The sequence below is a fragment of the Tritonibacter horizontis genome (assembly GCF_001518015.1).
Classification (GTDB): domain Bacteria; phylum Pseudomonadota; class Alphaproteobacteria; order Rhodobacterales; family Rhodobacteraceae; genus Epibacterium; species Epibacterium horizontis.
The window spans coordinates 1-55,164 of sequence record NZ_LPUY01000053.1; the positions used below are offsets into that span (position 1 = coordinate 1).

Genomic DNA, 55,164 nt, shown 5'->3' on the forward strand with positions numbered 1-55,164 from the left:
ATGGCTAAGGAAAAGTTTGAACGTAATAAGCCGCACGTCAACATCGGCACGATTGGCCACGTTGACCACGGCAAGACCACTCTGACCGCTGCGATCACCAAGTATTTTGGTGACTTTCAGGCCTACGACCAGATCGATGGCGCCCCGGAAGAAAAAGCGCGCGGGATCACCATCTCGACCGCCCACGTGGAGTATGAGACCGAAGCGCGTCACTATGCGCACGTCGACTGCCCCGGCCACGCCGACTATGTGAAGAACATGATCACCGGTGCGGCGCAGATGGACGGCGCGATCCTGGTTGTGAACGCGGCCGACGGCCCGATGCCCCAGACCCGCGAGCACATCCTGCTCGGCCGTCAGGTTGGCATCCCGAAGATGGTCGTCTTCATGAACAAGGTTGACCAGGTCGACGACGAAGAGCTGCTGGAGCTGGTCGAGATGGAGATCCGCGAACTGCTGTCCTCCTACGACTACCCGGGCGACGATATCCCGATCATCGCAGGCTCCGCCCTGGCGGCGATGGAAGGCCGTGACGATGCAATCGGTTCCGAGAAGATCAAGGAACTGATGGCGGCCGTGGATGAGTACATCCCGACCCCGGCGCGTGCGGTTGACCAGCCGTTCCTGATGCCGATCGAAGACGTGTTCTCGATCTCTGGCCGCGGGACGGTTGTGACCGGTCGTGTTGAGCGTGGCGTGATCAACGTCGGCGACAGCATCGAGATCGTTGGTATCCGTGACACCCAGACCACCACCTGTACCGGTGTGGAAATGTTCCGCAAGCTGCTGGACCGCGGTGAAGCGGGCGACAACATCGGCGCGCTGCTGCGCGGTATCGACCGTGAAGGCGTTGAGCGTGGTCAGGTTCTGTGTAAGCCGGGCTCTGTGAACCCGCACACCAAGTTCGAAGCCGAAGCCTATATCCTGACCAAGGATGAAGGTGGCCGTCACACGCCGTTCTTCGCGAACTACCGTCCGCAGTTCTACTTCCGGACCACCGACGTGACCGGCACCGTGACGCTGCCCGAGGGCACCGAGATGGTGATGCCGGGCGACAACCTGAAGTTCGAAGTCGAGCTGATCGCCCCGATCGCGATGGAAGATGGTCTGCGTTTCGCGATCCGCGAAGGCGGCCGCACCGTTGGCGCGGGCGTGGTGTCCAAGATCCTCGCGTAATCAGATTTCTGATCTGCGTATTGAAAGGGCCTCCTTCGGGAGGCCCTTTTTTCCTTGCGAGGCGCTGCCTCGCGCTCCGAGGTATTTTTGAAAAGATGAAGGGGGAGGGGCTGGGGTTGGCTCCGTGTCGATTGAGCGATGTCGATAAGGAAAATCGCAACTTGCCTCTTGCGTCCGTCGCCGGTCTCGCTTAGGAAATGCCGCACCGCAGGGGTATAGCTCAGTTGGTAGAGCGACGGTCTCCAAAACCGTAGGTCTCGGGTTCGAACCCTGATGCCCCTGCCAGTAAAATCAAACAGTTAGCCCGATGGTCCGCTCACTAAGCCTTTGCGTTTGGGAGGTCATTTGGGAGTTTTGCCCCGGTCGTCGAACATTTCCAGCTTCTTGATGGCCGATTCTGCGAGCTCCGAATCTCTGCTTAAATAGTGCTCATCCAGGATGGCTCCGACGTCCCTCATGCTGTGGCCCGTGATGGTCGCTATCTCCGCTTCTGAGCAGCCCGCAATGGCGAGGCGTGTCACGGCTGTTCCTCTCAGATCGTGGAATGTGAGCCCGGTGATTTTGGCTCTCGCAACGGCCTTGCGCCATGAGGCACTGAAACCATGGCTGGTCCAGACTGTCCTGTACGACAGGGACAGAGACAAGGACATAACAAAACAGAAGGTCATCCACTGCAGGATCGGCGTGGGCACCTCGATGGTGGTCCGCAAGATCCGCCCCTCGGTTCGCGGGGTACGGAGCAACATCACTGATCTGCGCTTGGTCGATATGGTTTGTCTGGAGGATAAACGGATCAGCGCGGTCCTTCGGGCGCATGGCTGGGCAGTGAAAGGGGACCTTGGTCGCGCAGTTGCAAGTGGCGTTGGTAGAGATGCTGGAAGGGATGGTGGGGTGATTAGGCTCCAGACCCATTGATTTCATGCTTTTGGCGTGCTTCAGGATCGGCAAGGAGGCCTGAACGATGAGCAATCTTTACTGGCTGACCGACGCCCAGATGGCGCGGTTGAAACCTTTCTTTCCCAAAAGCCATGGCAAGCCCCGCGTCGATGATCGGCGCGTCTTGAGCGGAATAATCTTCATCAATCGCAATGGGTTACGGTGGTGTGACGCGCTTAAGGAATACGGCCCGGCAAAGACACTTTATAATCGCTGGAAACGCTGGAGTGACAATGGCGTCTTCGCCCGGATCATGGTGGGCCTGGCCGCCGAGAGCGCCGAACACAAGACGATCATGATCGACGCGACGTATCTCAAGGCACACCGCACGGCATCGAGCCTGCGGGTCAAAAAGGGGGGGGCGAGCACGCCAGATCGGGCGAACCAAAGGCGGCATGAACACCAAGTTGCACGCCGTTGCTGACGCGAAGGGGCGGCCAATCGGGTTCTTTATGTCGGCCGGACAGGTTAGTGATTACATCGGCGCAGCGGCCCTACTGGGCAGCCTGCCGAAGGCGGGATGGCTTCTAGGCGACAGGGGTCATGACGCCGACTGGTTCAGAGAATCGTTGGAAAACAAGGGAATAAAGGTTTTCATTCCCGGCCGGAAGTCCCGCAAGAAGCCCGTAAAATACGACAAGCGACGCTACAAACGGCGCAACCGCATTGAAATCATGTTCGGGCGCTTGAAAGATTGGAGGCGTGTCGCCACTCGATACGACCGATGCCCGGAAACCTTCTTCGCCGCCATCCTCCTCGCTGCAATTGTCTTGTTCTGGCTGTGAAATTCAATGAGTCTGGAGCCTAGTGGAAATCGCGGCTGGGGAAGAGGCGCTTTGCCTGCTCCCGGGGGTGATGGGCTGTGCGGCGGGGGGGCGGGGCGTCATCTGCGGGCGGGTGTGTTTGGCCCACGATCGCGCCCATCGGGTGACCAAGATCGGAAAGCCGCGCCGAGAGGTCGTCGATCCGGCTGGCAATGACATGGGTGACGATGCCTTCGCGTTGCAGCATGCCGGTCACGCGCAACAGCCGCCCGCCCATCACCGCATGGCGGAAGGCGGCGTAGACCTTGGGCCAGACCACCACGTTGCACACCGCCGTTTCATCCTCCAGTGTGAGGAACACCACGCCCGAAGAGGTGCCGGGGCGCTGCCGGGTGATGACCAGCCCGCAGACAGTGACGCGCTGCAACGGCGTGCGGATCAGCTCGCTGTGCTGGGTCAGGCCGGGCAGCGCGGGGCGCAACAGCTCCATCGGATGAGCGCGGAGCGCCAGGCGGGTGGCTATGTAATCTTCGACCACCTCCTCGCCTAAGTGCATCTGCGCCAAGGCCACCGCAGGTTCGCGCAGGCCCTCGCCATCCAGGGGATCGGAAAACAGCGGCAGCGGCGCGGGGGCGCGGATCGCTTTGACCGCCCAAAGCGCATCGCGGCGGTTGACGCCCATGGCGGCAAAGGCATCGGCCTCGGCCAGCCGCTCGAGGACAGCGGGTGCCACTCCTGCTCGTAACCACAGCGCCTCGGGGTCGGGATAGCCATTGCCACGTGCGGCCACGATCCAACCCGCATCTTCGGCCCGCAAGCCCTTGATCTGCCGGAAACCCAGCCGCAGCGCCAGTTGCCCATCGGTCCGGCGCTCGAGGCTATTGTCCCAGCCTGAATGGTTCACGCAGATGGGACGGACCTCGACCCCATGCTCGCGGGCATCGCGCACCAGTTGCGCCGGGGCGTAGAACCCCATCGGCTGGGAATTCAGCAGCGCACAGGTGAAGATCGCCGGATGATGGCATTTCAGCCATGACGACACATAGGTTAGCATGGCGAAGGCCGCCGCATGGCTTTCGGGAAAGCCGTAATCGGCAAAGCCCTCGATCTGGGCGAAACAGGCCTCGGCGACCTCAAGGGGATAGTCGCGCGCCATCATCCCGCGCAGAAAGCGGTCGCGATGTTCGCCGATCGTGCCCATCCGCCGGAAGGAGGCCAGTGATCGGCGCAGACGGTCGGCCTCTTCGGGACTGTAGCCCGCGCCGATCACCGCAATCTGCATCGCCTGTTCCTGAAACAGCGGCACGCCGAGGGTTTTGGCGGTGACCGCTGCCAGTTCGGGGCCAAAAGGCTCGGGCGCTTCAAGGCCCTGACGGCGGCGGATATAGGGTTTGACCATACCGCCCTGAATGGGGCCGGGCCGCACGATGGCCACCTCGATCACCAGATCATAAAATTTATCCGGCTTCATCCGGGGCAGAAAATTCATCTGCGCCCGGCTTTCGACCTGAAACACCCCGACCGCATCGGCGCGGGTCAGCATGGCATAGGTGGGCCTGTCCTCTTGCGGGATGGTGTCTAGCCGATGATGGATCCCCTCATGCTCGGCCAAAAGATCGAAGCTTTTGCGCAGGCAGGTCAACATGCCCAAGGATAGAATATCGACCTTCAGGATGCCTAGGGCATCGATATCATCCTTATCCCATTCGATGCAGGTCCGCCCCTCCATCGCGGCATTTGCGATCGGGCACAGATCATCGAGCCGCCCGCGCGTGATGACGAACCCGCCGACATGCTGACCCAGATGGCGCGGAAAGCCGATGATCTCACCTATGAGCTTCAGCGTCAGCCCCAGCCGTCGATCGGAAGGGTCGAGCCCCAGCGCTCGCACGCGGTCCGGGTCCGCCCCGCCATTCGACTGCCCCCAGATATCGCCCGACAGCCGTGCAGTCAGGTCTTGGGACAGGCCCATGACCTTGCCCACCTCTCGGATGGCGGCGCGGGTGCGGAAATGGATGACGGTGGCACACAGCCCCGCGCGGTCGCGGCCGTAGCGGTCATAGATCCACTGGATGATTTCCTCGCGACGCTCATGCTCGAAATCAACATCGATATCGGGCGGCTCCTTGCGGTGGCGCGAGATGAAGCGTTCAAACACCATGCCGATCATATCGGGGCTGACATCGGTGATGCCCAGCAGATAGCACAGGATCGAGTTGGCGGCGGATCCACGCCCCTGACAAAGGATGCCGCGGCTGCGGGCCTCGGCCACGATATCATGTACGGTCAGGAAATAGGGCGCATAGCCCAGTTCGGCCACGGTGCCCAGCTCCTTGGCCATCAGCAGATGCACCCGCTCGGTCGCGCCCTGCGGATAGCGGCGTTGCAGCCCGTCGCGGGCCAGCCGGTCGAGCCGCGCCTGCGGGGTTTCGCCTGCGGTGCCCTCATCGGGATAGTCATAGCTGAGTTCGGACAGATCGAAGCTGCAGCGCTTCGCGATCTCCAGCGTGCGCCGCACTGCTGCCGGATGATGGCGGTAAAGCCGCTCCATATCTTTCGCGCCTTTCAGGCGGTGCTCGGCATTCAACAGGGCGCGGGTGCCGATCTGACCGATAGTGATCCCCTCGCGCAGGCAGGTCAGCACATCGGCCAGCGGGCGACGCGCGGCGCGGTGCATCAGCACATCGCCCACCGCGACCATCGGCGCATTGCAGCGCAGCGCCTGCGCGGCACAGGCGCGAAACCACGCCTGATCGGAGCCATTATAGCGTGGTGCTGCGCCCAAGAAGACATGGTTCGGATAGCACCGCCCCAGCCGTTGCAAAGGTGCCTGGGCGACGTCCAGATCTTCGGGCGGCAGGGCGATCAGGATCATCCCGCGGCAGCCCGTCTCGAGATCGGCCAGATCCAGATCGCAGCCGCCTTTCTCTGCCCGCCGCTTGCCCAGGGTCAGCAAGCGCGACAGCCGCTCATAGGCGGCGCGGTCGGTGGGCAGCGCGACCCAGTCCACCGGGCAATCACGCAGGACCAGCCGCGCCCCCACGATCAGCCGTGGCAGGCGCGGCATCTCAGGCACGGGCATCTCCTGCGGAACACCAACCTCTTGGCGCGAACAGCTATCGACCTGATGTGACGACCGCACCCGCAGGCTTTCGGTCGCTTCCTCGCGCAAAGATTTCAGGGCCGAATAGGCCCGAACTACGCCTGCGAGCGAGTTTCGGTCGGTGATGGCGATCGCCGAAAGCCCCAGTTCCGCCGCCCGCAGCACCAGTTCCTCGGGATGCGAGGCGCCAGTGAGGAAGGTGAAATTCGAGGTCACGCAAAGTTCCGCATAGCTCATGCAAATTCTCCATGCACATACCAGCCGGGGCTTTGAGGCGTGTAGAACAGCCACAGCCTGCGCCCCTCACGTGTGTCGACCTTCCAGTAATCGCGTAGGCCCGAAGCCCATGCCGGATTCTCAAACCACCATTCCGGTGCGATCCTTTCGGGGCCCACGGCGCGTCCGGTGCTGAAGGACATGCGCCGCCAGCGAAACCGCGCGGGTGGCTCTGCCCCTTTGGCCATGATCGGCTCGGGCGGAAACAGGGTGATCGGGCGTGGACGCGGCGCATGCCAGCCGCTGGCAGACGGGCTATGGGCCGCAGGCACGATCAGGAAACTATGCTCGGGAATATGGCTATCGGCGGGCTGAAAGCGCTGGATATTCTCCAGCCCGATTCGCGTGCCGATCCGGGTGATCAGATCATTCAGCCGGTCATTGCCGTGATCCACATGGCCGATTTGCTGCACGGCCAGCGGCTCGACCAGCACGGCCTCCAGCCGGATCATATCGATGCCAAAGCCTGCCTCGATCGTATCGATTCCACGCTGGAACAGCGGTAGGATGCGGGCGGTATCGCGCATCGGCGCGGCCAGACGCAGGTCCACCTGCTGGCTCGCCTGATCGACCCGGCGCAGCGTCAGTAGCAGCCGCCGCGCGCCCATATGCTGCGCTCGAAGCTTGGCGCAGAGCGGCTCCAGCAGGCGCTGCGTCACCCCCATGACATCTGCGACCAGCCCGATCGGCTCGGGCAGGGTCATACGGGTGGCATATTGCGGCGGCTCTGCCTCGGGGGTTATGGGCTCGGGCACCGCTCCCATCGCCTGATCCAGCCGCAACAGCAGTTCTGGCCCGAACCGGCGGGCCAAAGGTGCGCGGGCTGCGCCCTGCACCGCGCCGATGCTACGCAGGCCCAGCCGCTGCAGCGCGGTGACCGTTTCCGCCCCGATCCGTAGCGCCGCCACCGGCAACTGCGCCAGATCGGCATCCTCGCCATAATGCGCCCGCGCCCAAGCCGCGCCGCGCGTGGCCCCTACACCCAGCCGCAGCGCGACACCCGTTCGCGCCATGACCGCGCGCATATCCTCCAGCATCGCCGCCTCGCCGCCCCAAAGATGAGCCGAGCCGGTCACATCCAGCACCAGACCATCCGCGCCCTCGCGCCCGACCCAAGGGCAATAGCGCATGGCCCAGCGGCGCAGCACATCCAGAAACCGCGCATCCAGATCGGGACGCGCGGGCCGACTGCGCAGATCGGGGCAAAGCGCGCGGGCATCGGCCAAGTTCATGCCGCGATACAGCCCCAGAGAATGGGCGGCATCATTCAAGCAATAAAGGCGCTCGGCATTCGCCTCCTTGTGGATCAGCGCAAAAGGAGCCTCACTCGGGCAACCCCGCAGAACCCGGTTGGAGGCCAACCGGGGGAACCACATGCAGACGATTCGTCTGGGGGTCCCAGTGAACATACCAAACTCCAACTGTTCCCGTTTTGTTCTTAATAATTTCCCAGCGCATCAGAGTCGAGTCTTCCCGCATGGGATCGAAGACTGGCGTCGCCCGCCAACGGGTCTCGGCGGCATTCGAGCCCATGCCTTCGGGGATGATGCACAGCCCCGTCGTGCCGCCCGCCTTCGCCGCCAATTGCAGCCTGCGCCCTTCGCGCAGATTGAGCGGGCGGGTGATCTCGAGGACGACAAAAGGCAGCGCTCCATCCTTCAGCGCCTCCTCGGCCACGGCCAACGCATCGGTCTGGCTATTGGGTCGCGCTACAAGCAGATTGGTCGGGTCCAGATAGGTCATAGCCCCCTGCGGCAACAGCTGACCCGCCAGCCAGGCCTCACGGACCCAAATCGCACCTGCGCGCGCCATGATCCCCGAAAAGGCAAAAGCCCCCGATCCACAGACCTCGTGGACACGTGTAGGCCGCAAGGCAGAGTTGAGATAGAAAGGAGCACGCATAAGGGTATCATAACGCCAAAGCCGCACGGATCCAATAATGGTATCAGGCTGCGATGGCCTATGGTCTATTTAGCCGGCGTTCGGAATGTGGTTTGGCCAGGTCGACTTTGGGCCGGAGCAGTTGAACAGCAAGCCCTCGCGCCCCAGACGCCTCAACCGCTCACGACCCTGTGTACTTCTGTCGTCGTCACACTGCCCTTGACGGCAAGGTCACCGCCGCGGCAATGAATTGTCATCATCACAACCTGCGCACACGGGAAACCGGCGGGCGTTTTTGCGTTGTGGCTTTCTGAACATTGAGGGGTTTGTGCGGTGTCGCGGATGAAGATCTGCGTTGCGTCTGGCTGCGATGAGTTCGCATTGGCAGGGTTGGCGCATTGCGAGGTGCATGAGGCGGCCTGGGCCTTGAGCATTTTGGCAATGACGTGTCCGGTAGGAAAGTAAGGCCCTTGATCAGCAGCTACCACACTGGAAACACGCAAGGAAACTCCCTTAGCACATATACAGCGCGGCCGAGGTTTTCTTAAAGACTCTTCAACCGGTGCTTCTCCAGCAATCCGGTAAGTATCTCGCGCGCCTGTTGGCGATGGGCGCGGTGAATGCGGCGCGCGGTTTCGGGGTCGCCTTTGAAAATTGCCTGATAGACGGCGCGGTGGTCCTCGTTGGACTGCACCGGGAGCGGTCGAATGAAGAGGGTTGAGGCCTTTGCCCGGCGGACCTGATCGCTCATCATCGCGACGATCATTTCGACGCGGGAATTGCCGCCGAGCCTGACGAGTTCGGCATGGAACCTGTCATCCGCTTCCGCCCAACCCTCGAGGTTCTCGGCGGCGATCGCGGCATCCATGTCCCCAATGGCGGCGTTCAGGCGCGCAAGCTCGTCTCTGGTATAGCCGATGGCCGCCGCGCGCTCTGCAGCCAAGCTTTCGAGTTCGGTCAGAACGTCATAGATTTCGCGCATGTCGTCGGAGGAGACGGGGAGGATGCGGACCCCCTTGCGGGGCCGCATTTCCAGGAGGCCCTGACTTTCCAGGAGCAGTGCCGCTTCGCGCACGGGCGTGCGGGACATGCCCAGCCGTTCTGCCAGTTCCGTTTCCAGATGGTCGGATCCGGCTGCCAACTCGCCTGAAAATATCAGCGCGCGCAATTCCTGTACGGCGCGTTGCGCGTTGGAGTGGGTTTTCTTTTCCTTCAGTTCTACCAAGCAGGTTGCTCCAACGTGATTTTCCGGCCCGTCTCTGACGAGGCATAAATAGCCTGTTCGATTTCGATCACTGTGAGGTAGTCGCGAACGGTGTTCTCCAGCGGGTCCGCCCCCAGAAGACCGGAAATCACATGGGCTTGCAAGGCATGGACGCAATCGCCGCCAAATCCGTCCCATGTATCGGCTGCCAGCAGTGGGGTCGTCGCTGCGCTGCCAAAGTGGCGCAGGCGAACCGAGCCGTCGCCATGAAGGGTGAGTGAGCCTTCCGTGCCCTCGAACCAGGCTTCGCCCATGGTGCGGCGCAGGTTGTCGGCGGCATGGTCGAGATGGCGATTGCCATCAAACAGCGCGCGCACACCATTGGGGTGGTCAAACAGCACAAAGCCCGCGTCCTCGCCCTGGATCACCGGGTTGACCTGGCGCAGATCCGCGTAAACGCCGGTTGGATTTCCCAGGAGATAGCGGAAGGTATCGACCCAATGAACGGCCGTTTCGTGGATCAGGAAACGCTCCATCTCCTGAAAATAGGGCTGCCGGTCGAGATAGGCATCTGGGCCTTGTCCGTCGCCGGGACGCAGGCGGAATGTCACCTGCTGCAGCGTGCCAAGAAGCCCCTCGTTCAGGGCGGACTTGATGGTGCGATACCACGGCTGAAAGCGAAAATTCTCATGCACGACGATCACCGCGCCTGCGGCCTCAGCCTCGGCGGTGATCTTGCGGGCCTCGTCGAGATCGGTGCAGAACGGTTTCTGGCAGATCATATGGGTGACGCCATGGGCGAGGGCGGTGCGGATGGTGTCGGCATGGGCGACAGGCGGCAGAATAATGTCAAGGAGGTCTGGCTTTACGTCCTCCAGCATCGTCGCCAGGTCGTTGTAGGCAGGCAATCCGGTGGCTTCTGCGCGCGTGATGTCGCGGTTGCAGGAGGCGACGGCGATCGCGCCCTCCATCCGCGCCCAGCTGTCGTAGTGAAAGCGACTGAAGTAGCCCGCGCCGACGCAGGCGACCCGGATCGGCGGCCTGTGCGACCCGCCGGTCATGCTGCAAAGACCGCGCGCATGACGGCGCTGGCGGCCTCTTCGGTGCTGGCGCTGCCGCCAAGATCGCGGGTCAGACGATCACCGCGCGCGACGACGTTTTCCACGGCTTCGCGCAAGCGACGTCCGTCCTCCAGAAGGGCAGCATTGTTGTGTTTCAAGCCGAGCCAATCGAGCATCATCGCGGCAGAAAGGATCATTGCATGCGGGTTTGCAACCCCTCGGCCGGCAATATCAGGGGCAGAGCCGTGGCAGGGCTGAAACACGGCCTGATGGAGGCCAATATCGGCAGAGGGCGCAAGCCCGAGGCCGCCCATAAGTCCGGCGCCGAGGTCGGACAGGATATCCCCGAACATATTCTCCGTCACCAAAACATCGAAGTCCCAGGGTTTTTGCACCATCCAGAGCGCGGTGGCATCTACATAGGCGTGATCGGCAATTAAGTCCGGGAAGTCCTTGGCAATGTCATCAAAGATCTGGCGGAAGAAGGCAAACGCCCGGAACACATTGGCCTTGTCCACGCAGGTCACCCGACCCGGCCCCCGCCCGGTGGATTTGCGTCCCTGCGCCAGATCAAACGCAAAGCGGAACAGTTTTTCGGATACATCGCGGGTGATGCGCAGGGTCTCGGTGGCGGCCTCCTGGGTGACTTCTCCGCGGCCTTGCGAGTAAAATAGACCTTCGGTGCTTTCTCGGATCAGGACAAAATCGATTTCGCGATTGTCGGGCAGGTTCAGTGGGCTGGCCTGGCCGGGTTTCAAACGCACCGGGCGGACACCGGCAAACAGACCATAGGCCTTGCGCAGTTCGATCTGTGGCGAGATCTCAGTGCCGTCTGGGTAGCGGACATCGGGAAGCCCCATCGCGGAGAGCAGGATCGCATCCGCAGCCCCCGCCGATTTCAGCGAGGATTCAGGAAGCGACTCGCCCGTTTTTGCATAGTGCGCAGCGCCTGCGGGCAGCGTGGAGAAGCGCAGATCATATCCGCGCGAGGCTTCCGACAGGCTGCTGAGCAAGGTGACGGTCGGTGTCATGATTTCTGGGCCGATGCCGTCGCCCTCGAATACTGCAATTTCAAACGTCTGGGTCATCTCTGACTGCGCCCCTTCTGTGTTTTTGATGGCCGCCAATAGGGAATGGTGCGTGCGGCATTGACAGTGTGTTTTTTAATGCATACATAAATAAATGCAATAACAAACGCAACACAGCTGGGAGGAGCTGACATCATGAACAAGCTTATGACAGGAGCGCTGGCGGTTTGGGCGGCCACCGCGGTTTTCACTGGCGCGGCCAGCGCGCAGGAATATCCCTATCGTGACATTACCAATGCCGTGGTCTGGGGGGCCGGCGGCGGTACCGACTCGATCAACCGTATGATCATGGCCGAGATGGAGAAAAACCTGCCGGTGTCGATCAACGTGATCAACCAGACCGGCGGCGTTGCCGGGTCGAATGGCATGGTCTATGTCGCCAACCAGCCCGACGATGGGTATACGTTGGTAGGCCTGTCGGAATCCAACGTGACCGCCGCTGTGCAGGGCGGTTGGGATAAAAAATTCGATTTTTGGTATCCCTTCATCGTCGGCGGATCGCCTGATCTGATTTCTGTACCGGCCAATAGCCCCTATTCCACCCTGACCGAGTTGGTAGACGCCGCGATGGCGGAACCTGGCTCCATTCCGGCAGCGGCAGGCGGCGCCGGCTCGATCCACCATTTGAATTTGCTGGCTCTCGAAAAAGGTTCAGGCGCCGCGTTCAAATTCGTGCCCTACAAGGGATCCGCGCCCGGACAGGAAGCAGCTATCGCGGGCGAAGTTGCCCTGGTGGTCACCTCTCTTGCCGAACAGGCCGCGCTGATCGAAGGCGGGCAGCTCAAGCCGCTGGCGATGCTGACCGCAGACAGTGCCGAGATCGCGGGCTTCACGGTGCCCTCAGCTTTTGACAGCTATGCGGCCCTGTCCGAGGTATTGCCGCTCAAGCAGGCGATTGGATTTGCCATCCACAATTCGGCCCCGGAGAACGTGAAGGCGACATTGGGCGCGGCCTTTGAAAAAGCCATGGCGTCGGACACTGTCGCAGAGTGGGCCAAGGTCAACAAATACGACATCGGCGGCGAGCATGGAGCCGAAGCACAGGCGCTGTTTGCCAACCTCGAAAGCACCTTTGCCTACACCCTGAAAGATCTGGGCGCGGCAACTGTGATGCCAGAAGACCTGGGCATCGAGAAGCCGTGACAGCCTGTGCCCCGTCAGGCGGGGTATCAGAAGACACGAAAAGGGGGCGCGGTGGCGCCCTCTTGCTGAGGGGAGGAATGACTTTATGGACAGGCTTGAGAAGGATGAGGCGCTCGCCCTTGCACAATTGCGGGCGCGGGACTTCTGGAGCGCCTTGGTGCTGATCGCAATTGCGCTGTTTTTCCTATGGAAGACATCAGGATTGTCGCTGGGTGCCCACAGCGGGGCAGGGGTGAGCAGCGCGGGATGGTATACGTCTGCGGCGGTTGTCCCTTTTGGAATTTTTGGTGCGCTTCTCGTGCTTGCCTTGGTCCTTTTGGGGATTTCCATACGCTCCGGCGGTGCGGCGCAGGCGATGAGTGGGCTCGGGCTGGGCTGGAACCCGCAAGAGGCAAGTCGGATCGGAGCAATTGGTCTGATCCTGCTGTGCTACATTGTCGGATTGGTGCCACGCGTCGATTTCATACTTGGGTCAGCTTTGTTGATCACCGCGCTGATCTGCGGGTTTCACGGTCGGGCGGGGCGGGGCGCAACAGTGCCTGTGTTGGCCCTGGGGCTGGCAGGTGGGTTTGCACTGCTTGCCTATCCGCAACAATCTGACTGGGCGCAGAGCGGCGATGATTGGATGACGCTTGGGCTGTTGATCAGTTTGACCGTCTGGCATCAATACACCGGCGCGCGCGATCGCGCGCTGCGCCTGACACCGGTGCTTGCACTGGGGCTGCCGCTCCTGCTGATCTGTGCAATGGCCTTTGGGTTTCGGCAGAATGTGCCGAACCGTAGCGGGCTGATCTTCTCAAAGATCGAATACACCTATTACGTTCACCTTCGTCCGCTCTGGAGGTCCTGAAATGGAGTTTCTCTTTGGGCAAATGCTCGGCTTTGCCTGGGCTTTTGCGGATTTGGTCATTGATCCATGGACCTATGTCTACCTCATCAGTTCCGTCTTCCTCGGCATTGTGTTCGGTGCCCTGCCGGGGCTGACGGCGACATTGGCTGTGACCATTCTCACAGGGTTCTTTGGCAATAAGATCCCGCTGGATTACGCGTTGATTGCGCTCCTCGGGGCCTATGTCGGGGCGATCTATGGCGGATCTTATCCGTCGATCCTGCTCAATATCCCTGGTACGGCGGCCAGTGCCGCGACCGCAATGGATGGGCATCCTCTTGCCAAGCAAGGGCGCGGCGCCGAGGCGCTTGGCCTGACCACCACAGGGAGTTTTATCGGAACGCTTGTTGGCACGGTGGCGCTATTGATTTTTGTCTGGGTGCTCTTGCTGATTTCCAAAAACATTGCCAGTCCGGAGAAAGCACTCCTGGCACTGTTCGGGATCTTGTTGTCCGGCACGCTGATGAGCGAGGATCTTGCGATCAAAGGTTGGATCGCAGGGCTTATCGGGTTGGCGCTGGCCATGGTTGGCATGGATCCGATCCTGAGCGAGGCGCGTTACACCTTCGGCTGGTCCTATCTGCTGAGCGGTATTGCGGTGGTGCCGGTGCTGATGGGCGCCTTTGCCGTGCCCCAGATCATTGAGGGGCTGCGTCACCTGGAGGTTGGCAAGATGATTGAGGTGACCGGCCGCATTTTGCCAAACATGGCTGCGATCCGGCGCTATCTGCCAACCATCGGTCGTTCCGGCGTGATTGGAACCGGCGTTGGTGCACTGCCCGGTGTGGGCGAAGATGTCGCGGGCTGGGTAAGCTATGGCGTCGGCAAATCGGTCTCTGCCGAGGGGGACAAGTTCGGCAAAGGTAGCCTGGAGGGGCTGCTATGTTCGGAAACCGCGAATAACGCCTGCATCGGCGGAGCTTTGATCCCGCTCCTGGTGCTGGGTATTCCCGGCTCGCCACCGGCTGCCGCCTTGATGGGTGCGTTCAAGATCAACAACGTGATCCCCGGCCCCACCATCGACCCTGCTATCATTCTGCGCGTGGTTGCGATCATGGTGCTGGCCAGCTTTACCATGTTTGTCATGGGGTTGTTCACGGCGCGGGTGTTTATCAAGATCCTGCGGGTGCCACAGACGGTGTTTCTGCCGTTGGTCATGGTGCTGACCACCATAGGCTCGTTTAGTGTCGGCGGCGGTCTCAATGACCTTTACCTCATGCTGGGGGTGGGCGCGGTGGCCTACCTGATGAACCTCCTGAAGTACCCCATCGCGCCGCTGGTGATCGGTGTCATCCTTGGCGGTCTGTTTGACGAGACCTTCCGGCGGACGCTCTTGTTGTCCGATGGCGATCTTTTGGCCTTTGTCTCTCGTCCGGGGGCTGCAATTCTGGTGACGCTGAACGTCGCCCTCATCCTCGGCCAGCTGCCGATTGCAAAACGGGCACTGACCCGCATGAAAGGGCGCACTGTCTGATGTATGTTGTGACTGTAACCTTTACGCTCCTCCCCGGGTGTCTGACGGAATTCCTGCCCTTGATGGTGGAAAATGCCCGCCGGTCGCTGGCTGAGGAACCGGGCTGCCAGCAATTCGACGTCTGCACGGCGCGTGCAAGAAGCCCTGCCGACGAGGTCTTCCTTTATGAGATTTATGACGACGAGGCGGCCTTTGCCGCTCATCTCGACAGTGCGCATTTCAAAGCCTTTGATGCCGCCGTCGCGGGCTTTGTCGCCGCCAAGGACGTGAGGCTGTTCCGCGAGGTGCTGAGATGAGCGATTGGCAGGTTCACAGTGTCAAATATGCCGAGCGCAACATGCGCACGCGGGCGGACAGCTTTTTGTTTGATGACAATCACGATGCGCCTCATGCGATGGATTATTCCATCTGGGTACTGCGTCGCGGGGCCGAGGTCATCCTTGTCGACACGGGGTATGACGCAGTCGAGGCACATCGTCGAAACCGCCCCATTGAGATGGACCCCCGAGAAGCGCTGAAACCACTCGGGATCGTCGCCGAGGACATCACCCAGGTGATTGTCACCCATCTGCATTATGACCATGCCGGCGGGCTCCATCTGTTTCCCAATGCCACGCTGCACATGCAGACAGCCGAGATGCAGTTCGCGACGGGCCCCTGTATGTGCCACGACACTCTGCGGGCACCGTTTAGTGCCTCGCATGTCTGCGAGGCGGTGCGTCGGCTCTATTCGGGAAAGGTGGTGTTCTACGAGGGGGACGCCGAGATCGCAGAGGGTGTTACGGTTCATGCCATTGGCGGCCACTCGCGGGGCTTGCAATGCGTCCGGGTGCGCACCGCTGCGGGATGGTTGGTTCTGGCCTCGGATGCGGCGCATTTTTACGAAAACGTCTTTGCCCGCAAACCCTTCCCCATCGTGGTCGATCTGCAAAACATGCTCGATGGCTTCGCCGTGCTGGAGCGTCTTGCATCTCATTCAAGACTGATCGTGCCGGGACATGACCCGTTGGTGCGGGTGCTGTACCCCGCCGAGATCGCGCCGCATGTTTTTCGGTTGGACCATGGCCCGATACGAGATCCAAAACAGGAGGTGGGCGCATGAAGATCGGCGTTATCGCGGATGATTTCACGGGGGCGTCCGACATTGCCCTCACCCTCGCCGAAGCCGGGATGGCGACTGTTCAGTACAACGGTGTTCCAAAGGCAGCTGGGGCCAGTTCCTCAGAGGTCGCCGTTGTCGCGCTCAAGTCGCGGACCGCGCCGGTTGTCGATGCCGTCGCGCAGTCGGTTGCTGCCTGTGACTGGTTGCTGGCACAGGGAGCGGAGCAGATTGTCTTTAAGGTGTGTTCGACCTTTGACAGCACTGCCGACGGTAATATTGGTCCCGTTCTTGATGCATTGAGCACCAGATTGAATGCCGACGGCGTGATCATATGCCCGGCCTTTCCCGAAAATGGCCGCAGCGTCTATCAGGGTCATCTCTTTGTCGGGGACCGGCTGCTGAATGAAAGCGGGATGCAGGACCATCCCCTGACGCCGATGCGCGATGCGGATCTGCGTCGTGTTCTGGCGGAACAGACCCCGCGGCCTGTGGCGCATGTTCCCCTGCCTGTGGTTGCCGCAGGCCCGGAGGCTATTCGGAATGCCCTGCCGGTCACGGGGTATGCGATCGTTGATGCTGTGTCGGATTGCGACCTTCGGTCGATCGGTCGTGCGGCATGCGGGGCGTCTTTGGTCTGTGGTGGGTCGGGAATTGCATTGGGATTGCCGGAAAATTTCGGCGCCACGGCCCTTACACCGCCTTGGCAGCCGATCACCGGGCCGGGCGTGGTCCTGTCGGGGTCTTGCAGCCGGGCGACGCGCCGGCAGGTGGAGCTGTATCTTGAAACGGCGCCTGCGCGCGAAATCAGTGCAGAAGACATTCTCGAGGGGCGGACCTCTGTCGAACAGCTTTGCGATTGGGTCCTGTCGCAAGGGGTTCCCCCGATGGTGTACTCCTCCGCGGATCCGTCGACGGTGGCAGAGGTTCAGGACCGACTGGGTCGGGAGCGCACGGCGCAGGTCCTTGAGGGGACGTTTGCCCAGCTGGCGGCGCGGTTGCGGCAAGAGGGGGTGCGGCGGATCGTGGTGGCGGGGGGCGAAACCTCCGGTGCGGTGGTGCAGGGGCTTGCTGCGACCGAGCTGGAGATCGGCCCGCGCCTTGCCCCCGGTGTTCCGGTCGTGCGCCTGGTCGGGGCAGAGCCTGTCGCGTTGGCCCTGAAGTCCGGAAATTTTGGCGCGCCGCGCTTCTTTGAAGCCGCGCTTGCCCGGATGGAGGGACGTGATGTCTGAAGAAGCGCACCTGCGGGAGCAGATCTGTCGCCTCGCCAAGAGTATGTTTGATCGCGGCCTGACCTGTGGCAGCTCTGGAAACATCTCCGCGCGCCTGTCGGATGGGTCATTGCTTGTGACGCCAACAGGGCAGTCGATGGGATTTCTTGATCCGGCGCGCATCAGCCGGTTGGACACGCAGATGCGCCTGCTGTCCGGTGATGCGCCCACCAAGGAAACGCCGCTCCACGCCGCTTTTTACGAGACCCGCACCGGGGCGGGCGCAGTGGTGCACTTGCATTCGACCCATTCCGTTGCCTTGTCGATGTTGCCTGACATTGACCCTGACAACGTGTTGCCGCCGCTGACCCCATATTCGATCATGAAACTGGGCAAGGTGAAATTGTTGCCTGTCTTCATGCCCGGTGATCCGGCGATGGGCGAGGCGATCCGTGGCTTGGCTGGCCAGCGGTCTGCCGTGCTGTTGGCGAACCATGGACCCGTTGTAGCCGCCTCCGACCTGGAGGCTGCGGTCTTTGCCATGGAAGAACTGGAGGAGACGGCGAAGCTCGCTCTGCTGACGCGCGGCCTCGATCCGCAGCTTTTGGATCCGGAGATGATTGCTGCCTTGCTGGCGCGTTTCGGCTAGATCGCAATAGTCTCGAGCGGGCCTTTTGCGCCAGCATGGAACATGTGGCCTCTGCGCGGGTGGCATGACCGCTTTTGAAGGGCAGGTTGCGTCGGCCTTGGGCGGGGAGGCATGCGGTGCACGTTATGTCTCGGTCGGTAGCGCCTCCAGCAGGTCTCCTGGCTGGCATTCCAGAACGGCACAGATTTTTGCCAGCGTCTCAAACCGGATGCCTTTGACCTTTCCGGACTTCAACAGGCTGATGTTTTGCTCGGTAATGCCAACGGCCAGCGCGAGGTCGCGTGACTTCATCTTGCGCAGAGCCAAAACAACATCCAGCCGGACGACAATTTCCAGATCTTTCATATAAATGCCCGATTTTCCGACGCCACATCGGCGGCCTCTCCCATGGCCCAGCCAATCACCGTAATCAGACCGCCCGCCAGCGCGAAAAAGACCATCTCGCTGCTGATCGCGATGGAGAGGGCACGCGCATCAGGGGCATTGCCGATCGTCAGCAGGACGGAGGCCACCGGGCGCAGAACGAAGGGCGCCAACGCCAGCGCGAGAAATCCGTGGCCGATCCGTTGGATCAATGCCGCGCAGCTGTCCGTCAAAACCCGACCCTGCCGGTAGCATGCGAACAGATGCCGCATCGTGTTCAACGTAAAGAGCAAGATGGCCAGCGGAACCAGGGTCAGCGCAACAGCCGCATAGATCTGCGCCGTTGTCGCAGCGGGGGACACCGCCAGATGCCCCAATTTCTGCCCCAGAACCTCAGGCGTGATCGGGGTGACGGATAGGGACACAATCGTCGCCACAGGGATGGCGATCAGACTGAAGGTCGTCGCCCATTCCAGTATTCGCGACAAATTTTCCAACCTGTGCTTTTGGGGCATTTTTCATCCTTTCCTTTTATAATTTATCGTATCACATTAAAAAATGAATGCACAAGGAGATTCGAATGCGCTTGCTTATATTGCCTGTCCTGTTGCTGTCCGCTTGCACCAGTGTTGTTCCCGCCACCGCGTTGCGGCTGCGGTCTCTGTCCCCGATGGAGGCTGATCCGGCGGGATTTGCGGTGACCATCACATTGCCGGAGGGGTTGGATATTGAGCCGAGCTCCGCACGGCTGAAGTTCACGGTCACCAGAGCCGACACCGGCGAAATCCACGAGAATACCTTTGTACTGGATCGAATGGCCGCTGGGCAGGCCACCTATCGGGTGGCGCCAAGTGACCTTGACGCCCTGCGCGCGGCCCAAGCGGTCGCCCGCCAATGGAAGGCCGAAGCGGATGATGCGACAAGCGGTTCGCTGAATGTCACCCTGTCGCCCTGCAAGATCGGCGCGGGTCCTGCACCCGAGGCCCGGGTCAGTGTTGGCATCCGGGTGGCCAAAGATGGCCCATTCCAGCCGCTGGTCCGCAACGCCCCGATTTCAGCCATCGCCGACCCGCAGCAGATCGGCAATATGGGTGCTTGCAGCACAATCCAGTGAGGTTGAAATGTGATCCGTGATCGATGCGCCGACGAAAGAGTGGGTCTGTCCGGGTGCAAGAAATTCAGGCGACCACCATAGATTTGCCGCTTTGTCAGCGGAGGCTTGATAGCAAGCAACGCGGTGCAAAAATGAACACAACGCCTGACTTCGATATGATTGGCCAGACGGTTCCGCTTGAGACGGCGGCGACCGTGCGGGTCTATGCGGCGCTGCGCCTTTGTATCGTGGCCGTGGCCCTCTGTGTGTGTCTCCTGCAGGGGCTCCAAATCGGCTTCTGGTCAGCTGCCGGGGACCGTGTGCTTATTCTGCTCGGCCTTTGGGCTGGGTTGGGGCTTTACGGAGACGGCATTGAAGTTGCCTGGCGTAGCGTGGGACCATCGGGGCGACGTCTGATATATGGTTTCAGCCTTGTTCTCCTGGCAGGGACAGTGATGGCAGCGGGCAACCGGATCTGGTTCACCAGCTCCATGGTTGGGGTCATGCTGGTTCTGGGGGCACTGGCATACGGGTTGATACAGGTTCTGACGAACCCTCTGCGTGCTTTGCGGTTCCGGCAGATGACGAAATATCTGCGCGGGCTGCCGGGCGAGAAACGGCGCGCCATGCGGGACAGATTGGACAGGAACTTTCATTCCCTTATCGCCGAAGGGTTTGACTGATATCACCCCAGCCACGGCCCGCCCGCACCGACGCGACAACATCGGCTAAGCCGCGTCAGATCCGCTCCAGATAATAGCCGATAGCTTCGGCCAGTTCGGTTTCCTCATAGCCAAAATGAGAGCGCACAACGGCCTCAAGCTTGCGGAAGGTGGTTGCGGCTTGGGTGAAATTTGCCTCTGACGGATCGTCGATCAAGGCGTCCGCCGCGCGGTTCAGTCGGATAATCAACTCGTGCACCACCTCGTGTTCGGCCTTCAGCTTGGCCACGATGTCGCGAAACTTGCCTCCGCCGGCTGCCTCCACCCTGGGAAACATGTCGGAACTTTCGATATCATGGTGCAGCTTCAGCACCTGACATTCGCGCCCGCAAAGGGAGCCAAACCCGCGCAGGTTTTCTGTCATATCAAGCGACAGCACGATGCGTTTGAGATGCGCGGGTGGCGCATCCTTTGCCTCGATCCGGGCCAAGACCGCTGCGATCTGCGCCATCTCGGCCAGGTAGTGACGGTGAATCGCGGCCAGTTGCTGACCCTGCCTGCGGTGCTGGTCGGTCGCCTCCGGCACCGGCGGTGCCTTGGGGCGGGCAGCCTCATTCAGGGTCAGGTCGTCCAGCGCATGGGAGGAAAGATCAGTCATGCCGCATATATAGCGGTGTCCGGCGTATTTCCAAGCGCGTTTGCCTGCCAGCGACCATCACGGTATCGCGGTTCCAGGCGTCGTTTCCGACATCCGGGTCGTGGAAAGGCAAGACAGCCGTCCCTTCGGCCACTAGGTGCGGGGAGCAATTTTGCGTTGCCCTATGAACTGAGTCCCTCAAAATGTTGACCCCCCTGACATGCAGCGCCATGTTTTCCCCTGCTCAATGCGACGAAATCATTCGCTATGCCAAGGCGGGCGGCGTTCAGGAGGCGGGCCTCGTCAAGGGGCGCCAGAATGACAAAATCCGCACCGCGCGCATTGCCTGGCTGGATGAGGACGGCGACGCAGGCTGGGTTTTTTCCCAGGTGATGGCAACGGTCAGCGCCGCCAACAGATCCCATTTCAAATTCGCCCTGACCGAATTTGCCGAAAAGGTACAGATTGCAGTCTATGATGCCGCAGATGGCAGCCATTTTGACTGGCACAGCGACATCGGGGCGGGGCATTGCGCTGAGAAACGGAAGTTGACCCTGGTCGCGCAGCTAAGCGATCCGCTGACCTATGAGGGGGGGCGGTTGGAGATGAACAGCACCGGCCGGGTGGAAACCGCAGCCGTGTGTTGGGGGGATGCGACACTGTTTCCCAGCTTCACGCCGCATCGCGTGACGCCGGTGGCGTCGGGGACCCGCTGTTCGCTCACCACTTGGGTGCACGGCCCGGCCTTCCTCTAAACCCACCGGCAAATCCGCCCAAAGCCGCGCCCGTCATGGAGGCGGCGAGGCGTGATCTAGCGGACCACGTAGACCGAGCAGGTGGAATGGCGCACCACCCGTGCGGCGTTGGGACCAAGGAGGTAATCCTTGAAATCCGGCCGGTGCGCCCCGATCACGATCAGATCGGCGCCTGACAGTTTCGCCGCTTTCAACACTTCCTCATAAACATTGCCGATTGCGACGATATGGCGAACGCCCTTGTTCGCCTCTTCTCCGATCACTTTGGTGACCAGCGCATTCATCGCGGCAGAGGCGCTGTCCCTGGCGGTCTTGACATCATGGTCCTTGAAGTAGGCACCAACCACCGAGGCGCCGAAATCCGGCACTACGGTGATGACATCCAGCCGGGCGCCGTCTGCATCAGCCATCTTCTTGGCCTGTTGCAGAACTGCGGCTTCTTCGTCGCCGCGATTGATGTCGATTGCGCAGAGAACTGTCTGGGTCATGCCGTTTCTCCTTTGGTGAAGGCTCTTGCCCGCCGGGTTTGCAGGAGGCTGATCAGCGCCATCAGCAGCAGGGCGGGGATGAAGATCAGCTCCTTGGGAAGTTGATCCGCTGTCGCCTTGACGGTCACGATCTGGACAGGGGCGTCGCCGTAGAAATCAAAGCTGGACAGGGCATCGCCAAGCTCGGTGCCGAACATCGGTTCATCCAGCCGCTGCACGTCGCCTTCGGGGATGAGGATGAAACCAAGCGCGTCGAGACGCGCGGCGGCGTCCTCGCCCTCCGGCACGGTGACGGGCACGGTGACCTCCTTGATTTCCAGCGTGTCGAAATCCGGGCCGGATACAACAACGCGCCATGCGCTGCCGGGCGTGGCAGTGCCGATGGCCTCGCCGAAGGCGGCGGGGTCGATCTGTTCAAACGGCGGTTGGATCTGGTTCATGAAGAACCCGGGCCGGAACAGGGCGAAGGCGACCAGCAGCATCGCGACGGTTTCCCAGATCCGGTTGCGGGTCAGGAACCAGCCCATCGTGGCCGCAGTAAAGATCAAGATGCCAAGCGTTGCGACGACAAAGACGATAATGCCCTGCGTGACCGTCACATCAATCAGCAGCAGATCCGTGTTGAAGATAAAGACAAAGGGCAGTGCGACGGTGCGCAGGCTGTAGAAGAACGCGATAAACCCGGTGCGGATCGCATCACCGCCAGAAACGGCGGCAGCGGCGAAACTGGCCAGGCCGACGGGCGGCGTCACATCAGCCATGATCCCGAAGTAGAACACAAAGAGGTGCACCGCGATCAGTGGCACGATGAGGCCGGATTGCGCGCCAAGCTCGACGACCACCCCGACCATCAGCGATGAGACCACGATATAGTTGGCCGTTGTCGGCAGCCCCATCCCGAGGATCAGCGACAGGATCGCCACGAAAAGCAGCATCAGGATCAGATTGCCGCCGGAGAGGAATTCGACAAAATCCGCCATGACCTGCCCGATGCCGGTCAGGGAGACGGTGCCGACGATGATCCCGGCGGTTGCGGTGGCAAGGCCGATCCCGATCATGTTGCGGGCGCCGTCGATCATGCCCTGGATCAGGTCAACCAGCCCGTCGCGCAGACGGTTCAGGGCGTTTTCCTCGCCCCGGAAGAACGCCTTGAGCGATTTCTGTGTCAGCAGGATGCCAAAGAGCAGGAATGTGGCCCAGAAGGCCGACAGGCCCGGGGATTTACGCTCGATCATCAGGAAATAGACCAGAACAATGATCGGCAGCAGATAGTAGAGGCCCGATTTATAGATCTTGGCCACGTCCGGCAGTTCGACCACTTCGGCTGTTGGATCATCGGGTTCAAGATCCGGGATTTGCGCCGCCAGATAGACCAGTGCCACATAGATCAGCCCCAGCAAAGCCGACAGGATCAGCCCGGAGCCTTCGGGAAACAGCGAGACGATCGCGGAGACCGGAAATTGCGTGGCGTAGCACAGTAGCGCAAAACCGGCGAAAAAGGCAAACATGCCGCCAACCGTGCGGCCCATGCTGACCACCTTGTTGCCGATGGTGGGCATGTTGTTTTTCACTGCTTCGAGGTGAACGATATAGACCAGCGCGATATAGCTGATGATCGCGGGCAAGAAGGCGTGGGTGATGACTTCGACGTAGGAAATACCGACGTATTCCACCATCAAAAAGGCAGCAGCCCCCATCACCGGCGGCATGATCTGACCGTTGACGGAAGAGGCAACCTCGACCGAGCCGGCCTTTTCCGCGGAAAATCCGACGCGTTTCATCAACGGGATGGTGAAGGTGCCGGTGGTGACCACATTGGCGATGGACGAGCCGGAAATCAGCCCCGTCGCGGCAGAGCCGACAACGGCCGCTTTGGCCGGGCCGCCCCGCAGGTGGCCAAGCGCGCCAAAGGCCATCTTGATAAAATAGTTGCCGGCACCGGCCTTATCCAGCAGCGCGCCGAACAGCACAAAGAGAAAGACGAATTTGGTGGATACCCCAAGCGCGATGCCAAAGACACCTTCGGAGGTGATCCACATATGGCTCATCGCCTTGCGCAGCGAGGCACCGGCCCAGCGGATCTGATCGGGCACCAGTTCAGAAGAGCCGAAGAAGACGTAGAGCAGAAAGACCACCGCGAGGATCACCATGATCGGACCCAGCACCCGGTAGGAGGCGATAAACAGCAGGATTAGGCCCGCGAGGGCGAAATAGGCGTCCGATGCATCCGCCAGACCGCCATTCCCGACGATCTTCTCATAGAAGAAATAGCCATAAAGCGCGAGAAACGCGCCGGCGATGCCAAGCGCCCAGTCATAATAGGGAATGTGATCGCGTGGGCTGGATTTGAACAGCGGGTAGGCCATGGCGGCCAGGAAAACGGCAAAGGCCAGATGGATCTGACGCGAATTGTTGATCAGATCGCCGGGCAGGATATAGGGGGCGACGGGCGAGGCGAGAAGCACCTGAAAGATCGACCAGACCAGCGCCACCACGGCAATAAAAATACCGACCGCACCGGTCGGGCTTCTGGCTCCGCTGTCGCTGGCGGCAACCAGCTCTTGCAGTTCTTCTTCGCTTAGCGCGCGGTTTTCGTGTGACGACATGTAACCCCCTGCGGCCTGTTCTCAGGTCTGACCTTTTATCCGTGCAGACCTCTGTGGGCGCACGCCTTGGTTGAGTCGGGGGCGATCACCGCCCCCGACCTAGTTCACACCAGATCGCTTACTCGATCCAGCCTTGTTCGCGGTAGTATTTCGCGGCACCGGGGTGCAGCGGCGCGGACAGGCCTGCGGTTGCCATTTCTTCGGGCTTCAGATTTGCAAAGGCCGGGTGCAGGCCGGTGAAATCCTCAAAGTTCTCGAAGATGGAGCTGACGAGTGTATAGACGACCTCCTCGGATACGTTCGAGGAGCTGACAAAGGTCGCACCAACGCCAAAGGTCGTGGTGTCCTCATCGTTGCCGCGATACATGCCGCCCGGAATGGTTGCTGTCCGGTAGAAGGAGTTCTCTGCCACGAGACCGTCAACCACATCGCCGGAGACTTCGACCAGCACCGAGTCACAGGCGGTTGTGGCTTCCTGGATGGAGCCGGAGGGGTGGCCGACCGTATAGACCATCGCGTCGATCTGGTTGTCACAGAGGGCCGCGGATTGTTCGGCGGCTTTCAATTCTGTGGCCAGTGCGAAATCGTCGGTGGTCCAGCCGAGGGCTTCCATCAGCACTTCCATGGTGCCGCGCTGACCGGAGCCGGGGTTGCCGATGTTGACGCGCTTGCCTTTGAGGTCCTCGATCGAGATGATGCCGCTGTCGGCGCGGGCCACAACGGTGAAGGGTTCCGGGTGGACCGAGAAAACCGCCCGCAGTTCTTCAAACGGGCCGGCCTCTTCAAAGCGGGAAGAGCCGTTATAGGCGTGGTACTGCCAGTCGGATTGGGCGACACCGAACTCCAGCTCGCCTTCGCGGATGGTGTTGATGTTATAGACCGACCCGCCGGTGGATTCGACCGAGCAGCGGATGCCGTGATCGCGCCGGCCCTTGTTCACCAGACGGCAGATTGCGCCACCGGTGGGGTAATAAACCCCGGTCACACCGCCGGTGCCGATGGTGATGAACTCCTCCGCAATGGCGGCAGGTGCCAGCATGGCCACCGCAACGGCGCTCGCAGCCGTCAGTTTCAGTTTAGCGAACATAAAGATCTCCTTTCGATTACATGTTCTGAATCAGTCACAGGTCCCAGACTTCGGCCAGGACCCGATTGGCATCTTCTACTTCGGCGATTCTGGCGCGGGCTTCGGGGCCGGACCGGCTGATCAAAACCCCGATCAGGGTTTCCACCAGGAACATCGTGACGACGTAGGAAGAATAGAAATGGGGGCCATCGGTCGGCACGATGAAACGTGCAGACGCGTGTTTGAGCGCCGGACAGCCCAGGGAATCGGTGATCAGGACGACATAGACGTCCTGCTCTTGCGCCAGCGCCGCCGCACGGATGGCCTGAGCGGAAAAGGGCGGTTTGGTGACAATGATCAACACGTCCTCCGCCCCAAGCCCGGCAATGCCGGCCCCAAGGGAGGCGCCCATGCGACTGGCGAGGGACCAGTTTTCGGCGCAGAAACTGGCCATGTAGGACAGGTATTCGACCACGCCGGTGGACCCGAGCGCGCCCAGCAACAGCACCTTGCGGGCGCGCGAAATCCGCTCTACCGCCTCATCCAGCGCCTTGCGGTCGATTGTCTCGCCAAAGTGCTGCAGGTTCCGCTGGCAGGCGGTCAGATGTGCATCCAGAAAGCCCGCGTTTCGGTTTTGCGGGTCATTGTGCAGTCGCTCCGCGCGGGCCGCGAAATTATTGACGCGCTGGCCGATTTTCGTACGGACCTCTTCGCGCAACTCTTCGATATCGCTGTAGTCAAGCGCCCGGGCGAGCCGGGAAAATGCCGCCGGGGAGATACCGCTGTCGCGCGACACGCTGCGTAGGCTTCTGGTTGCAAGGTCAATGGGGTTGTCCACGATGTAATCCGCAGCCACGCGCAGGGCATCGCTGAGCTCACCGTAACGTTCTGTCAGTCGCACTTCGAATGTCGAAATCAAACCGGCCCCCCTAATCGCCCTGACTGTCCGTTTTGTTTCATGGGTTGTCAATGCTGGTCTCATCTGTTTCAGTGCCAGCCCATGTTGCTGCCGATTGAAGGATAGAGCATGGCACATGTCTTCCCACGACATACGACGGGAAATCTCCCATTGGCGGTCAGAGGTCAAGGGGCATATCTTTATGATTCTAATGGTAAATCATATCTTGATGGGTCGGGCGGTGCCGCCGTGTCCTGCCTTGGTCACAGCGACCCGGATGTGATTGCCGCGATCCGGTCGCAGCTGGACAGGCTCGACTTTGCGCACACCGGTTTTCTGACGTCCGAGTCGGCAGAATCACTGGCGGACAAGCTGGTTGCCCATGCGCCGGCCGGAATTGACCGGGTCTATCTGGTCTCTGGTGGGTCCGAAGCCGTCGAAGCGGCGCTGAAGCTGGCGCGCCAGTACATGCTGGAAATCGGCCAGCCGGAGCGGACCCGATTTATCGCGCGGAGGCAGAGTTACCACGGCAATACGCTTGGGGCGCTGGGCACCGGTGGCAACCTTTGGCGCCGGGCGCCGTTCGATCCGGTGATGGTCTCGGCCAGCCATATCGCGCCTTGCTATGAATATCGCGACCGTCAGGAAGGCGAGAGCCAGGAAAGCTACGGTCAGCGCGTTGCGAATGAGCTGGAAGCCGAGATTTTGCGGCTGGGGCCCGAAACGGTGATCGGTTTTCTTGCCGAGCCGGTTGTCGGGGCCACTGCGGGGGCGGTGCCTGCGGTCAAAGGCTATTTCCGGCGCATCCGCGAGATCTGCGACACCTATGGCGTGCTGCTCATCCTCGACGAGGTCATGTGCGGCATGGGGCGCACGGGGACGTTTTTTGCCTGCGAGCAGGATGAGGTCGCCCCGGACATCGTCACCATCGCCAAGGGGCTTGGCGCGGGCTATCAGCCGATCGGCGCGATGCTGTGCAGCGATGTGATCTACCGCGCCATTGAAACCGGCAGCGGGTTCTTCCAGCACGGTCATACCTATCTTGGCCATCCGGTCGCCTGCGCGGCGGCCAACGCGGTGGTGACGCGGCTGACCGAGGGTGGCCTTACCGACCGCTCAGCCGAGATGGGGGGCTACCTGATGCAGGCGCTGACCGCAGAATTCGGCGATCATCCCCATGTCGGCGATATCCGGGGACGCGGCATGTTCCGGGCGCTGGAATTCGTGGCTGATCGTGAAACCAAGATGCCGTTTGAGCCGGAACTCAAGCTGGCCGCGCGCCTGAAAGCTGCCGCGATGGAGAATGGACTGATCTGCTACCCGATGAGCGGCACCATTGATGGCCAGCGCGGCGACCATGTGCTGCTTGCGCCCCCGTTCATCTGCACGCGGGATCAGATTGACGAGCTGGTGACCAAGCTGTCCATCAGTCTGGCGGCTGTGCTATGAGGTCGCTGCCCCGGATCATGGTGGCGCCAAATGGCGCTCGTCTGCAGAAATCGGACCATCCAGCGCTGCCAATCACCGAGGCGGAGATGGTGGCCTGTGCGAAGGCCTGTTTTGCCGCCGGGGCAGGGGGGCTTCACGCGCATCTGCGCGATCCGAATGGGGGGCATCTTCTGGATGCCGCAGCGTATCAGCGACTGGTCGCGCGGCTGAAAGAAACGGTGCCACAGATGGCGGTTCAGATCACGACAGAGGCGGTCGGGCAGTATGGGCCGGACGTGCAGATGGAGATCGCCCTGATATCGGGCGCAGATATGGTCTCGGTTTCGATCCGCGAGATTCTGCGGGCGGGACAACCGGCTGCGGCGGCGTTTTTCCGAACCTGCCAGCAGGCGGGCATTGCGGTGCAGCATATCCTTTACGATCTGGAGGATTGCCGGGTATTGGTCGAGGCGTTGGACCCGGCATCGCTGGCCGCGCCGGATCTGCAACTGTTGTTTGTGCTCGGGCGCTACACAGCGGGCGGCGCCTCGTCACCGGCGGAGCTGGATCCCTTTGTTGACTGGATGAAGGCGCATCGTCTGACGCCGGACTGGGCGGTCTGTGCATTTGGTGCCGCCGAAACGGATTGCCTGTGCCGAGCGGTTGCGCGGGGCGGGAAATGCCGGGTTGGTTTCGAAAACGCGCTCGTGCTGAGCGACGGTCGGATTGCCCGCGACAACGCGGAAAAAGTGTCCGATTTGGCGGCACGGCTTGCCGAATCTGCGGCCTGATCAACTCTGGCGCGCCCTCGGTCCCCAAACCGGTCCCGCAACCGGCAAAAACAGGACAGACCATCATCAAAGGCACATGTGTTTTTTTGACACGGGTTTTGCGCAGCTTTTATCGTATACTTGCCATAGCAAGTCTCTAGGCTGTATCGGACCATCCGAAGCCAGCTGCATATACGAGCCAGCCTGAAAACAAGATTTTTGGGACCTCGAATGTTAGCTATGAAAACCTCTCTACGTGCCAGTTTGTTGTGTGGTGCGGCAGCGGCGCTGCTGCCTCTAGCTCCGGCAAAGGCGCAGGTCATCACCCTTGATCCAATCATCGTGCGTGGCAACGACCCGATTGGCGATGCTGCGGACCGCGCGACAGCGGTCTATGTCGCGGATGCGGAGCTGGAGCGTGCCCGTCTCGGTGATCTGAAGGATCTGTTTGCCGGTCTGGCCTCCGTGTCGGTAGGCGGTGCGATTCCTGTCGCGCAAAAGATCTTTGTGAACGGCGTCGATATGCTCAATCTCACGATTGCGGTGGACGGTGCGCTGCAGAACAACCGTGCCTTTCACCACGTCACCGCCAACGCGTTTGATCCGGGCATGCTCAAGTTTGTGCGGGTTGATCCGGGGATCGCAGCGGCGGACACCGGTCCAAATGCGGTTGCCGGTGCGGTCATCATGGAAACGGTTGATGCCGGTGACGTCCTGCAGGCGGGCGAAAACTTTGGTGGCACTTTCCGGCTGGGCTATGGAAGCAACGGGCAGACCGCGACGGGCTCTTTGACCCTTGCCGGGCGGACGGACCGTGGTTTCGAAATTCTCGCCTATGCCAAACGGGCCAGCGGTGATGACTATAAGGACGGCAACGGCAATGTCGTTGCGGGCACTGGTGCGGATATGAGCAGCCAGTTGTTGAAGTTCGCGTGGGAATCCGCCGAAGGGCACCGCGTGGAGTTTTCCGGCCAGCAGCTGATTGACGACGGCGCGCGCCCCTACCGGGCGAATATCGGTGACATCGTCGGGGCCACGACGCCGGCGACGCGGATCTATGACACCCGGCGCAGCAGCTATAGCCTGCGCTATGAGAACACCAACGACTTTGGCATGTGGGACCCGGAAGTGGTCTTGGGCTTTTCCGAAAGCGACATCGCGGTCCCCAGCCCATATCAAAGCTCTGGCATGTCCGACACGTTGTCTTTCAAGGCGCAAAACACTTTTCACCTGTCTGACAGCAGCACAGTGTCTGCCGGTGTCGACTATTACCGCAAATCGGCGGAGTATTCCGATCCGACGGATGGGGCACTGGAAGAAGGGTCGAACAATGTCGGGCTTTTCGCACAGTTGCGGATGGAACCGACAGAGAAATGGCGCGTGTCCGGCGGTGTGCGATACGATTGGCAGGACTTCGACGGCATCGGCGATTACGAGCAATCGGCCAACGGCGCCAGCGGTAACCTCTCCGCGACCTACCGGATCACCGATCAACTGTCGGTGCGGGCCGGCTATTCCAGTGTCTTTGGTGGCATCCCGCTGGAAGACAACTACGAATTCTGGCGGCGCTGGACCTATGATGGACTGCGCAGCACCCGGGCGCAGAACTATGTCGCGGGCCTGGACTGGAGCAACGACAGGCTGACTCTTGGCGGCGAAGTGTTCCTGACCAAGATCAACGATGCCCGCAGCGGTGGCGCAAATATAGATTTCGAAAGCCAGGGCTACAGCATCGCAGGGACATACGGCTGGGACCTCGGGTTCCTCAGGTTCAGCTACACGGACACCGATGTGAAGGTGAACGGCAATGCCTCTGGCAGCTATGAAGCGCTGGATCTTGGCGCACCGCTCGGGCAGGTCATCGCACTGGAAGTCCAGCACGAGCTGCCGGGTCAAAATCTGGTGGTCGGTGGCAGTCTCGATATGGCGCTTGATTATGACGACACCGAAGGTACTTCGGGCCAGGGGCTGGAGGGCTATGAGGTGGTGAACCTTTTTGCCGAATACACCCCGCCGTCGATGCCGGATGTGACTCTGCGCGCCTCGGTGAACAATCTGTTTGATACCGACTATGCCGACCGCGCGACCTATGGTGCGGATTATGCATCAGTGGTGCCACTGAAAGAGGCGGGCCGGTCATTCATGCTGGAACTGGTCGCCCGCTTCTGACCGCATGGCGACAGCGATGTTGAATAGTGGAGGGCTCCGGCGCATGCGGCGGGGCCTTCTTTTTGGATCACGCCCACCAGCGTCTAGGCTGTTCCCTTGCGCGAAACGGTTGGACCGCCAGCGCGATGTCTGGGCAACAACCGGGCGCTAGAAAAACTCCGGGTGGCGCGCCATGATGGCATCAACACGGGCCAGGGTGCCGGACAAGTGTTCGCGCACTGCGGCCTCGGCGCTGACATTGTCTGCCGCCTTGATCGCGTCCAGAATACGATGGTGGCAGGCGATGATCTCGGCGGTTTTGCCGGGGTCGGGGAGGTTCAGTTTGCGCAGCCGGTCGATGTGTCCCGACCGTTCGGTGACCAGATCCCAGAGATCCGGCACCTGAGTGGCTTCGAACAAGGCCCGGTGAAAGGCGCGGTCATGGATTGAAAAACTGTCCAGATCGTTCAGATCCAGGGCTTGCTGTTGGCGCTGCAACGCGCGTTCGGCCCCGGCGAGGGCGTCGTTTCGGGTGCTGGCGATCAATCGCCGCGTAACCTCGATTTCCAGCGACAGCCGCAAAAACTGGGTCTCTCTTGCGTGACAGGTGTCGATTTTTGACACTTCGGTCTTTGACTGCGGATAGATATGCAGCAGCCCTTCTTCTTCGAGCCGCATCATCGCGTCACGCACCGGGGTTTGGCTGACTCCGTAATATTCTGCGATTTCCAACCGGGAGAGATTCTGTCCAGGCGCGAGGTCCAGGTCAATAATGCGGGCTCGCATGGCCGCGTGAATCTGCTGACTCGCAGACAATTTGCGAATCTTGTTTCCGCTTCGCGACGGTTTCGTGACTGTTTTGCCCGCGTCTAGAGACATCTTTTACCCTGTTTTTATCTGGCCTTACACGTGGTCCAGCTTGGAAAGCCAGAAACCAACTATACAATTTTATTGTCATAGGTGCACTAATATATTAGTGTATCAGCATCGCAGGGAGGGAGCCTGCGTCAACCAATGGGAGGATACCTATGAAACACTCAACAGCCGCGATGTTGGCGATGACCGTCTCGGGGTTTGCGTCAATGGCCGCCGCCGAGACCTTCAACATTCAGACGTCGTTCAACGCCGGCGATTTCTCCACCCAGTACATCACCGAGAACTGGCTGCCAGAGATCGAGGCGCGGACCGAGGGCCGGATCAAGATCATCCTGACGCCAAATGGGTCCGTGGTTCCGGCGCGTGAAACACCGGATGCGGTGGCCGCCGGCGTGATTGACGGCGATTTCACATCTGTGAACTATTTTGCCGGGCTGGAGCCGGCCTATGCCATCATGGGGGATCTGATCTCCGGTTATGACACGCCCGAACAGATGCTCGGTTTCTGCAAGGACGGCGGCGGTGAGGCGATGATGCAGAAGGCCGCGGACGCGATCACCGACGGTGAAGTGACGGTTGTCGCCTGCGGGCCATACTCGCGTGAGGCCTTGGCGGCGCGGACCCCGATCCGCACCTTTGAAGATCTGCAGGGCATGAAGATCCGGTCGCCCGAAGGTCTCGCCGCGGCTGTGTTCTCCGCAGCGGGGGCCTCGCCGGTGTCGATTCCCTTCTCCGAGGTCTTTGGTGCTCTCGAAAAAGGGATCGTGGATGCGGCGGATGCCTCGGCCTATGTGAACAACGACGCGACCGGCTTGCAGGACGTCGCGCCCTATCCGTTGTACCCCGGCATTCACTCGATGCCGTCCATGCAGCTGACCGTCAACACGGCCAAATGGGACGGTCTGTCCGCCGATGATCAGGCCGCGTTGCGGACCTGGTGGTACGACGCGATGTATGCGATGGCCGCCGAAGTGTCCAAGCAGGACGCGGAAATCGCCGCGCGCGATGACGCAACCGACAAGATCGAAGTCATTGATTGGGCACAAGAAGACCGGGATCAACTGCGTGTCGTGGCGCGGCAGCAATGGGAAGACTACGCCAAAAAGTCTGAGCTCGCCCAGGAAGCGCTGGACGCGCATATTGCCTACATGACCAAAATCGGTCTGTTCAAGTAAGCCATTCCTCCCGGTGCCGCGCCGCCTTTCGGGGCGGGGCGGCATTCCATCCATTCTGATTGCCGAGGGTTTGCGATGAAACGCATTTTCGCACTCTACGCCGATGTCATGGACAACATCAGCGTCTTTGTCGGCCAGGCCTGTTCCGTGCTTTTCTTTGCCTGTATTGCGATCTCCGCCGCCGAGGTGGTGTTGCGCTATGGCTTTGATGCACCGACGCTCTGGTCCACCGAACTCGCCATGACCCTCTGTGCCAGCGCCTGGGTGCTGTCCGTGGGCTATGTGACACAACGCCACCGCCATATCTCCATCACCATGATGGAGCTGATCGTGGGCGAACGGGTCTGGCGTATCTTTCGTCTGTTTCAGATGCTGATTGCGACGGGCGCGCTCTTTGTCCTGACGCTTGCCCTGCATCACCCTGCAAGCAAGGTGCTTGGCCGGACCGAGTACTCCGGCACCGCGATGAACTCTCTGGCGCCGACCTATCTCAAGGTTCTGCTCTTTGTGGGCTGCATCTTCTACATCCTGCAATTGCTGGCCAACATCGTGCGTTGGACCCAAAACACCGAGGGAGACCTGACCGGTGGGCATTGAAATTATCACCCTTCTGATCGTGGCATCGCTGCTCGGACTGATGGCGCTCGGGGTGCCGCTGGGCATCACCACGCTGACCGTCTCGCTGGCAACTGCGATCCTGTACTTTGGCGAACGCGCCGGGTTTTTCATTGTGGCGGCCAACGTGGGCGAGGTGCTGCACAAATACGAACTGATCGCGGTGCCGTTCTTCGTCTTCATGGCCAATGTGCTGGAGCGATCTGGCATCGCAAAGTCGATGTTCGACTCCATGGCGATCATGGGCGGGCGGTTCCGGGGCTCTGTGGGCGTGCAAACCACATTTGTGGCGGTCCTGCTGGCCGCCATGTCGGGGATCATGGGCGGCGAGATCGTCATGCTTGGCCTGATTGCGCTGCCGCAGATGATGCGGCTTGGCTATGACCGCAAGCTGGCCATCGGCATCATCTGTGCGGCCGGGGCGCTGGCGACCCTGATCCCGCCGTCGGTGGTGCTGATCATCTACGGGCTTGCAGCGCAGGTTTCGATCACCAAGCTGTTTGCCGCCTCTGCCGTGCCGGGGCTGATCCTGGCGACTCTCTATATCATCTACATCCTCGTTCGGGTGCGCCTGAACCCGTCGCTGGCGCCGATCTATGACGTGCCGGAAACCGGGCTGCCGTTCTTCCAACGAATGCGGTACCTCAAGGGCATCATCTTGCCGGCCCTTTTGATCGGCACCGTGCTTGGGGTGATCTACTCCGGTGTGGCCACGGTGACCGAAGCCGCTGCCATTGGTGCCGTCGGAGCCCTTGTGGTGGCCGCCGCCCGCAAGGAGCTGAACTGGGTCATGGCGCGCGATGCGATGCGGCAGACGGTTCTGACGGTCGGTTCGATCATCTGGCTGGTCATCGGGGCGGTGTCACTGATCGGGATCTACAACCGGATCGGCGGCGGCGAGTTCCTGCGCGGCGTTCTGACCTCGCTCGATATCGGGCCGATCTGGGTGATTGTCGTGATGATGCTGATCGTCATGGTGCTGGGCACCTTCCTGGAATGGATCGCAATCATCTTTATCACCGTGCCGATCTTTGCGCCGGTGGTCATTGACCTTGGGTTTGACCCGGTGTGGTTCGGGGTGCTCTTTGCCATGAATATCCAGATGTATTACCTGTCGCCGCCGTTTGGACCGGCCTGTTTCTTCCTGAAATCGGTCGCGCCCAAGGAAATCCAGCTTCAGGAGATCTTTGTGGCGGTGCTGCCCTTCATCGCGCTGCAGGCGGTTGGCCTGTTTCTTGTCCTGGCGTTTCCGCAGCTCGCGCTGTGGCTGCCCTCGATGCTGGATTGAGGCGAAAGGAGATAGATATGTCCGATCAAGATCTCACCAAACAAGACGAGGATCTGCCCGCCCCCGAATACCAGGGGGAAGAACGCCGGGATGGCCACAGCTTTGGCAGCTGGCCCGAAGTCCTGGGTCTGGTGTTCACGATTTTCGTGTGCTGGCTGATTTTCAATTTCCGAGGGTAACCCCATGACAACACCAACGAAAAAAGCCCCGCAAGATCTGCGGTCGGCCCGGTGGTTTGCACCGGATGACCTGCGGTCCTTTGGCCACCGCTCGCGGATGATGCAACTGGGCTACGCGGAGGAAGAGTTCCGGGACAAGCCGATCATTGGCGTGCTGCACACCTGGTCCGAGCTCAACACCTGTCACAGTCATTTCCCCGAGCGGATCAAGGATGTGAAACGCGGTGTGGCGCAGGCGGGCGGTTTCGCGGTCGAGATGCCCGCACTGTCCGTCGACGAAAGCTTTACCAAGCCGACGTCGATGCTCTATCGCAATATGCTGGCGATGGAAGTCGAGGAGATGATCCGGTCGCATCCCTTGGACGGCGTTGTCCTGATGGGCGGCTGCGACAAGACCACGCCGGGTCTGGTGATGGGGGCCACCTCGGCGGGGGTGCCGATGATCTTTTTGCCGGCCGGGCCGATGCTGCGCGGCAATTACGCGGGCAAGATCCTCGGATCCGGCTCGGATGCCTGGAAATACTGGGACGAGCGGCGCGCAGGCAATATTTCCGATCAGGAATGGCTTGGCGTGCAGGGCGGTATCGCACGGTCGGCCGGCACCTGCATGACCATGGGCACCGCCGCGACGATGATGTCGATTACGGATGCCATGGGGCTGACCATGTCTGGTGCCTCCTCCATTCCGGCCGTTGACAGCAATCACCAGCGGATGTCTGCGGCCTGCGGGCGGCGGATCGTGGATATGGTCTGGGATGACATGACGCCAGACAAGATCATCACCGATGCTTCGGTGCGCAATGCCGCGATGGTGGCGATGGCGACGGGCTGTTCGACCAATGCGGTTGTACACCTGATTGCGATGGCGCGTCGCGCGGGCGTGGCCCTGACGCTGGATGACCTTGATGCGCTGGGTCGCAACACGCCGCTGATTGCCAATGTCCGTCCCTCCGGCAAGGATTACCTGATGGAGGATTTCTACTACGCGGGCGGGTTGCGTGCGCTGATGAAACAGATGGAAGCGCGGCTTGATACTTCCTGCATCACCGTGACGGGCAAGACCCTGGGCGAAAACCTGGAAGGCGCGGAGGTCTATAATGACGACGTGATCCGACCGCTGGGGAACCCCGTCTATCATGAAGGCTCGCTTGCGGTGCTCAAGGGCAATCTCTGCCCGCAGGGGGCGGTGATCAAACCGGCGGCGTGCGATCCGAAATACTATGTGCACGAAGGTCCGGCACTGGTGTTTGACAGCTACCCGGAGATGAAAGCTGCCGTGGATGACGACACACTCGACATCACGCCGGATCATGTCATGGTCCTGCGCAATGCAGGCCCTCTGGGCGGGCCGGGATTCCCCGAGTGGGGGATGCTTCCCATCCCCAAGGCGCTGATCAAACAGGGCCACCGCGACATGCTGCGGATCTCTGACGCACGCATGTCGGGCACGTCCTATGGTGCCTGTGTGTTGCACGTCAGCCCGGAAAGTTTCGCAGGTGGACCGCTGGCTTTGCTCCGGACCGGTGACATGATACGGCTTGATTTGCCCAAAAGACGGCTGGATATGCTGGTGGATGAAATCGAACTCGAGAGTCGGCGTGCCGCCCTTACACCGCCCAAACCAAGGTTTGAACGTGGCTATGGCTATATGTTTTCCAAACATGTTACGCAGGCGGACGAGGGCTGTGACTTTGATTTCCTGCAAACCGACTTCGGCAAAACAGCCGGTGAACCTGATATCTTCTGAAGGAATTTTTTGATGACGGACTATGTCCTCTCGAATGAAACGCGCGACAAATTGAAACGTATCTCTACCGCTTCAATCGCGACCCAGCTTTATAAGCGCGGCCTGCGCAATCAGTTCATCCAAGGCGTGCGCCCGGTTTCTGACAAGGCGGTGAATATGGTGGGGCAGGCCTTCACGCTGCGCTACATTCCCGCCCGCGAAGATCGCAACCAGCTGGAGGTGTTTCGCAATCCGGACCACCCGCAGCGCGTCGCCGTTGAAACCTGCCCCGAAGGCCAGATCCTGGTGATGGATGCACGCGGCGATGCCTCGGCTGCGACCGCCGGCTCCATCCTGGTGACCCGGCTGGCGGTGCGTGGCTGTGCCGGTGTCGTTTCGGACGGTGGGTTCCGCGATGCCAAGGGGATTGGTGAGCTGGACATGCCAGCCTATTGCGCCAACCCCTCGGCGCCGACCAACCTGACCAAGCATGAGGCGCTTGATATCAACGTGCCGATTGCCTGTGGCGAAGCCCCGGTGTTTCCCGGCGATGTGCTGGTTGGGGATGGCGACGGCGTCATGGTGATCCCGGCCCATCTGGCGGATGAAATCGCAGAGGTCTGCGCTGGAATGGAAAGTTTCGAAGACTTCGTATTGGAAGAGGTGGTGAACGGCGCCCCGATCATCGGCCTTTACCCCTGCACCAAGCCGGAGAACGAAGAGAAGTTCAAAGCCTGGCGCGAAAAGAATGGCCGCTGATCTACACAGAAAAAGTAGATTGTGACGACAAAGAGCGCCGCTTTAGCGGCGCTTGTTCTGATTAAGGAAGGAAAACGCATGACGTTCACCCCCCATGGCAAACATCTGGTCGCAGGCAATTGGTGCGGTTCGGATCAAAGTTTCACCTCTGAACCTGCGCATGGCGAAGCCTTTGAGTTCAGCATTGGTACGCCTGCATTGGTTGATGAGGCGGTGCGCGCCGCCGAGGATGCATTCTGGAGCTATAGTGACACATCGCGGGAGGAGCGCGCGGTCTTTCTGGAGACCATCGCGCAGGAAATAGATGCACGCGGCGATGCGGTCACTGAGATCGGCACATCGGAAACCGGCCTGCCAGAGGCACGGCTTGTGGGAGAACGCGGGCGGACGACCGGCCAGCTGCGCCTGTTTGCCAGCCATATTCGCGATGGGGCCTACCTCGACCGCCGTCATGACGCGGCATTGCCCGACCGCGCGCCGCTGCCGCGCCCGGATTTGCGGATGATGCAACGTCCGATCGGGCCGGTTGCCGTCTTTGGCGCGTCCAACTTTCCGCTCGCCTTTTCGACCGCTGGCGGCGACACGGCCTCGGCGCTTGCGGCAGGGTGTCCGGTTGTGGTCAAGGGGCACTCGGCCCACCCCGGCACCGGCGAGATCATCGCCGAGGCCATTCATGCGGCGATCCAGAAATGCGGGCTGCATCCCGGTGTTTTCTCCCTGATCCAGGGCGGAAAGCGGGATGTCGGCCAGGCGCTGGTGCAGCACCCGTTGATCAAGGCTGTCGGCTTTACCGGATCGCTTGGCGGCGGGCGGGCGCTGTTTGACCTCTGTGCAGCGCGTCCGGAACCGATCCCGTTTTTCGGCGAACTGGGGTCGGTCAACCCGATGTTCATCCTGCCTGCGGCATTGCATGCCCGCGGCGCAGAGATCGCAGCGGGCTGGGCCGGGTCGCTGACCATGGGGGCGGGACAGTTTTGCACCAATCCCGGTATCTCGGTCCTGATGGACGGCCCGGAGGCAGATGCCTTTGTCGCTGCCGCTACCGCGGCACTTGAACCGATGGGGGCGCAGACGATGCTGACCGACGGGATCGCGCAGGCCTACCGCGCGGGTCGGGATCGCATCGCGGCAACGCAAGGGGCGCAGTCGCTGTTGTCGGCAAGCTGCGAGGGGCGTGAGGCAACGCCCAATCTGTTTGCCATCACAGGCAAGGCATGGCTTGCCAACGAGGAACTGGGCGAAGAGGTCTTTGGCCCGCTGGGATTGATCGTGCGGGTTGCGGATCTGGATGAGATGATGGCGGTGGCCCGCAGTCTGCAGGGGCAGCTGACCTGCACGCTGCATCTCGATGACAGCGATTCGGCACCGGCGCGTGATCTTTTGCGTGTGCTGGAACGCAAGGCGGGGCGCATTCTGGCCAATGGATTTCCGACCGGCGTCGAGGTCTGCGAGGCCATGGTGCACGGTGGACCATATCCTGCCTCGACCAATTTCGGCGCCACCTCTGTCGGCACGCTGGCCATTCGGCGGTTCCTGCGGCCGGTGAGCTATCAGAACCTGCCCGAGGGCATTCTGCCAAACGACCTGATCTAACCGCAGGTCTGTGTTGGAATCGCTTTGAGCCACGAGGTTTTGAGCCAGAAGAAAGGCCCCTGCAAACGCAGGGGCCTTTTGCGGTCACCGAATAGGGCCTGCCGCATCTGTGTGCCGGGCAGTCCCGACAAGCAGCCTGATCGATAGGCCCGTCCGACAGGTCTGACAAGGGAGCGGGTCAACTGGCCTCCAGCCGCAATAACAGCCGTTTCGTGGCCGGGGTTTCGCACAGATCCTGCAGCGTATAATCGTCCAAGATCCGAAAGAAGGCTTCTTGCGCTCTCAGCAGCGCGCCGGTCAGTCCGCAGCCGGACGAAAGCGGGCAGGTGCCGCCATCGGCGAGCATGCAGTCCACAAGGCAGGTCTTGCTTTCGAGATCCCGCACCAGGGCCCCGATTCTGATGTCACCGGGCGGTTTGGCCAGCTGCAGCCCCCCAGACCGCCCTCGATTCGACAGCACGTATCCTTCCTGAGCCAGCCATTGGATGACCTTGGTCAGGTGGTTGTATTTCGCGTCATGCATGTCGGCGATCTGGCGCGTTGTGAGCTTGTGCCCTTCTGCCACACCGAGGTGCATCAGAGAGCGGAGGGCGTAGTCTGTGAACATGGCGAGTTGCATGGGGAGAGACTAGCAGGTCTTAACTAGCATTATAAGCGCGAATTTAAATTGACATTATAAATGCGAATTATATTGTGACCCCGCAATCAAGAGGTTCGAGGTCCCATGCAATCACAAATCTTTCTTGTCAGCCTCGCGCTGATGTTTCTTCTCGCGCTGGTCTTTGTCCGGGGTGTCGTTGCGCCCGGCGCACCGTTGGAGGCCACCCGTGTCAACCGCCAGCGCAGCTGGCTTCTCTGGGGGCTGGTCATGATCGGGCTTGTCCTGTCCGTGGCGTCGTTGCGGAGCTGGCCCCATCGCGCCGCCGGAGCGGAGGTTCTGGTGGTCAATGTGTCCGGTGGGCAGTGGTGGTGGGAGACCGACACCACCGAGATCCCGCTGGGCCAAGAGGTGGAGTTCCGTGTCACAACCGAGGACGTGAACCACGGGTTGGGCATCTATACCGACGATATGACCCTGATCACGCAGGTTCAGGTGATGCCCGGCTATACCAACACATTGGTCCATACATTCGAGCAACCGGGCAGGTTTCATCTTCTGTGCATGGAGTATTGCGGCGTTGCGCATCACGACATGGTCAATGAATTCCAGGTTGTGGAGGTCCAGTGATGCGTACTCTGTCTCAAATCCCCGACAATGCAGCCCAGCAGAGCGCAACTAAAACCGCCGCGGTCATCAAGCTGTCCATCGGGCTAAGTGGCGTCGTGTTCTTGCTGATGATGATCTTTGGTCTGATCATGCGGGCAGCACAGGCCGGCTGGGTCGACCTGGACAACGCGCTGTTCTATCAGCTCCTGACCGCCCATGGCGCTGGCATGGTCGGCACCGCGACATTCTCGGGTGCGGCGATCATGTGGTATTTTCTGGCGCGGCACGTCGCATTGAATGCCACTGTTTACATTGCGTTTCTGGGCCTCTTTCTGCTGGGGGTCGTGCTGGTGCTCGGGTCGATCTTCATCGGCGGTTTCGGTGGCGCCTGGAATTTCCTGTTCCCCTTGCCGGCCCTGTCCGGGGGCATCTGGGAGGTGGGCGCGGCGGTTGCGTTCTGCCTCGGCTATATCTCGATCGGGGTGGGATTCTTGCTCTACTACCTTGAGGTCGGCTACAAGATTGCCCGCGCCTATGGTGGCTTGCTCGGTGGGTTGGGCTGGCGCTTCGTGTGGCATGGTGATGTGTCCCGCGCGCCGCCGCCGACAGTGATCGCCGCCGCCAGCGTCACCATCTTCAATTCCATCGGCATCATCTTTGGTGCGATCGTGCTGGTGGCGACAATCGTCAACCTGCTGTTCCCGGAATTTGCAATCGATGCGCTGATGGCAAAGAACGCAATCCTGTTCTTTGGCCATGTCTTTATCAATGCCAGCATCTATATGGCCGTCACCGCCGTATACGAGGTGATCCCGGAGTATACCGGCAAGCCGTGGAAGGTTTCGCGCGTGTTCGTCATCGCCTGGGCTGTGGTCGTCATCTTTGTTCAGGGTGTCTATTTCCACCATCTGCTGCAGGACGTGAACATGCCGAAATGGAGCATGGTCGTCGGTCAGGTCATGTCCTATGGCTCGTCGGTCGTGCTGATCGCGGTCACGGTCTATTCCACCGCTGTTTATCTGAAAGGCGCGGCGATCAAATGGGACCTGAGCCTGCGCCTGCTGGTTCTGGGGGTGATCGGCTGGGGCGTCGGGACGATCCCTGCCTTCATCGACGGTATGGTCGCGGTGAACAAGATCATGCACAACACCATGTGGGTGCCGGGACATTTCCACACCTATCTGCTGCTGGGCGAAGTCGCGATGGCCTTTGGATTTGCCGCTTGGCTGGTGCGGGGACGCGCGATCCGCGAGACCTCGGCGCTCGACCGGTTTGCTTTTGGCGCCTATGTGGCCGGGGGGGGCGGGTTCGTGCTGATGTTCCTGTGGTCCGGGGCAAGTTCGATCCCACGCCGCTGGGCGGTGCATTATGCGCAGTGGCAATTGCAAAGCCAGTTGGCGACGGTGTTCGCAACTGTGGTTGTGCTGGCAACGGCGTTGCTTGTTGCAGGCTACCTGCGCGGCCTTCTGCGCCGGGGGACCGAGCAATGAGCCGCGCCGGGGCCTATACGCTGACGGCGGTGGTTGTGGCTGCAACGGGGCTTTATGCGGCGACCGATGGTCTGCGCGCCCTGACAGCAGAAGCGGCGCGCCGGGTGCAGATACAAGAGACCCGGCCTGCGGTCCCGCCCTTTGTGGTGGAGGGCCTGCAGGGGCGCCGCCATGCGCTGCGCCCGGACTCAAACCAGGTGGTGATGGTCGAGTTCATCTATACCACCTGTCCGACCATCTGTCAGACGGCGGGCGGCGATTTCGCCGCCCTGCGCGACCGGGCGGTTGACCGGGGGCTGCCGGTGCGGATGCTTTCCGTCAGTTTCGACCCGGCGGCTGACGGGCTGAGCGAACTTCGCGACTATGCGGATCGTCATGGGGCGGATGGCGACGTCTGGAGCGTGGCCCGACTGCGACCGGCGGATCTGCAGGACGCATTGCGGTTCTTTCGGGTCAAGGCGGTTCCCGACGGATGGGGGGGCTACCAGCACAACGCCGCCGTATTGCTGATCGATCCGGATGGCCTTCTGGTGGCGGCTTATGACACCGGTGACTTTGACCGGATCCTCGCCCATGTGGAGCAGTTGTCGTGAACACGGTCCTTCTTTCGACGCTCTGTTTCGGCGCCGCATTGGTGCTTCAGCCGATGGCGCGGCTGGACCCGGTGGCGCATATGCTGCTGCAATATCCGGTGTTGGGGGTTTCGGGCTATCTGCTGGGGCTGAAGATGCCGACAGCGCCGGATCTGCGCGGACCGCTCCTGGTCCTCGGGATCACCTGCGTGGGGTTCTGGATGCTGCCGCGGTCCCTCGATGCGGCGCTCGATAGCCCGGGCATGCATCTGGCGAAACTGGTCACGCTGCCGCTGTTGGCCGGCCTGCCGCTCGGGATGAGCGTGCCGCGTGTCGGCGCCGTGCTGCGGGGATTTCTCAAGGCGCAGTCGTTGTCGATGCTCGGGGTGCTTTCGTTCCTTTATAGCCATGCGCCGATCCGTATCTGCAATTCCTATCTGATCGAGGATCAGCAGCGGCTGGGCGCGGGGTTCCTCTGGCTGGCGGGTGGGCTTTCGCTGCTTTGGGCGGTGCCTCTCTTTCTCGGGCATTCTCTGATGCCCGATCTTCTCCTCCAACGAAAGAAACATCATGACCTTTGCTGACTCCGTCAATGAATTCGCGGGTGCTGCGCTGATCAAGCGGCAGAAACTGCGATCCGATCCGCTGGGCTATCTCGTGTTGTCGATGATGGCGGGGGCCTATGTTGGCCTGGGCATTCTGTTGATCTTTTCCGTCGGGCAGGGGGTTGAGGCGGGCATCCGGCCGGTGGTGATGGGGGCCAGCTTTGGGATCGCGTTGATCCTGGTGATCTTTGCAGGGTCCGAACTGTTCACCGGTCAGACCATGTATATGACCCATGGCGTTCTGACCCGGCGCACCAGCCTGCGGGATCTTGGCGCCTGCTGGGGGGCGAGCTGGCTTGGGAACCTGCTGGGCGCAGTGCTGCTGGCGGTATTCTTTGTCTACGGGGGCGGTGGGCTGGTGCTGAACATAGGCGACACGTCGCTGCTGCACACGGTTGCTGAAAAGAAAATGCACGGCTCCGGGCTGAGTCTGTTTCTCAACGGGGCGCTGTGCAACTGGCTGGTCTGCCTTGCGATCTGGTCCGCGTCGCGGATCACCAACGAGATGGCGCGCATGGTGATCATCTGGTTCTGTCTCTATGCCTTTATCGCGGCGGGGTTTGAACATTCCGTGGCCAATATGACCGTCTTTTCGGTCGCGCTTCTGTCGGATCATCCGGATACGATCACGACCGGTCTTGCCCTCAGAAACCTGGTTTTCGTCACCCTTGGCAATGTCTTTGCGGGCGTTGTGATCATGGGGGGCGGCTACTGGATCGCGGCGGGCCGACCCCTTGCACCCTCTACGCCCGCCAGAGATGCCGCCGCCGACGGCCCCTCTCAGCCAGTGTAAAACGGCAGGCCGGGTCGCGATATTTTCCGCAAGGCCGGCCGCCACCATTCACACATACTCATCAGGAGAAAATCATGTCCATGAAAGTGACAACCCGTCTGTTTGCCGTCCTCGCGCTGGCTGTTGGTCCTGCATCGGCTGTTGTGGCCCAGGATGCCGAGGCCGGGGCCAAGGTGTTCAAGAAATGTGCCGCCTGCCATGCGGTCGGAGAGGGGGCCGATCACAAGGTTGGTCCAGCCTTGAACGGCATCGTCGGCGCCCCGGCCGGGGCGATAGCAGGGTTTCGATACAGCACCGCCATGGTGGCTGCAGGCGAAGCGGGGGTGATCTGGGACGATGCGACCCTGGCGGCCTTTTTGACCAAGCCGAAAGACGTCGTTGCCAAAACAAAGATGAGCTTTCCCGGGCTGAAGAAGGACGAGGATCTGTTGAATGTGATTGCGTATCTGAAGAGCTTTCCCGACCGGTAAAGCGGGCGTGATGGCGCCACAGGTTTTAAACACCCTGAAACGGCCCTGCGAATGCGGGGCCGTTTTGCCTAATCTGATCTTGGCTGACGTAGGTGGGGCATTTGCGGGTTGCTACCTGGCCGCTCCGGCGACGTCCTGCAGGGGTTGGTCCTGATAGGCCGCCAGCGCCAAGCGGATATGCCAGGCCTTGTAGGCGCCATAGGCGACAAGGAGGCTGGCGATCAGGACAAACATGAACCGGGCAAATCGCCGGCTTTGGCGGCCGCCCTCAGCCGTCGTCATTGTTGGCCCACAGGACGTACAACACGATCATGCGGATTTCCTCCGGGCTGAGCCGCTCCTGCCAGCCGGGCATGACGCCCTGGCGGCCATGGATCAGCGTCTGTTGCAAGGAGGCCCGGTCACCGCCGTATATCCAGGCCTCATCAACGAGGCTGGGAGCGCCGGTTTCAAGTCCTCCGACCGCGCCGTCGTTGTGGCAGGCGCTGCAGTTCTCCGCAAAGAGTTCGGCCCCGATTGCCGCCTCTGTGGCATCATGTGGTGCCGCATTGAGGTGAAGCAGGTAGTCTGTGACGGCGTTGATCTCTGTCCGGTCCAGCATTTCGTCACGTCCGAAGGCCGGCATCTCGGCATATCGGGTGTCGTCGCTGGTGTGGTTGATCCCATGCAACACGGTCCACTCGACCTCCTCCGGGCTGCCGGACCACAGCCAATGGTCGTCGGCGAGGTTCGGAAACCCCGGCTGTCCCGTTCGGTCACGTCCGTGGCAGGCGGCGCAATTGTCGCGGTAAAGGACGCTGAACTTTTGTTGGTAGGCCGATTTTAGCGCGGTATCATGGACCAGCGTTTCCAGATCGCCTTGCAGGATGGGGCCAAGCGCCTCGGTGCGTGCCCGGGCTCTGTCCGCGACGGCGGCCTCCACGGCGTCGCGCGATGAATAACCGAGAAAACCACGGGTATAGTCGCTGACATAGGGCCAGGCGGGGTAAAGCAGCCAAAGCGGCACGCAGACGCCGAAACTTGCCAGGAGCCAGATCCGAAATGCAGTCGGGACCGGCGTGTCGAGCTCTTTGAGCCCGTCCCATTCGTGCCCCGTGGTGGGGCGGCCGCTATGGGGGTCGATGTCGGATTTCATTGCTGTATCTCCTCTGTGCTGAGGGGCGAGCGTGCTGCGGCGTCATAGGTGGCTTTGCGGCTGGGCCAGTAGACCCAGGCGACTGCGATGACAAAAACCACAAGAAGATAGATCGCCCCCCAGGTCTTGGAGAAGACAAGCACCGCGTCATGGCTCATTGCGCATCCTCCCGCGGCAAAGTGGCGAGGGTACCGAGCATTTGTAGGTAGGCGACCAGGGCGTCCATTTCCGTCACCCGGTTGGGGTCGCCGTCAAAGTCGCGGATCTGTACCTTGTCGCCGTAGCGCTCGATCAGGTCGTCCTCATAACCGGCATCCGGGTCTGCCTGATTGATGGCGTCGCGTTGGGCCTGCGCGATCTGGGCGTCGGAATATGGCACCCCGACGCGCCGCAGTGCCGTGAGCGCCGCTGGCAAGGTCGCCGTATTCAGGGCCGTTGCCGCCAGGAACGGATAGCCCGGCATGACCGAACCCTCGACCAGATCGCGGGGGGCGTTCAGGTGGGCGACATGCCAGGCATCGGAATATTTTCCGCCAACCCGGGCCAGATCCGGCCCGGTCCGTTTGGACCCCCATTGATGGGGGTGATCGTACATGCTTTCGGCGGCCAGGGAATAGGGCCCATACCGGTCGACATCCGACCGTAAGGTCCGGATCATCTGGCTATGGCAGGCATAACAGCCCTCGCGGACGTAGATATCGCGTCCTGCCTGTTCCAGTGGCGTATAGGGGCGCATTCCATCGACCTGCTCCACCGTGTTCTCGATCGTGAAAAGCGGCGCGATTTCGACGATGCCGCCAATGGAGGCGACGAGCAGGATTGCGATGGCAAAGCCGACGGAGTGACGTTCCAGTTTCTGATGATGCGTGTTCACAGGTTATCCCCCCGGCTGTGGCTGCGGTAACGGCTGGCGATCCGGTTCGGGCGCAGCCAGACGGGGGCCACGCACCGTCATGTAGATGTTGTAGGCACCGATCAACGCACCGAGCAGATAGAGGAACCCACCGATAGCGCGGGCGGTGTAGTAGGGACGCATGGCGTCCACCGTGTCGATGAAGGCAAAGACAAAGTTGCCGACGGGATCATAGGTCTGCCACATCAGCGCCTGTGTGATCCCGCTGTTCCACATTGCGCCGACGTAGATCAGCGTCCCGGTGAGGGCGAGCCAGAAATGCCAGGCTTCGAGTTGCAAGGAATAGATCCCTTCGCGGCGCCAGACCCAAGGCACCAGTTTGTACATTGCGCCAAAGGTGATGAACGCGACCCAGCCAAGCGCGCCGGCATGCACATGGCCAACGGTCCAGTCGGTATAGTGGCTGAGTGTGTTGACCGGGCGAATGGCGAGGAAGGAACCTTCGAATGTGGCCAGCCCGTAGAACAATACCGCCACCATCATGAACCGCACGGCCGGATCCGTCCGCACCTTGTCCCAGGCCCCGTTGATCGTGAGAATGCCGTTGAACACGGATCCCCAGCTTGGCACCAGAAGCACAATCGACATGGTCATGCCGAGATACTGAACCCAGTCGGGCAGGGCGGTGTAGTGCAGGTGGTGCGAGCCGGCCCAGAGGTAAAGAAAAGTGATCCCCCAAAAGCCAATGATCGACAGCCGGTAAGAATAGATCGGCCGGCCAACCGCCTTGGGCAGAAAGTAATACATCATTCCCAGAAACCCGGCGGTCAACAGGAACCCGACAGCGTTGTGGCCATACCACCACTGTGTCATTGCGTCCTGCACCCCGGCCCAGAGCGAATAGCTCTTGGGGGATGTGATGGAGACCGGCATGGCGAGGTTATTGACCACATGGAGCATGGCAATCACCACGATAAAGCCGAGGTAGTACCAGTTCGCGACGTAGATATGTGGCTCAGCGCGGCGTGCCAGGGTCCGCAGGTAAAGCACCAGATAGTTGATCCAGGCGAGTGTCAGCACCAGGTCGGCGTACCATTCGGGCTCTGCGTATTCCTTGCCCTGCGTGATGCCAAACGGATAGCCGGTCACCGCCAACAGCACAAAAAGGTTGTAGCCGCCCAGCACGATCCATGGGGCGACTTCGCTGGCCAGACGCGCGCGGGAGGTTCGCTGGACGACGTAAAACGAGGTTGCGATCAGGGCGTTGCCGCCAAACCCAAAGATGACGGCAGTGGTATGAATTGGACGCAATCGACCAAAGTTGGTCAGATCTATATCGCCGTTCAGCGCCGGAACCGCCAATTGCCATGCCAGCACGTCGCCGACGGTAAATCCGACAATGCCCCACCCGAAACAGGCCAGAATGCCCCAACGGATCACGTCATCCTTGTAGGCCAGGGGGATGGCCGCTTCGGGATCGCTCAGGCGTGAGATCTGATGGAGGAGCCCCCAGCCGGCGACCAAGGCAATGATCCAGCCATGCAGCACATAGCCGATCTGCTGGCCCCAGCCCAGGATTGCGATACCAAGAAGCAGAACCGCGAACAGCACTATGGCCGTTAGACCGCGTTCGATACGTGTTGCCTGTTGAGTCATGTGCTGCCCCCGGGTTGAGTGTCGCGCTGGCGATAGAACTCGATCTGAAAGGTCACCGCGTCACCCGGTGTCACATGGTGGGGCTCTTGCGGCAGGATCACGGCGCTGTCGCCTGCGGTCAGACGGATCGGGGTGCAGCCCTTGCGGGTGTAGGTCAATGCCCCGTCGCGCACCACGATCAGCCCCCAGGCGCCGACTTTGGTGCTGTGCTCTCGTAACAGGGCTGCGGGGACGGTGCCTTCGGTGAAAACCGGGCTTTCGGCGTATTTTTCGACGGTACTAGGAAGCGTGATCGTCATGCTGTGTCTCTCCGTGAAAGAGGTCGCAGTAGGCATGCCAGGTGGCAAAGCCGAGCAGGGGGAACAGGAAAATGAGGCCGACGAACCCGGTGCACACCCCGATGAGGATCGCCCCAGAGACGGTGGCACCCCAGGTCACAGCCAATTTAAAATTATGGATCGTCGCGCTGAAACTCAGCGCCATGGCGCTGAAGCAGTCCAATTCGTGATCGACCAGCATCGGGATCGAAAAGGCCGAGATCGCAAAGGTAAAGGCCGCAAACAGCCCGCCGATCAGGGTTCCCGTCACCACTGTGGCGATGCCCTGAGGGCTCTGCAGCAAGCTCAGCAACGTTTCGGTGAAACCGGAAAAAGGGACAAGGCCGAAGAAGACGGCAAAAATCAATGTCGCCGCACGCAGCCAGGTCAGCATCAGGACCATCAAGATGGCCCCGGCCAATGCAACCTGTCCCGGGGATGCAAGGCGGCCCTCCCTACCCATGGCGAGGCGGCTGATACGGTAGATCCCGACTGTGGCCGCCGGGCCAACCAGCATAGCGCCGGCCAGCGCGGGCAAGATCATCCAGCTTAGTCCCCAGTGCCAGAGCAGCGCGATGCCGCCCCAGCCCAGAAGGGCCAGCATTGTGCCATAGCTGATGGCTTGCGCGGGGTGAGATCTGAAATCCAGCCAGCCGCGTGCCAGCCAGCGCATGACCGTGGCAGCGGGGGGATCGTCAATCCGTCGTGGACGAGGGGCCATGCGGGTCTTTGGGTCCGGCTGGGCGGTCATGACAGCCCCTTTGGCAATGGGAGAGGCCGGTTGGAATGTGTCATCCCGAGATAGCCCACGACCAGCAGCAGGCTGGTTTTGAGCAATTCCAGCCCAACAAAAAGCAAATGGTAGCTGCCAGCGCTGCGCGGTGCACCGGCCAGGATGGCGTCGGTGCGGGCTGCCAGTAGCGGCATCAGGCCGAGCCGTTGCAGTGCAAACACGGCAACGGCAAGCGACAGCAATGCACACAGATCCCTGCGAACCACAAAGGCGGCGAAGAGCGCCAGCGCCGCCAGTGCAACTTCGGCATATCCAAGCCAGTGAAACTGGGCCCGCCCCACCTGAAGCGCAAGACCGAGGTCCAGCGCCGGGACGGTGAATTTGGCCGGGGCAGCGATCAGGTTGCCGCCGAGGCAGACGCCCGCCCAGACCAAGACAGAAATCGGGAGAACCCCGCCAAGTCTATGTCGCATTGTTTAGGGTTCCTTTTGCCGCGCGTACCCGGACAGCCAAGGCTGGGAGGTTTTGACCTTTCTTCGCCAGTGGCGCCGCCGGGTCGTCGGAGGCGTTGAAACATGGTTCGGATGCAAAGAAACCCCGCCTGGTGCCTGGCCGCCCTCTGTGGGCTGGCAGGACGGGAAAAGGGGCCGGATAGGGGAACGGATGCAGTTCATGATGGCTTACCTGGGACTCTGTTTGGACGTGTGTCTATCGGCTTTAATTGGTATTTGCAATGCTATTTATGTGGGGCGATTGTGGCATGGCCTGGAACTGCGCTCTCGGGGCCAAACAGGGGCAGGGTCCAACGCCGACGTCGGACTTGAAACAGGGAAGAGAGTTTTGATGGTCGGGCCACAAATGCCCGGTGGCCGGAGCGGGGAGCCGGCGGCGGGCGGTATTGAGGCCAGCCAAATGACACAAGGTATGATCAGTCCATCGCGAGATCACGGCAGGGTCCTCGTTGCGGGGATACTGCTATGACGCGCCACCGCGCCGGACTGTGACATCTCGCGCGATTTTTTTACCTGCCGGTCAGCGCACATGGCGTGGCGGATGGCATGGTCGGGGACTGTGATGGGTGCTAGGTGTCGTCCGTTGCTGTGTCCGCCTCTGCAACGGCGTTCAGATAGGATCGCGACCAGTTCTCCAGCGCATCCAGAATGGGCTTCAGGCTCTGCCCATGTGCGCTCAGCCGGTATTCCACCCGCGGCGGGATCTGAGCGAAAACCTCGCGCGTTATGATGCCATGGGCTTCCAGCTCCCGTAGTTGCTTGGTCAGCATGCGCTGAGAGATGTTTGGGATCGTTCGGTGCAGTTCATTGAAGCGCATCGTCTTGCGACAGATGCACCACAGGATCATCCCTTTCCATTTGCCGCCGATGATACCGAGGGCGGTTTCTGTCGGACAGAATAGCGGATCGTCGGGGGCCGGATGAGACATGGAATTTCCTTTAGTTACCAAAAGGGAAGTATGGGCCAATATGTTGCGTACTAGCCTATAGGTACCATGGTTTGTACGTCTTTGGCAGTCAATAAACTGGAGAAGAATCATGGCCGCCAAACTGACAACAGACACGCCGGGCCAAATCGGCTTGCTCAGAACCGCAAACCGGTTTGTTCTTGCCCCCATGTCCCGCGCCAGCGCGTATAAGGACGGTACCCCAACCGCTGCGATGGCGCGTTACTATGCGGAATTTGCCAAGGGCGGCTTTGGCCTCTTGATTGCGGAGGGGGCGTTTACAGATGATGTGTTCGCGCAGAGCTATTCCAATCAACCCGGACTGGTAACGGATGCACATCAGGCGGGCTGGGCGCAAGTCGTTACGGCCGTCAAGGCCGAAGGTGGGCGGATTATCCTGCAACTCATTCACGCGGGCGCTGTCTCGCAACATGTCGACACGCCGCATGCGCCATCGGCCATCCGCCCAAAGGGCAGCATGTTGGTTGGATATGGCCACAAGCAAGGCGCCTACGGCATTCCCGAGGTGCTCAGCCTGGACGACATAGACAATGTTGTGGGAGGCTTTGTTTCGGCCGCAAAACGCGCGGAACGCGCTGGTTTTGATGGGGTGGAGATCCATTGCGCCAACGGATACCTGCTGGACCAGTTTCTGACACCGGAAAGCAACACCCGCACGGACAAATACGGGGGCGATATCGCAAATCGCCTGCGGCTGACCTGCGATATCCTGTCAGAGGTCAAAGCCAGGGCGACAACCGGCTTCCTTGTTGGCGTGCGGTTGTCGCAGGCCAAGGCAACAGAGCCGGATTACTTCTGGCACAACGGGTTGCAAGATGCGGGTCAGATTTTTGACTCGGTGGCCGCAGCAGGCGCGGATTTCATTCACCTTGCAAGCGAGGCCAAGGGCTATGCCTATCATAGCGCGACAAAAAGTGGCGAGAACCTGACCTCCTTTGCCAAGCGGTTGACCGGGCTGCCAGTGATAGCGAACGGCGGATTGCAGGATGTTTCACTGGCGAATGAGATCCTGGGAGCGGATCAGGCGGATTTTGTGGCGGTCGGAAAAACCGCCCTTCTGAACCCGGATCTGCCCAAGCGGCTCCGGGCAGGTTTGCCGCTCCGGGCCTTTAGCTATGACATGTTCAAATATGGTGTGACGATCGACGCACAGGAAAAATGGACACAAGAGCAAACGGTGAACGTCTAAGGGGCGGCTGTCAGGCTGCGTCCGCTCCCCCAAGCCGAGATATCAACGGTTCGGGGGACGGAGCAACCTGCGTTCAGGCCGCGGCAATTGCGGGTTTTGTACCCTGAGCCTGAGCCTGATCTTGATTTGATACGGACACGGTCAGATGGGTCTTGGGCGCGTCGTGGAGCCATTGGGCAAATGCCGCGTCAAAGGCCGCCTCAAGGCCGCGGGCATAGGTTCCGGCGTCAAACAGCGGCGCTTTACGCCGGTTGACGGCCAGTTTGCTGCGCAGGGACATCAGTGCCTCTGGGTCCTTGGCAAAATGCAGGGCCAGCCGCTCATAATCGGCTTCATCGGTCGCGATCAGTTCGGGCAGATTGACCGCGCTGACCAGGCTTGCGCCGACGCGTGCGGCGAATTGTTGTCCGGGCATTGTCAGCACTGGAAGCCCGGCCCACAGCGCGTCGCTACAGGTCGTATGTGCGTTGACGGCAAATGTGTCGAGAAACAGATCCGCCGCTTTTTGCCGCGCAAGGTGTTGATCCTGCGCCATGCGTTCCGCGAACACCAGCCGTTCGGGGGCGATGCCGCGCGCGACAGCTTCGCGGCGCAAGTTGGTCTCTGATGCGGTGCCGCCGGACAAGAGCCACAAGACGCTGTCCTCCACCTGGGCCAACAGACGCATCCAGATATCGAATTCGCGCGGGGTGATCTTGTAGCTGTTGTTGAAGCAGCAGAAGATGAAACCCTCTTCCGGTAGTCCGCAATCGGCGCGGGTGAATTGTCGCGGTGCGATCGTGCGCTGTGGGTCGTTGGGCTGATAGCTGTGTGGCAAGCGGATCAAATGTTCGTCGAAATGGCGCTCGCTGCCGGGTGGGCTGACGACCTCGTCGGTGATCAGGTAATCCATCGTGGCCGCGCCCAGGGTGCCGGGATAGCCCAGATAGGTGATCTGAACCGGGGCCACGCGTTCGGCAAAGATCGAACAACGCGATCCGCCGGTAAATCCCTTGAGGTCGACCGCGATATCCAGATGCTGTGCCCGCGCCAGATCGATCAGCGACCTGTCAGAGGTCTCCGACACCTCGTGGAACTGCGCCACATGGTTGCGCGCAAAGCTGCGCTGGGCGTCGTCGCGTTGCGGGCCGTAGGAGAAGGCGTGGATCTCAAACCGATCCGCGTCATGGCTGCGCAGCAGGCCCGCCATCAGGTACATCGTGGCATGGCAATGGAAATCGGCAGAAAAATAGCCCACGCGCAAGCGTTCGGGTCGCTGGTTCGGTCGCGCAAAGGAGGCGCTCGGTTGACGGGGGGGCGTGAATTGCGTTGCCGCATAGGCCTGGGTACGGACACGCAGCAGATCCGGGTTGTCCTCCATCGCGAGCGTCGTGAACGGAGACACCGGCGTGCCCCGCAGGCCAAGTTGTTTGCGGTGGCTGTCGTAGTCTGCGGTCCAGCGAAAATCATTGAGCATCGCCATGACATGGAGGCGATAGGCCTGGGCGCGATCATCCTCTGGATTCTCTGCAACCAAACGGTCGAACTGAACTGCGGCCGCCTCGAATTCTCGGTCGATATAGAGCAACTGACCATAGTTGAACCGGGCACCGCTGAGATCGGGCCGCAGCGCGAGGGCCTGACCATAAAGGCGCTTGGCCTCTTGCGCATCTCCGAGCTGCCGCCGGGCGTTGGCGAGATTGTAGGCAATGACGGCGTTCTGGGGTGTTTGTTCGAGGGCTTGCTGCAGCAGATCTGCGGCCTCTTCGGTGCGGCCCCGGCTGGTCAGGAAATTCGCGAAATTGTTCATGGCGATGGCGTTGCGCGCATCCAGACCAAGAGCAGTCCGAAAATGCGCTTCTGCTGCGTCGGGGCGATCCAGTTGCAGGTAGACGCCGGCCATGCCGAGATGAGGTTCGGGCGCGGTAGGTGCCAGCTCCCGGCCCCGATTGAGGCAGGTTAGCGCGTCGTTCAGCGCCCGCTGGTGCGCGTGGCACATGCCTAGGGTCGTCCACAGGAAGGCGGAGGTTTTATAGGTGTTGAGAAGTCGGCCGCAGACGGAAGCTGCCTTGTCGAACTGCCCGGCGGCGAGAACGATCCGGATCTGGGACTGAACATCTTGCGGTAGCGGATCATCGGTTGCAGCCGGATGCAGCTCGACTGGGGCCGCGAGGGCCGTATGGCCTTGTGATCCTGTCGCGGGTGTCTTTGTGGTCAGAACCGTATCTGCAGGCAAAGTCCCGGGGTCTGCCATTGGTTCCAGGTCGTTATTCTGCATGGAAAACGCGAAGGTCATGGAATTCTGCCTCATTTTTCGCTTTGGCCGTCGGCTGGACCCCATCACACACTGGGGAGGCGGTTCTGCCTGCCGGTCATTTTGTTATGAATCTGAAAAATTAAGATTGAATTGACCGGGCGACCCTCGTGAACTGGGCGCTGGGCCTTGATATTATCGTCTCATCCGGTTAAATCGCCGCCTAGTCGACAAGAGAGAGTGTGAAAGCCCTATGGCCACCATCAATCCCGTACAGTTCATCCAGCAGGTGCGTGCCGAAGTTGGCAAGGTCGTCTGGCCGACTCGCCGCGAGGTACTGCTGACCACTGTCATGGTGTTCATCATGGCGGCCCTGACGGCAGTCTTTTTTGCCATGGTGGATCTTGCGATCCGATCCGGGCTGAATGGCGTTCTGGGAATGTTCGGCTAACCGGCATCTCTGGCCGCGCTTTGAAGAGCAGAGCGTCGATGCCTCTTGATCTTGGTTGTCCGGGGCGATAGGTCAGCCAACACTGAAAGAGGCGTGCGGCGATTCGCACGCCGATTTTTGTTTGGTCGCAGCCTTCGGCTGCACGATAAAGACACTTCGCAGGTACGGACCTGCACGGAACACAGGGGACGGTCAGGTTCATGGCGAAACGGTGGTACTCGGTCAGCGTTCTTTCGAACTTCGAAAAGAAAATCGCAGAACAGATTCGCGCCGCGGTCGTGGAACAGAATCTGGAAGATGACATCGACGAAGTCCTGGTGCCGACCGAGGAAGTCATCGAAATACGCCGCGGCAAAAAGGTTTCGACCGAACGCCGTTTTATGCCGGGTTACGTGCTGGTGCATATGGAGATGTCCGATCAGGGCTATCACCTGATTTCCTCCATCAACCGGGTCACGGGGTTCCTCGGGCCGCAGGGGCGTCCCATGCCGATGCGCGATGCCGAGGTGAACGGCATTCTGAACCGGGTCCAGGAAGGCGAGGAATCGCCACGGACCCTGATCAGCTTTGAAATTGGCGAACGGGTGAAGGTCAACGACGGCCCGTTCGAAGACTTCGACGGTATGGTCGAAGGGGTCGACGACGAGAGCCAGAAGCTGAAGGTGACCGTGTCCATTTTTGGTCGCGAAACTCCGGTCGAGCTGGACTTTACCCAAGTGACCAAGCAGGGCTGAGCTCTCGGGTGCTCCGGCTGGGGGCTTAAGCCCGACAGCCCACCCGTTGCAATCAGGCGCGAATTCCCATTGGGAACGTTGAGATCGGCCCCTAGTGTGGGGCCGATTTTTGTTTCAACCCATGGGGACGAGGCCACATGAAGCTGATTGTCGTGTCGACAAACGCC

59 protein-coding genes and 1 tRNA gene (1 of these 60 only partly in view) are annotated in these 55,164 nt (G+C 60.9%); 33 read left to right on the top strand and 27 right to left on the bottom strand.

The window, feature by feature from the left end; genetic code table 11:
* A complete protein-coding gene (gene tuf / locus TRIHO_RS08540; RefSeq protein ID WP_068242051.1) occupies positions 1-1,176 on the top strand; it encodes an elongation factor Tu in 1,176 nt (391 codons plus the stop codon).
* 209 nt (positions 1,177-1,385) lie between these two features.
* A tRNA-Trp gene (locus TRIHO_RS08545) sits at positions 1,386-1,461 on the top strand.
* 56 nt (positions 1,462-1,517) lie between these two features.
* Here TRIHO_RS08545 and TRIHO_RS08550 read toward each other — a convergent pair.
* Positions 1,518-1,886, bottom strand: coding sequence for a site-specific integrase (locus TRIHO_RS08550; protein ID WP_207498654.1), 369 nt, complete (start codon positions 1,884-1,886; stop codon positions 1,518-1,520).
* 251 nt (positions 1,887-2,137) lie between these two features.
* Here TRIHO_RS08550 and TRIHO_RS23220 point away from each other — a divergent pair.
* Positions 2,138-2,897 (top strand): IS5 family transposase gene (locus TRIHO_RS23220; protein ID WP_106406174.1). Its coding sequence is split into 2 segments (ribosomal slippage): positions 2,138-2,467 and positions 2,469-2,897, totalling 759 coding nucleotides; the frame shifts between segments, so codons are not numbered across the junction.
* A gap of 19 nt (positions 2,898-2,916) precedes the next feature.
* Here TRIHO_RS23220 and TRIHO_RS08565 read toward each other — a convergent pair.
* The 7 genes from TRIHO_RS08565 to TRIHO_RS08590 all read right to left on the bottom strand — a co-directional run bounded on the left by TRIHO_RS08565 (position 2,917) and on the right by TRIHO_RS08590 (position 11,489).
* Entirely contained in the window at positions 2,917-6,216 is a 3,300-nt protein-coding gene (locus TRIHO_RS08565; RefSeq protein ID WP_082705078.1) for an error-prone DNA polymerase, read from the bottom strand.
* A complete protein-coding gene (locus tag TRIHO_RS08570) occupies positions 6,213-7,664 on the bottom strand; it encodes a Y-family DNA polymerase (RefSeq protein WP_082705079.1) in 1,452 nt (483 codons plus the stop codon). Before TRIHO_RS08570 ends, TRIHO_RS08565 begins: the two co-directional genes overlap by 4 nt.
* Positions 7,579-7,998: an ImuA family protein gene (locus TRIHO_RS08575; RefSeq protein WP_332307210.1), complete on the bottom strand. Its 420-nt coding sequence runs from the start codon at positions 7,996-7,998 to the stop codon at positions 7,579-7,581. The genes TRIHO_RS08570 and TRIHO_RS08575 overlap by 86 nt, the downstream gene beginning before the upstream one ends.
* Before the next feature lie 311 nt (positions 7,999-8,309).
* Positions 8,310-8,639 carry a hypothetical protein gene (locus TRIHO_RS23700; RefSeq protein WP_131811191.1) on the bottom strand — a complete coding sequence of 110 codons (330 nt, stop codon included), beginning with the start codon at positions 8,637-8,639 and terminating at the stop codon, positions 8,310-8,312.
* Between the two features lie 41 nt (positions 8,640-8,680).
* Positions 8,681-9,361 (bottom strand): GntR family transcriptional regulator, encoded by a 681-nt coding sequence (locus TRIHO_RS08580; RefSeq protein ID WP_068242063.1) that lies wholly within the window; start codon positions 9,359-9,361, stop codon positions 8,681-8,683.
* Positions 9,355-10,401 carry a Gfo/Idh/MocA family protein gene (locus TRIHO_RS08585; RefSeq protein ID WP_068242065.1) on the bottom strand — a complete coding sequence of 349 codons (1,047 nt, stop codon included), beginning with the start codon at positions 10,399-10,401 and terminating at the stop codon, positions 9,355-9,357. The genes TRIHO_RS08580 and TRIHO_RS08585 overlap by 7 nt, the downstream gene beginning before the upstream one ends.
* On the bottom strand, positions 10,398-11,489 hold the full coding sequence (locus TRIHO_RS08590) for an isocitrate/isopropylmalate dehydrogenase family protein (protein WP_068242067.1): 1,092 nt from the start codon (positions 11,487-11,489) through the stop codon (positions 10,398-10,400). The genes TRIHO_RS08585 and TRIHO_RS08590 overlap by 4 nt, the downstream gene beginning before the upstream one ends.
* Before the next feature lie 135 nt (positions 11,490-11,624).
* On the opposite strand from TRIHO_RS08590, the gene TRIHO_RS08595 reads away from it, so the two are divergent.
* From TRIHO_RS08595 to otnC, 7 genes are all read left to right on the top strand, one after another.
* Positions 11,625-12,632 (top strand): Bug family tripartite tricarboxylate transporter substrate binding protein, encoded by a 1,008-nt coding sequence (locus TRIHO_RS08595; protein WP_068242069.1) that lies wholly within the window; start codon positions 11,625-11,627, stop codon positions 12,630-12,632.
* 85 nt (positions 12,633-12,717) lie between these two features.
* Complete coding sequence (locus TRIHO_RS08600; protein WP_068242071.1) at positions 12,718-13,482, top strand: hypothetical protein; 765 nt, start codon at positions 12,718-12,720, stop codon at positions 13,480-13,482.
* 1 nt (position 13,483) lies between these two features.
* The gene (locus TRIHO_RS08605; RefSeq protein ID WP_068242073.1) at positions 13,484-14,995 is read left to right on the top strand and encodes a tripartite tricarboxylate transporter permease; all 1,512 of its coding nucleotides are present in this window, start codon (positions 13,484-13,486) and stop codon (positions 14,993-14,995) included.
* A complete protein-coding gene (locus TRIHO_RS08610) occupies positions 14,995-15,291 on the top strand; it encodes a putative quinol monooxygenase (RefSeq protein ID WP_068242076.1) in 297 nt (98 codons plus the stop codon). The genes TRIHO_RS08605 and TRIHO_RS08610 overlap by 1 nt, the downstream gene beginning before the upstream one ends.
* The gene (locus TRIHO_RS08615) at positions 15,288-16,097 is read left to right on the top strand and encodes an N-acyl homoserine lactonase family protein (protein WP_068242078.1); all 810 of its coding nucleotides are present in this window, start codon (positions 15,288-15,290) and stop codon (positions 16,095-16,097) included. Before TRIHO_RS08610 ends, TRIHO_RS08615 begins: the two co-directional genes overlap by 4 nt.
* Entirely contained in the window at positions 16,094-17,326 is a 1,233-nt protein-coding gene (gene otnK, locus TRIHO_RS08620; protein ID WP_068242080.1) for a 3-oxo-tetronate kinase, read from the top strand. Before TRIHO_RS08615 ends, otnK begins: the two co-directional genes overlap by 4 nt.
* Positions 17,319-17,954: a 3-oxo-tetronate 4-phosphate decarboxylase gene (otnC, locus tag TRIHO_RS08625; protein WP_068242081.1), complete on the top strand. Its 636-nt coding sequence runs from the start codon at positions 17,319-17,321 to the stop codon at positions 17,952-17,954. The genes otnK and otnC overlap by 8 nt, the downstream gene beginning before the upstream one ends.
* A 123-nt stretch (positions 17,955-18,077) precedes the next feature.
* Here the strand turns inward: otnC and TRIHO_RS08630 are convergent, their stop codons facing one another.
* Positions 18,078-18,299: a helix-turn-helix domain-containing protein gene (locus TRIHO_RS08630; RefSeq protein WP_207498656.1), complete on the bottom strand. Its 222-nt coding sequence runs from the start codon at positions 18,297-18,299 to the stop codon at positions 18,078-18,080.
* Positions 18,296-18,832 (bottom strand): hypothetical protein, encoded by a 537-nt coding sequence (locus tag TRIHO_RS08635; protein WP_068242082.1) that lies wholly within the window; start codon positions 18,830-18,832, stop codon positions 18,296-18,298. Before TRIHO_RS08635 ends, TRIHO_RS08630 begins: the two co-directional genes overlap by 4 nt.
* Positions 18,833-18,897: 65 nt before the next feature.
* Here TRIHO_RS08635 and TRIHO_RS08640 point away from each other — a divergent pair, with 65 nt between their 5' ends.
* Positions 18,898-19,431, top strand: coding sequence for a hypothetical protein (locus tag TRIHO_RS08640; RefSeq protein WP_068242083.1), 534 nt, complete (start codon positions 18,898-18,900; stop codon positions 19,429-19,431).
* 131 nt (positions 19,432-19,562) lie between these two features.
* Positions 19,563-20,093, top strand: coding sequence for a hypothetical protein (locus TRIHO_RS08645; RefSeq protein WP_068242084.1), 531 nt, complete (start codon positions 19,563-19,565; stop codon positions 20,091-20,093).
* Between the two features lie 55 nt (positions 20,094-20,148).
* Here the strand turns inward: TRIHO_RS08645 and TRIHO_RS08650 are convergent, their stop codons facing one another.
* Positions 20,149-20,730, bottom strand: a complete 582-nt coding sequence (locus tag TRIHO_RS08650; protein WP_068242089.1) for a hemerythrin domain-containing protein — start codon at positions 20,728-20,730, stop codon at positions 20,149-20,151.
* Between the two features lie 209 nt (positions 20,731-20,939).
* Between TRIHO_RS08650 and TRIHO_RS08655 the strand changes: the two genes are divergently transcribed.
* Positions 20,940-21,464: a 2OG-Fe(II) oxygenase gene (locus tag TRIHO_RS08655; RefSeq protein WP_232367742.1), complete on the top strand. Its 525-nt coding sequence runs from the start codon at positions 20,940-20,942 to the stop codon at positions 21,462-21,464.
* Positions 21,465-21,520: 56 nt separating this feature from the next.
* On the opposite strand, the gene TRIHO_RS08660 is transcribed toward TRIHO_RS08655, so the two are convergent.
* From TRIHO_RS08660 to TRIHO_RS08675, 4 genes are all read right to left on the bottom strand, one after another.
* The gene (locus TRIHO_RS08660) at positions 21,521-21,952 is read right to left on the bottom strand and encodes a universal stress protein (RefSeq protein ID WP_068242091.1); all 432 of its coding nucleotides are present in this window, start codon (positions 21,950-21,952) and stop codon (positions 21,521-21,523) included.
* Positions 21,949-24,558 (bottom strand): TRAP transporter permease, encoded by a 2,610-nt coding sequence (locus TRIHO_RS08665; protein WP_068242092.1) that lies wholly within the window; start codon positions 24,556-24,558, stop codon positions 21,949-21,951. Before TRIHO_RS08665 ends, TRIHO_RS08660 begins: the two co-directional genes overlap by 4 nt.
* A gap of 118 nt (positions 24,559-24,676) precedes the next feature.
* Positions 24,677-25,645 carry a TAXI family TRAP transporter solute-binding subunit gene (locus TRIHO_RS08670; RefSeq protein WP_068242093.1) on the bottom strand — a complete coding sequence of 323 codons (969 nt, stop codon included), beginning with the start codon at positions 25,643-25,645 and terminating at the stop codon, positions 24,677-24,679.
* A 34-nt stretch (positions 25,646-25,679) separates the two neighbouring features.
* Positions 25,680-26,543: a MurR/RpiR family transcriptional regulator gene (locus TRIHO_RS08675; protein ID WP_068242095.1), complete on the bottom strand. Its 864-nt coding sequence runs from the start codon at positions 26,541-26,543 to the stop codon at positions 25,680-25,682.
* Between the two features lie 108 nt (positions 26,544-26,651).
* Here TRIHO_RS08675 and TRIHO_RS08680 point away from each other — a divergent pair, with 108 nt between their 5' ends.
* From TRIHO_RS08680 to TRIHO_RS08690, 3 genes are all read left to right on the top strand, one after another.
* A complete protein-coding gene (locus TRIHO_RS08680; RefSeq protein WP_068242100.1) occupies positions 26,652-27,971 on the top strand; it encodes an aspartate aminotransferase family protein in 1,320 nt (439 codons plus the stop codon).
* Positions 27,968-28,741, top strand: coding sequence for a BKACE family enzyme (locus TRIHO_RS08685; protein WP_068242102.1), 774 nt, complete (start codon positions 27,968-27,970; stop codon positions 28,739-28,741). The genes TRIHO_RS08680 and TRIHO_RS08685 overlap by 4 nt, the downstream gene beginning before the upstream one ends.
* A 210-nt stretch (positions 28,742-28,951) precedes the next feature.
* Positions 28,952-30,889 (top strand): TonB-dependent receptor plug domain-containing protein, encoded by a 1,938-nt coding sequence (locus TRIHO_RS08690; protein ID WP_068242104.1) that lies wholly within the window; start codon positions 28,952-28,954, stop codon positions 30,887-30,889.
* A gap of 147 nt (positions 30,890-31,036) precedes the next feature.
* Here TRIHO_RS08690 and TRIHO_RS08695 read toward each other — a convergent pair whose 3' ends face one another.
* The gene (locus tag TRIHO_RS08695; protein ID WP_068242111.1) at positions 31,037-31,747 is read right to left on the bottom strand and encodes a GntR family transcriptional regulator; all 711 of its coding nucleotides are present in this window, start codon (positions 31,745-31,747) and stop codon (positions 31,037-31,039) included.
* Between the two features lie 149 nt (positions 31,748-31,896).
* On the opposite strand from TRIHO_RS08695, the gene dctP reads away from it, so the two are divergent.
* The 7 genes from dctP to TRIHO_RS08725 all read left to right on the top strand — a co-directional run bounded on the left by dctP (position 31,897) and on the right by TRIHO_RS08725 (position 39,079).
* Complete coding sequence (gene dctP / locus TRIHO_RS08700; RefSeq protein ID WP_068242114.1) at positions 31,897-32,919, top strand: TRAP transporter substrate-binding protein DctP; 1,023 nt, start codon at positions 31,897-31,899, stop codon at positions 32,917-32,919.
* A 75-nt stretch (positions 32,920-32,994) separates the two neighbouring features.
* Entirely contained in the window at positions 32,995-33,516 is a 522-nt protein-coding gene (locus tag TRIHO_RS08705) for a TRAP transporter small permease subunit (RefSeq protein ID WP_068242116.1), read from the top strand.
* Positions 33,506-34,822 (top strand): TRAP transporter large permease, encoded by a 1,317-nt coding sequence (locus TRIHO_RS08710; RefSeq protein WP_068242118.1) that lies wholly within the window; start codon positions 33,506-33,508, stop codon positions 34,820-34,822. Before TRIHO_RS08705 ends, TRIHO_RS08710 begins: the two co-directional genes overlap by 11 nt.
* Positions 34,823-34,839: 17 nt before the next feature.
* Positions 34,840-35,001, top strand: coding sequence for a hypothetical protein (locus TRIHO_RS23855; protein ID WP_165595898.1), 162 nt, complete (start codon positions 34,840-34,842; stop codon positions 34,999-35,001).
* Positions 35,002-35,005: 4 nt separating this feature from the next.
* Entirely contained in the window at positions 35,006-36,748 is a 1,743-nt protein-coding gene (gene araD / locus TRIHO_RS08715; protein ID WP_068242120.1) for an L-arabinonate dehydratase, read from the top strand.
* 12 nt (positions 36,749-36,760) lie between these two features.
* Positions 36,761-37,486 (top strand): ribonuclease activity regulator RraA, encoded by a 726-nt coding sequence (locus tag TRIHO_RS08720; RefSeq protein ID WP_068242121.1) that lies wholly within the window; start codon positions 36,761-36,763, stop codon positions 37,484-37,486.
* A gap of 78 nt (positions 37,487-37,564) precedes the next feature.
* Positions 37,565-39,079, top strand: a complete 1,515-nt coding sequence (locus TRIHO_RS08725; RefSeq protein ID WP_068242123.1) for an aldehyde dehydrogenase (NADP(+)) — start codon at positions 37,565-37,567, stop codon at positions 39,077-39,079.
* A 178-nt stretch (positions 39,080-39,257) separates the two neighbouring features.
* On the opposite strand, the gene TRIHO_RS08730 is transcribed toward TRIHO_RS08725, so the two are convergent.
* Positions 39,258-39,686, bottom strand: a complete 429-nt coding sequence (locus tag TRIHO_RS08730) for an RrF2 family transcriptional regulator (protein ID WP_232367744.1) — start codon at positions 39,684-39,686, stop codon at positions 39,258-39,260.
* Positions 39,687-39,803: 117 nt separating this feature from the next.
* On the opposite strand from TRIHO_RS08730, the gene TRIHO_RS08735 reads away from it, so the two are divergent.
* The 6 genes from TRIHO_RS08735 to TRIHO_RS08760 all read left to right on the top strand — a co-directional run bounded on the left by TRIHO_RS08735 (position 39,804) and on the right by TRIHO_RS08760 (position 44,216).
* Positions 39,804-40,307 carry a cupredoxin domain-containing protein gene (locus TRIHO_RS08735; RefSeq protein WP_068242126.1) on the top strand — a complete coding sequence of 168 codons (504 nt, stop codon included), beginning with the start codon at positions 39,804-39,806 and terminating at the stop codon, positions 40,305-40,307.
* The gene (locus TRIHO_RS08740; RefSeq protein WP_068242131.1) at positions 40,307-41,776 is read left to right on the top strand and encodes a cbb3-type cytochrome c oxidase subunit I; all 1,470 of its coding nucleotides are present in this window, start codon (positions 40,307-40,309) and stop codon (positions 41,774-41,776) included. Before TRIHO_RS08735 ends, TRIHO_RS08740 begins: the two co-directional genes overlap by 1 nt.
* Complete coding sequence (locus TRIHO_RS08745) at positions 41,773-42,369, top strand: SCO family protein (protein ID WP_068242132.1); 597 nt, start codon at positions 41,773-41,775, stop codon at positions 42,367-42,369. The genes TRIHO_RS08740 and TRIHO_RS08745 overlap by 4 nt, the downstream gene beginning before the upstream one ends.
* On the top strand, positions 42,366-42,932 hold the full coding sequence (locus TRIHO_RS08750) for a hypothetical protein (RefSeq protein ID WP_106406175.1): 567 nt from the start codon (positions 42,366-42,368) through the stop codon (positions 42,930-42,932). Before TRIHO_RS08745 ends, TRIHO_RS08750 begins: the two co-directional genes overlap by 4 nt.
* Positions 42,919-43,746: a formate/nitrite transporter family protein gene (locus TRIHO_RS08755; protein ID WP_068242133.1), complete on the top strand. Its 828-nt coding sequence runs from the start codon at positions 42,919-42,921 to the stop codon at positions 43,744-43,746. The genes TRIHO_RS08750 and TRIHO_RS08755 overlap by 14 nt, the downstream gene beginning before the upstream one ends.
* Before the next feature lie 74 nt (positions 43,747-43,820).
* Positions 43,821-44,216 (top strand): c-type cytochrome, encoded by a 396-nt coding sequence (locus tag TRIHO_RS08760; RefSeq protein ID WP_106406176.1) that lies wholly within the window; start codon positions 43,821-43,823, stop codon positions 44,214-44,216.
* A 111-nt stretch (positions 44,217-44,327) separates the two neighbouring features.
* Here the strand turns inward: TRIHO_RS08760 and TRIHO_RS23860 are convergent, their stop codons facing one another.
* The 9 genes from TRIHO_RS23860 to TRIHO_RS08805 form a co-directional block, all read right to left on the bottom strand.
* Complete coding sequence (locus TRIHO_RS23860; protein WP_165595899.1) at positions 44,328-44,498, bottom strand: hypothetical protein; 171 nt, start codon at positions 44,496-44,498, stop codon at positions 44,328-44,330.
* Positions 44,485-45,351: a cytochrome-c oxidase, cbb3-type subunit III gene (gene ccoP / locus TRIHO_RS08765; protein WP_068242134.1), complete on the bottom strand. Its 867-nt coding sequence runs from the start codon at positions 45,349-45,351 to the stop codon at positions 44,485-44,487. Before ccoP ends, TRIHO_RS23860 begins: the two co-directional genes overlap by 14 nt.
* Complete coding sequence (locus TRIHO_RS08770; protein WP_068242135.1) at positions 45,348-45,509, bottom strand: cbb3-type cytochrome c oxidase subunit 3; 162 nt, start codon at positions 45,507-45,509, stop codon at positions 45,348-45,350. Before TRIHO_RS08770 ends, ccoP begins: the two co-directional genes overlap by 4 nt.
* On the bottom strand, positions 45,506-46,225 hold the full coding sequence (ccoO, locus tag TRIHO_RS08775; RefSeq protein WP_068242136.1) for a cytochrome-c oxidase, cbb3-type subunit II: 720 nt from the start codon (positions 46,223-46,225) through the stop codon (positions 45,506-45,508). Before ccoO ends, TRIHO_RS08770 begins: the two co-directional genes overlap by 4 nt.
* 3 nt (positions 46,226-46,228) lie before the next feature.
* On the bottom strand, positions 46,229-47,860 hold the full coding sequence (gene ccoN / locus TRIHO_RS08780) for a cytochrome-c oxidase, cbb3-type subunit I (protein ID WP_068242139.1): 1,632 nt from the start codon (positions 47,858-47,860) through the stop codon (positions 46,229-46,231).
* Complete coding sequence (locus tag TRIHO_RS08785; protein WP_068242141.1) at positions 47,857-48,159, bottom strand: DUF1971 domain-containing protein; 303 nt, start codon at positions 48,157-48,159, stop codon at positions 47,857-47,859. The genes ccoN and TRIHO_RS08785 overlap by 4 nt, the downstream gene beginning before the upstream one ends.
* Complete coding sequence (locus TRIHO_RS08790; protein ID WP_068242143.1) at positions 48,140-48,928, bottom strand: DUF2189 domain-containing protein; 789 nt, start codon at positions 48,926-48,928, stop codon at positions 48,140-48,142. The genes TRIHO_RS08785 and TRIHO_RS08790 overlap by 20 nt, the downstream gene beginning before the upstream one ends.
* Positions 48,925-49,383 (bottom strand): hypothetical protein, encoded by a 459-nt coding sequence (locus tag TRIHO_RS08795; protein ID WP_068242145.1) that lies wholly within the window; start codon positions 49,381-49,383, stop codon positions 48,925-48,927. Before TRIHO_RS08795 ends, TRIHO_RS08790 begins: the two co-directional genes overlap by 4 nt.
* A gap of 608 nt (positions 49,384-49,991) precedes the next feature.
* Positions 49,992-50,351 carry a winged helix-turn-helix transcriptional regulator gene (locus TRIHO_RS08805; RefSeq protein ID WP_068242149.1) on the bottom strand — a complete coding sequence of 120 codons (360 nt, stop codon included), beginning with the start codon at positions 50,349-50,351 and terminating at the stop codon, positions 49,992-49,994.
* Positions 50,352-50,460: 109 nt separating this feature from the next.
* On the opposite strand from TRIHO_RS08805, the gene TRIHO_RS08810 reads away from it, so the two are divergent.
* Positions 50,461-51,579 carry an oxidoreductase gene (locus TRIHO_RS08810; protein ID WP_082705080.1) on the top strand — a complete coding sequence of 373 codons (1,119 nt, stop codon included), beginning with the start codon at positions 50,461-50,463 and terminating at the stop codon, positions 51,577-51,579.
* A 73-nt stretch (positions 51,580-51,652) separates the two neighbouring features.
* Here the strand turns inward: TRIHO_RS08810 and TRIHO_RS08815 are convergent, their stop codons facing one another.
* The gene (locus tag TRIHO_RS08815; RefSeq protein ID WP_068242151.1) at positions 51,653-53,854 is read right to left on the bottom strand and encodes an O-linked N-acetylglucosamine transferase, SPINDLY family protein; all 2,202 of its coding nucleotides are present in this window, start codon (positions 53,852-53,854) and stop codon (positions 51,653-51,655) included.
* A 211-nt stretch (positions 53,855-54,065) separates the two neighbouring features.
* Between TRIHO_RS08815 and secE the strand changes: the two genes are divergently transcribed.
* The 3 genes from secE to TRIHO_RS08830 all read left to right on the top strand — a co-directional run.
* A complete protein-coding gene (secE, locus tag TRIHO_RS08820; RefSeq protein WP_068242152.1) occupies positions 54,066-54,263 on the top strand; it encodes a preprotein translocase subunit SecE in 198 nt (65 codons plus the stop codon).
* A gap of 200 nt (positions 54,264-54,463) precedes the next feature.
* Positions 54,464-54,997 carry a transcription termination/antitermination protein NusG gene (gene nusG, locus TRIHO_RS08825; protein ID WP_068242153.1) on the top strand — a complete coding sequence of 178 codons (534 nt, stop codon included), beginning with the start codon at positions 54,464-54,466 and terminating at the stop codon, positions 54,995-54,997.
* 137 nt (positions 54,998-55,134) lie between these two features.
* Positions 55,135-55,164 carry the 5' end (the start) of a glycosyltransferase family 4 protein gene (locus TRIHO_RS08830; protein ID WP_068242154.1) on the top strand. Its footprint extends 1,200 nt past the window's final position, so the window shows 30 of its 1,230 coding nt (coding positions 1-30); it begins with the start codon at positions 55,135-55,137; its stop codon lies off the right edge, out of view.

Coding starts and splice junctions, on each gene's coding strand:
- TRIHO_RS08595 (WP_068242069.1), top strand. CDS start 11,625: ATGAACAAGCTTATGACAGGAGCGCTGGCGGTTTGGGCGGCCACCGCG.
- TRIHO_RS08795 (WP_068242145.1), bottom strand. CDS start 49,383: ATGCGACATAGACTTGGCGGGGTTCTCCCGATTTCTGTCTTGGTCTGG.
- TRIHO_RS08610 (WP_068242076.1), top strand. CDS start 14,995: ATGTATGTTGTGACTGTAACCTTTACGCTCCTCCCCGGGTGTCTGACG.
- TRIHO_RS08630 (WP_207498656.1), bottom strand. CDS start 18,299: ATGAAAGATCTGGAAATTGTCGTCCGGCTGGATGTTGTTTTGGCTCTG.
- TRIHO_RS08570 (WP_082705079.1), bottom strand. CDS start 7,664: ATGTTCACTGGGACCCCCAGACGAATCGTCTGCATGTGGTTCCCCCGG.
- TRIHO_RS08685 (WP_068242102.1), top strand. CDS start 27,968: ATGAGGTCGCTGCCCCGGATCATGGTGGCGCCAAATGGCGCTCGTCTG.
- TRIHO_RS23860 (WP_165595899.1), bottom strand. CDS start 44,498: ATGACGACGGCTGAGGGCGGCCGCCAAAGCCGGCGATTTGCCCGGTTC.
- TRIHO_RS08725 (WP_068242123.1), top strand. CDS start 37,565: ATGACGTTCACCCCCCATGGCAAACATCTGGTCGCAGGCAATTGGTGC.
- TRIHO_RS08785 (WP_068242141.1), bottom strand. CDS start 48,159: ATGACGATCACGCTTCCTAGTACCGTCGAAAAATACGCCGAAAGCCCG.
- TRIHO_RS08745 (WP_068242132.1), top strand. CDS start 41,773: ATGAGCCGCGCCGGGGCCTATACGCTGACGGCGGTGGTTGTGGCTGCA.
- TRIHO_RS08690 (WP_068242104.1), top strand. CDS start 28,952: ATGTTAGCTATGAAAACCTCTCTACGTGCCAGTTTGTTGTGTGGTGCG.
- TRIHO_RS08645 (WP_068242084.1), top strand. CDS start 19,563: ATGAACACAACGCCTGACTTCGATATGATTGGCCAGACGGTTCCGCTT.
- TRIHO_RS08650 (WP_068242089.1), bottom strand. CDS start 20,730: ATGACTGATCTTTCCTCCCATGCGCTGGACGACCTGACCCTGAATGAG.
- TRIHO_RS08680 (WP_068242100.1), top strand. CDS start 26,652: ATGGCACATGTCTTCCCACGACATACGACGGGAAATCTCCCATTGGCG.
- TRIHO_RS08605 (WP_068242073.1), top strand. CDS start 13,484: ATGGAGTTTCTCTTTGGGCAAATGCTCGGCTTTGCCTGGGCTTTTGCG.
- TRIHO_RS08705 (WP_068242116.1), top strand. CDS start 32,995: ATGAAACGCATTTTCGCACTCTACGCCGATGTCATGGACAACATCAGC.
- TRIHO_RS08600 (WP_068242071.1), top strand. CDS start 12,718: ATGGACAGGCTTGAGAAGGATGAGGCGCTCGCCCTTGCACAATTGCGG.
- TRIHO_RS08755 (WP_068242133.1), top strand. CDS start 42,919: ATGACCTTTGCTGACTCCGTCAATGAATTCGCGGGTGCTGCGCTGATC.
- TRIHO_RS08585 (WP_068242065.1), bottom strand. CDS start 10,401: ATGACCGGCGGGTCGCACAGGCCGCCGATCCGGGTCGCCTGCGTCGGC.
- otnK (WP_068242080.1), top strand. CDS start 16,094: ATGAAGATCGGCGTTATCGCGGATGATTTCACGGGGGCGTCCGACATT.
- dctP (WP_068242114.1), top strand. CDS start 31,897: ATGAAACACTCAACAGCCGCGATGTTGGCGATGACCGTCTCGGGGTTT.
- TRIHO_RS08640 (WP_068242083.1), top strand. CDS start 18,898: ATGCGCTTGCTTATATTGCCTGTCCTGTTGCTGTCCGCTTGCACCAGT.
- TRIHO_RS08770 (WP_068242135.1), bottom strand. CDS start 45,509: ATGAGCCATGACGCGGTGCTTGTCTTCTCCAAGACCTGGGGGGCGATC.
- secE (WP_068242152.1), top strand. CDS start 54,066: ATGGCCACCATCAATCCCGTACAGTTCATCCAGCAGGTGCGTGCCGAA.
- TRIHO_RS08575 (WP_332307210.1), bottom strand. CDS start 7,998: ATGACCTATCTGGACCCGACCAATCTGCTTGTAGCGCGACCCAATAGC.
- ccoN (WP_068242139.1), bottom strand. CDS start 47,860: ATGACTCAACAGGCAACACGTATCGAACGCGGTCTAACGGCCATAGTG.
- tuf (WP_068242051.1), top strand. CDS start 1: ATGGCTAAGGAAAAGTTTGAACGTAATAAGCCGCACGTCAACATCGGC.
- TRIHO_RS08730 (WP_232367744.1), bottom strand. CDS start 39,686: ATGTTCACAGACTACGCCCTCCGCTCTCTGATGCACCTCGGTGTGGCA.
- TRIHO_RS08735 (WP_068242126.1), top strand. CDS start 39,804: ATGCAATCACAAATCTTTCTTGTCAGCCTCGCGCTGATGTTTCTTCTC.
- TRIHO_RS08565 (WP_082705078.1), bottom strand. CDS start 6,216: ATGAGCTATGCGGAACTTTGCGTGACCTCGAATTTCACCTTCCTCACT.
- TRIHO_RS23855 (WP_165595898.1), top strand. CDS start 34,840: ATGTCCGATCAAGATCTCACCAAACAAGACGAGGATCTGCCCGCCCCC.
- ccoP (WP_068242134.1), bottom strand. CDS start 45,351: ATGAAATCCGACATCGACCCCCATAGCGGCCGCCCCACCACGGGGCAC.
- TRIHO_RS08635 (WP_068242082.1), bottom strand. CDS start 18,832: ATGCCCCAAAAGCACAGGTTGGAAAATTTGTCGCGAATACTGGAATGG.
- nusG (WP_068242153.1), top strand. CDS start 54,464: ATGGCGAAACGGTGGTACTCGGTCAGCGTTCTTTCGAACTTCGAAAAG.
- TRIHO_RS08720 (WP_068242121.1), top strand. CDS start 36,761: ATGACGGACTATGTCCTCTCGAATGAAACGCGCGACAAATTGAAACGT.
- TRIHO_RS08790 (WP_068242143.1), bottom strand. CDS start 48,928: ATGACCGCCCAGCCGGACCCAAAGACCCGCATGGCCCCTCGTCCACGA.
- TRIHO_RS08670 (WP_068242093.1), bottom strand. CDS start 25,645: ATGTTCGCTAAACTGAAACTGACGGCTGCGAGCGCCGTTGCGGTGGCC.
- TRIHO_RS08740 (WP_068242131.1), top strand. CDS start 40,307: ATGCGTACTCTGTCTCAAATCCCCGACAATGCAGCCCAGCAGAGCGCA.
- TRIHO_RS08655 (WP_232367742.1), top strand. CDS start 20,940: ATGTTTTCCCCTGCTCAATGCGACGAAATCATTCGCTATGCCAAGGCG.
- TRIHO_RS08815 (WP_068242151.1), bottom strand. CDS start 53,854: ATGACCTTCGCGTTTTCCATGCAGAATAACGACCTGGAACCAATGGCA.
- TRIHO_RS08590 (WP_068242067.1), bottom strand. CDS start 11,489: ATGACCCAGACGTTTGAAATTGCAGTATTCGAGGGCGACGGCATCGGC.
- TRIHO_RS08810 (WP_082705080.1), top strand. CDS start 50,461: ATGGCCGCCAAACTGACAACAGACACGCCGGGCCAAATCGGCTTGCTC.
- TRIHO_RS08695 (WP_068242111.1), bottom strand. CDS start 31,747: ATGTCTCTAGACGCGGGCAAAACAGTCACGAAACCGTCGCGAAGCGGA.
- TRIHO_RS08615 (WP_068242078.1), top strand. CDS start 15,288: ATGAGCGATTGGCAGGTTCACAGTGTCAAATATGCCGAGCGCAACATG.
- TRIHO_RS08665 (WP_068242092.1), bottom strand. CDS start 24,558: ATGTCGTCACACGAAAACCGCGCGCTAAGCGAAGAAGAACTGCAAGAG.
- TRIHO_RS08660 (WP_068242091.1), bottom strand. CDS start 21,952: ATGACCCAGACAGTTCTCTGCGCAATCGACATCAATCGCGGCGACGAA.
- TRIHO_RS08805 (WP_068242149.1), bottom strand. CDS start 50,351: ATGTCTCATCCGGCCCCCGACGATCCGCTATTCTGTCCGACAGAAACC.
- araD (WP_068242120.1), top strand. CDS start 35,006: ATGACAACACCAACGAAAAAAGCCCCGCAAGATCTGCGGTCGGCCCGG.
- otnC (WP_068242081.1), top strand. CDS start 17,319: ATGTCTGAAGAAGCGCACCTGCGGGAGCAGATCTGTCGCCTCGCCAAG.
- TRIHO_RS08760 (WP_106406176.1), top strand. CDS start 43,821: ATGTCCATGAAAGTGACAACCCGTCTGTTTGCCGTCCTCGCGCTGGCT.